This is a genomic window from Shumkonia mesophila, from assembly GCF_026163695.1.
Classification (GTDB): Bacteria; Pseudomonadota; Alphaproteobacteria; order Rhodospirillales; family Shumkoniaceae; genus Shumkonia; species Shumkonia mesophila.
Genome location: NZ_JAOTID010000016.1, coordinates 1 through 56,570, shown reverse-complemented (window position 1 = coordinate 56,570; position 56,570 = coordinate 1). Strand labels below are relative to the sequence as shown.

53 protein-coding genes and 1 tRNA gene (1 of these 54 running past the window's edge) are annotated in these 56,570 nt (G+C 68.0%); 25 read left to right on the top strand and 29 right to left on the bottom strand.

Annotated elements, in window-relative coordinates:
* From ODR01_RS21125 to tam, 3 genes are all read left to right on the top strand, one after another.
* A protein-coding gene (locus tag ODR01_RS21125; RefSeq protein WP_316979689.1) for a GFA family protein crosses the window boundary here: on the top strand, positions 1-25 show its 3' portion. 467 nt of this gene lie to the left of the window's left edge; the window shows 25 of its 492 coding nt (coding positions 468-492); its start codon lies off the left edge, out of view; the stop codon is at positions 23-25.
* A 73-nt stretch (positions 26-98) separates the two neighbouring features.
* The gene (locus ODR01_RS21120; RefSeq protein WP_316979688.1) at positions 99-1,526 is read left to right on the top strand and encodes a sensor histidine kinase; all 1,428 of its coding nucleotides are present in this window, start codon (positions 99-101) and stop codon (positions 1,524-1,526) included.
* Positions 1,527-1,771: 245 nt separating this feature from the next.
* A complete protein-coding gene (gene tam, locus ODR01_RS21115) occupies positions 1,772-2,542 on the top strand; it encodes a trans-aconitate 2-methyltransferase (RefSeq protein ID WP_316979687.1) in 771 nt (256 codons plus the stop codon).
* A 146-nt stretch (positions 2,543-2,688) separates the two neighbouring features.
* Here the strand turns inward: tam and ODR01_RS21110 are convergent, their stop codons facing one another.
* Positions 2,689-3,888, bottom strand: coding sequence for a class I SAM-dependent rRNA methyltransferase (locus tag ODR01_RS21110; protein ID WP_316979686.1), 1,200 nt, complete (start codon positions 3,886-3,888; stop codon positions 2,689-2,691).
* A gap of 16 nt (positions 3,889-3,904) precedes the next feature.
* The gene (gene ggt, locus ODR01_RS21105; RefSeq protein ID WP_316979685.1) at positions 3,905-5,722 is read right to left on the bottom strand and encodes a gamma-glutamyltransferase; all 1,818 of its coding nucleotides are present in this window, start codon (positions 5,720-5,722) and stop codon (positions 3,905-3,907) included.
* A 227-nt stretch (positions 5,723-5,949) separates the two neighbouring features.
* Here ggt and panB point away from each other — a divergent pair, with 227 nt between their 5' ends.
* Entirely contained in the window at positions 5,950-6,777 is an 828-nt protein-coding gene (panB, locus tag ODR01_RS21100) for a 3-methyl-2-oxobutanoate hydroxymethyltransferase (protein WP_316979684.1), read from the top strand.
* A complete protein-coding gene (panC, locus tag ODR01_RS21095; protein ID WP_316979683.1) occupies positions 6,774-7,628 on the top strand; it encodes a pantoate--beta-alanine ligase in 855 nt (284 codons plus the stop codon). The genes panB and panC overlap by 4 nt, the downstream gene beginning before the upstream one ends.
* 135 nt (positions 7,629-7,763) lie before the next feature.
* Here panC and ODR01_RS21090 read toward each other — a convergent pair whose 3' ends face one another.
* The 4 genes from ODR01_RS21090 to ODR01_RS21075 all read right to left on the bottom strand — a co-directional run bounded on the left by ODR01_RS21090 (position 7,764) and on the right by ODR01_RS21075 (position 11,845).
* Positions 7,764-8,993, bottom strand: a complete 1,230-nt coding sequence (locus tag ODR01_RS21090; RefSeq protein ID WP_316979682.1) for an OmpP1/FadL family transporter — start codon at positions 8,991-8,993, stop codon at positions 7,764-7,766.
* A 293-nt stretch (positions 8,994-9,286) separates the two neighbouring features.
* Complete coding sequence (locus ODR01_RS21085) at positions 9,287-10,186, bottom strand: DMT family transporter (RefSeq protein WP_316979681.1); 900 nt, start codon at positions 10,184-10,186, stop codon at positions 9,287-9,289.
* Entirely contained in the window at positions 10,167-10,667 is a 501-nt protein-coding gene (gene gpt / locus ODR01_RS21080) for a xanthine phosphoribosyltransferase (protein ID WP_316979680.1), read from the bottom strand. Before gpt ends, ODR01_RS21085 begins: the two co-directional genes overlap by 20 nt.
* Before the next feature lie 167 nt (positions 10,668-10,834).
* On the bottom strand, positions 10,835-11,845 hold the full coding sequence (locus tag ODR01_RS21075) for a hypothetical protein (RefSeq protein ID WP_316979679.1): 1,011 nt from the start codon (positions 11,843-11,845) through the stop codon (positions 10,835-10,837).
* 440 nt (positions 11,846-12,285) lie between these two features.
* On the opposite strand from ODR01_RS21075, the gene ODR01_RS21070 reads away from it, so the two are divergent.
* Positions 12,286-12,362: transfer RNA gene (locus ODR01_RS21070), tRNA-Arg, on the top strand.
* Positions 12,363-12,387: 25 nt separating this feature from the next.
* On the opposite strand, the gene ODR01_RS21065 is transcribed toward ODR01_RS21070, so the two are convergent.
* From ODR01_RS21065 to ODR01_RS21040, 6 genes are all read right to left on the bottom strand, one after another.
* On the bottom strand, positions 12,388-15,105 hold the full coding sequence (locus ODR01_RS21065; RefSeq protein ID WP_316979678.1) for an MSCRAMM family protein: 2,718 nt from the start codon (positions 15,103-15,105) through the stop codon (positions 12,388-12,390).
* A 36-nt stretch (positions 15,106-15,141) separates the two neighbouring features.
* A complete protein-coding gene (locus tag ODR01_RS21060) occupies positions 15,142-16,020 on the bottom strand; it encodes a fimbrial biogenesis chaperone (RefSeq protein WP_316979677.1) in 879 nt (292 codons plus the stop codon).
* Between the two features lie 150 nt (positions 16,021-16,170).
* On the bottom strand, positions 16,171-16,851 hold the full coding sequence (locus tag ODR01_RS21055; protein WP_316979676.1) for a DUF4402 domain-containing protein: 681 nt from the start codon (positions 16,849-16,851) through the stop codon (positions 16,171-16,173).
* Positions 16,852-16,894: 43 nt separating this feature from the next.
* Positions 16,895-17,440, bottom strand: a complete 546-nt coding sequence (locus ODR01_RS21050; RefSeq protein ID WP_316979675.1) for a DUF4402 domain-containing protein — start codon at positions 17,438-17,440, stop codon at positions 16,895-16,897.
* Positions 17,441-17,486: 46 nt separating this feature from the next.
* Positions 17,487-18,026: a DUF4402 domain-containing protein gene (locus tag ODR01_RS21045; protein ID WP_316979674.1), complete on the bottom strand. Its 540-nt coding sequence runs from the start codon at positions 18,024-18,026 to the stop codon at positions 17,487-17,489.
* A gap of 205 nt (positions 18,027-18,231) precedes the next feature.
* Entirely contained in the window at positions 18,232-18,894 is a 663-nt protein-coding gene (locus ODR01_RS21040; protein ID WP_316979673.1) for a class II aldolase/adducin family protein, read from the bottom strand.
* 248 nt (positions 18,895-19,142) lie between these two features.
* Here ODR01_RS21040 and ODR01_RS21035 point away from each other — a divergent pair, with 248 nt between their 5' ends.
* Both ODR01_RS21035 and ODR01_RS21030 read left to right on the top strand, forming a co-directional pair.
* The gene (locus ODR01_RS21035; protein WP_316979672.1) at positions 19,143-20,120 is read left to right on the top strand and encodes a dihydrodipicolinate synthase family protein; all 978 of its coding nucleotides are present in this window, start codon (positions 19,143-19,145) and stop codon (positions 20,118-20,120) included.
* Positions 20,121-20,317: 197 nt separating this feature from the next.
* A complete protein-coding gene (locus ODR01_RS21030) occupies positions 20,318-21,355 on the top strand; it encodes a LacI family DNA-binding transcriptional regulator (RefSeq protein ID WP_316979671.1) in 1,038 nt (345 codons plus the stop codon).
* Between the two features lie 18 nt (positions 21,356-21,373).
* On the opposite strand, the gene ODR01_RS21025 is transcribed toward ODR01_RS21030, so the two are convergent.
* The 13 genes from ODR01_RS21025 to ODR01_RS20965 all read right to left on the bottom strand — a co-directional run bounded on the left by ODR01_RS21025 (position 21,374) and on the right by ODR01_RS20965 (position 35,611).
* Complete coding sequence (locus ODR01_RS21025) at positions 21,374-21,886, bottom strand: TRAP transporter small permease (RefSeq protein ID WP_316979670.1); 513 nt, start codon at positions 21,884-21,886, stop codon at positions 21,374-21,376.
* Between the two features lie 62 nt (positions 21,887-21,948).
* Entirely contained in the window at positions 21,949-22,932 is a 984-nt protein-coding gene (locus ODR01_RS21020; RefSeq protein ID WP_316979669.1) for a TRAP transporter substrate-binding protein, read from the bottom strand.
* Between the two features lie 36 nt (positions 22,933-22,968).
* Positions 22,969-24,249, bottom strand: coding sequence for a TRAP transporter large permease (locus ODR01_RS21015; RefSeq protein ID WP_316979668.1), 1,281 nt, complete (start codon positions 24,247-24,249; stop codon positions 22,969-22,971).
* A 25-nt stretch (positions 24,250-24,274) separates the two neighbouring features.
* Entirely contained in the window at positions 24,275-25,567 is a 1,293-nt protein-coding gene (locus ODR01_RS21010) for an FAD-dependent oxidoreductase (RefSeq protein ID WP_316979667.1), read from the bottom strand.
* A 102-nt stretch (positions 25,568-25,669) separates the two neighbouring features.
* Positions 25,670-25,963, bottom strand: coding sequence for a hypothetical protein (locus tag ODR01_RS21005; RefSeq protein ID WP_316979666.1), 294 nt, complete (start codon positions 25,961-25,963; stop codon positions 25,670-25,672).
* Positions 25,960-26,211: a MoaD/ThiS family protein gene (locus ODR01_RS21000; protein WP_316979665.1), complete on the bottom strand. Its 252-nt coding sequence runs from the start codon at positions 26,209-26,211 to the stop codon at positions 25,960-25,962. Before ODR01_RS21000 ends, ODR01_RS21005 begins: the two co-directional genes overlap by 4 nt.
* A 13-nt stretch (positions 26,212-26,224) precedes the next feature.
* On the bottom strand, positions 26,225-27,469 hold the full coding sequence (locus ODR01_RS20995) for an NAD(P)/FAD-dependent oxidoreductase (protein WP_316979664.1): 1,245 nt from the start codon (positions 27,467-27,469) through the stop codon (positions 26,225-26,227).
* Positions 27,470-27,571: 102 nt separating this feature from the next.
* Positions 27,572-29,419, bottom strand: a complete 1,848-nt coding sequence (locus ODR01_RS20990; RefSeq protein ID WP_316979663.1) for an aldehyde ferredoxin oxidoreductase family protein — start codon at positions 29,417-29,419, stop codon at positions 27,572-27,574.
* A gap of 15 nt (positions 29,420-29,434) precedes the next feature.
* Positions 29,435-29,911 (bottom strand): 4Fe-4S dicluster domain-containing protein, encoded by a 477-nt coding sequence (locus ODR01_RS20985; RefSeq protein WP_316979662.1) that lies wholly within the window; start codon positions 29,909-29,911, stop codon positions 29,435-29,437.
* A gap of 321 nt (positions 29,912-30,232) precedes the next feature.
* Positions 30,233-31,279, bottom strand: coding sequence for a Gfo/Idh/MocA family protein (locus ODR01_RS20980; RefSeq protein ID WP_316979661.1), 1,047 nt, complete (start codon positions 31,277-31,279; stop codon positions 30,233-30,235).
* A gap of 93 nt (positions 31,280-31,372) precedes the next feature.
* The gene (locus ODR01_RS20975; protein WP_316979660.1) at positions 31,373-33,763 is read right to left on the bottom strand and encodes a PAS domain-containing protein; all 2,391 of its coding nucleotides are present in this window, start codon (positions 33,761-33,763) and stop codon (positions 31,373-31,375) included.
* A gap of 258 nt (positions 33,764-34,021) precedes the next feature.
* Positions 34,022-34,831, bottom strand: coding sequence for a trehalose-phosphatase (gene otsB / locus ODR01_RS20970; protein ID WP_316979659.1), 810 nt, complete (start codon positions 34,829-34,831; stop codon positions 34,022-34,024).
* A gap of 15 nt (positions 34,832-34,846) precedes the next feature.
* Positions 34,847-35,611, bottom strand: coding sequence for an HAD family hydrolase (locus tag ODR01_RS20965; protein WP_316979658.1), 765 nt, complete (start codon positions 35,609-35,611; stop codon positions 34,847-34,849).
* A gap of 358 nt (positions 35,612-35,969) precedes the next feature.
* On the opposite strand from ODR01_RS20965, the gene ODR01_RS20960 reads away from it, so the two are divergent.
* The 5 genes from ODR01_RS20960 (at position 35,970) to ODR01_RS20940 (ending at position 41,873) form a co-directional block, all read left to right on the top strand.
* Positions 35,970-36,308 (top strand): P-II family nitrogen regulator, encoded by a 339-nt coding sequence (locus ODR01_RS20960; protein ID WP_316979730.1) that lies wholly within the window; start codon positions 35,970-35,972, stop codon positions 36,306-36,308.
* A gap of 13 nt (positions 36,309-36,321) precedes the next feature.
* Complete coding sequence (locus ODR01_RS20955) at positions 36,322-37,629, top strand: ammonium transporter (protein WP_316979657.1); 1,308 nt, start codon at positions 36,322-36,324, stop codon at positions 37,627-37,629.
* 285 nt (positions 37,630-37,914) lie between these two features.
* Positions 37,915-38,889 (top strand): zinc transporter ZntB, encoded by a 975-nt coding sequence (locus ODR01_RS20950; protein WP_316979656.1) that lies wholly within the window; start codon positions 37,915-37,917, stop codon positions 38,887-38,889.
* A gap of 77 nt (positions 38,890-38,966) precedes the next feature.
* Positions 38,967-41,276, top strand: a complete 2,310-nt coding sequence (locus ODR01_RS20945; protein WP_316979655.1) for a mechanosensitive ion channel domain-containing protein — start codon at positions 38,967-38,969, stop codon at positions 41,274-41,276.
* Positions 41,277-41,351: 75 nt separating this feature from the next.
* On the top strand, positions 41,352-41,873 hold the full coding sequence (locus ODR01_RS20940; protein WP_316979654.1) for a cytochrome b: 522 nt from the start codon (positions 41,352-41,354) through the stop codon (positions 41,871-41,873).
* A gap of 43 nt (positions 41,874-41,916) precedes the next feature.
* Here the strand turns inward: ODR01_RS20940 and ODR01_RS20935 are convergent, their stop codons facing one another.
* Positions 41,917-42,504 carry a regulatory protein RecX gene (locus tag ODR01_RS20935; RefSeq protein WP_316979653.1) on the bottom strand — a complete coding sequence of 196 codons (588 nt, stop codon included), beginning with the start codon at positions 42,502-42,504 and terminating at the stop codon, positions 41,917-41,919.
* A gap of 97 nt (positions 42,505-42,601) precedes the next feature.
* On the opposite strand from ODR01_RS20935, the gene ODR01_RS20930 reads away from it, so the two are divergent.
* The 10 genes from ODR01_RS20930 to ODR01_RS20885 all read left to right on the top strand — a co-directional run bounded on the left by ODR01_RS20930 (position 42,602) and on the right by ODR01_RS20885 (position 51,807).
* Positions 42,602-43,387: an ABC transporter permease gene (locus tag ODR01_RS20930; protein ID WP_316979652.1), complete on the top strand. Its 786-nt coding sequence runs from the start codon at positions 42,602-42,604 to the stop codon at positions 43,385-43,387.
* 238 nt (positions 43,388-43,625) lie between these two features.
* Positions 43,626-44,921: a Zn-dependent hydrolase gene (locus tag ODR01_RS20925; RefSeq protein WP_316979651.1), complete on the top strand. Its 1,296-nt coding sequence runs from the start codon at positions 43,626-43,628 to the stop codon at positions 44,919-44,921.
* The gene (locus ODR01_RS20920; protein WP_316979650.1) at positions 44,918-45,616 is read left to right on the top strand and encodes an orotate phosphoribosyltransferase; all 699 of its coding nucleotides are present in this window, start codon (positions 44,918-44,920) and stop codon (positions 45,614-45,616) included. The genes ODR01_RS20925 and ODR01_RS20920 overlap by 4 nt, the downstream gene beginning before the upstream one ends.
* Before the next feature lie 139 nt (positions 45,617-45,755).
* A complete protein-coding gene (locus ODR01_RS20915) occupies positions 45,756-46,937 on the top strand; it encodes an aspartate aminotransferase family protein (protein ID WP_316979649.1) in 1,182 nt (393 codons plus the stop codon).
* A 1-nt stretch (position 46,938) separates the two neighbouring features.
* Positions 46,939-47,844, top strand: coding sequence for an ornithine carbamoyltransferase (argF, locus tag ODR01_RS20910; RefSeq protein ID WP_316979648.1), 906 nt, complete (start codon positions 46,939-46,941; stop codon positions 47,842-47,844).
* A 10-nt stretch (positions 47,845-47,854) separates the two neighbouring features.
* Positions 47,855-48,478, top strand: a complete 624-nt coding sequence (locus ODR01_RS20905; RefSeq protein ID WP_316979647.1) for a septation protein A — start codon at positions 47,855-47,857, stop codon at positions 48,476-48,478.
* Between the two features lie 4 nt (positions 48,479-48,482).
* On the top strand, positions 48,483-49,391 hold the full coding sequence (gene hslO, locus ODR01_RS20900; protein WP_316979646.1) for an Hsp33 family molecular chaperone HslO: 909 nt from the start codon (positions 48,483-48,485) through the stop codon (positions 49,389-49,391).
* Positions 49,392-49,421: 30 nt separating this feature from the next.
* A complete protein-coding gene (locus ODR01_RS20895) occupies positions 49,422-50,006 on the top strand; it encodes a hypothetical protein (RefSeq protein ID WP_316979645.1) in 585 nt (194 codons plus the stop codon).
* Between the two features lie 98 nt (positions 50,007-50,104).
* The gene (locus ODR01_RS20890; protein WP_316979644.1) at positions 50,105-50,671 is read left to right on the top strand and encodes a hypothetical protein; all 567 of its coding nucleotides are present in this window, start codon (positions 50,105-50,107) and stop codon (positions 50,669-50,671) included.
* Positions 50,668-51,807, top strand: coding sequence for a hypothetical protein (locus tag ODR01_RS20885; RefSeq protein WP_316979643.1), 1,140 nt, complete (start codon positions 50,668-50,670; stop codon positions 51,805-51,807). Before ODR01_RS20890 ends, ODR01_RS20885 begins: the two co-directional genes overlap by 4 nt.
* Here ODR01_RS20885 and ODR01_RS20880 read toward each other — a convergent pair.
* From ODR01_RS20880 to wrbA, 3 genes are read right to left on the bottom strand one after another with little or no spacing between them, the layout of a single operon-like run.
* On the bottom strand, positions 51,804-52,274 hold the full coding sequence (locus tag ODR01_RS20880) for a DoxX family protein (RefSeq protein ID WP_316979642.1): 471 nt from the start codon (positions 52,272-52,274) through the stop codon (positions 51,804-51,806). The two genes, ODR01_RS20885 and ODR01_RS20880, sit on opposite strands and share 4 nt — an antisense overlap.
* Positions 52,275-52,288: 14 nt before the next feature.
* Positions 52,289-53,254, bottom strand: a complete 966-nt coding sequence (locus tag ODR01_RS20875) for a glutathione S-transferase family protein (RefSeq protein WP_316979641.1) — start codon at positions 53,252-53,254, stop codon at positions 52,289-52,291.
* Between the two features lie 26 nt (positions 53,255-53,280).
* Entirely contained in the window at positions 53,281-53,883 is a 603-nt protein-coding gene (gene wrbA, locus ODR01_RS20870) for an NAD(P)H:quinone oxidoreductase (RefSeq protein WP_316979640.1), read from the bottom strand.
* Positions 53,884-54,016: 133 nt separating this feature from the next.
* Between wrbA and ODR01_RS20865 the strand changes: the two genes are divergently transcribed.
* Together ODR01_RS20865 and ODR01_RS20860 are read left to right on the top strand one after the other, a co-directional pair.
* Positions 54,017-54,934: a LysR family transcriptional regulator gene (locus tag ODR01_RS20865; protein WP_316979639.1), complete on the top strand. Its 918-nt coding sequence runs from the start codon at positions 54,017-54,019 to the stop codon at positions 54,932-54,934.
* 227 nt (positions 54,935-55,161) lie between these two features.
* A partial coding sequence (locus ODR01_RS20860; protein ID WP_316979638.1) for a hypothetical protein occupies positions 55,162-56,570 on the top strand: 1,409 nt, incomplete at its 3' end.

Here is a 56,570-nt window from a genome sequence, read left to right as displayed (position 1 = left end):
GAAGCGCGGCCTGTGGGTGGCCTAGAACCGATTTTGAGGGGGGTGTCCCGCCCCCGCGCCGCTAGGCCGCTGGCCCGGGGCTGGTGTAGGCTTCGGGCATGACGGAACCCTCTCCTCCCTCTCCTCCCGGGCGGCCGGTGATCTTCGGCCTGTCGGCGCGGCTGTTGCTGCTTACCATCGCCTTCGTCATGGTGGCCGAGCTGCTTATCTATGCGCCTTCCATCTCGCGCTTCCGCAAGTCCTACCTGGAGGAGGCGGTGTCCCAGGCCCATCTGGCGGCCCTCGCGCTGGAAGCCACCTCGGACGCCACCCTCGGCCCCGCCCTCAAGGACGAGTTGCTGTTCCACGCCGGGGCCTACGCCATCGTGCTCAAGCGCCCCGACCGCCGGGTGCTGATGCTGAGCAAGGACATGCCGCCCCGGATCGACGTCACCGTCGACTTGACCGAGATGGCGGCCGTCCACTGGCTGGCCGGCGCCTACGGCACCTTGGCCCAGCGGGACAACCGCGTGCTGCGCGTGGTCGGCGATTCGCCGCGCGACCCCGCCGTCATGGTCGAGACGGTGATCGACGAGACGCCGATGCGCCGCGCCATGTACGACTATTCGGTGCGCATCCTGGCCCTTTCCATCGTCATCTCGCTGATCACGGCGGGCGCCGTCTATTTCAGCCTGCAATGGCTGCTGGTCCGCCCGATGCGCCGCATCACCGGCAGCATGGCCCGCTTCCAGGAGGACCCCGAGGACGAGACGCGCATCATCGTGCCGGCGGGGAGCGCCGACGAGATGGGCGTCGCCGAACGCCAGCTGGCGGTCATGCAGCGCGACGTGCGGGCCGCCCTGGTGCAGAAGGAGCGGCTGGCCACGCTGGGCGCCGCGGTGGCCAAGATCAACCACGACCTGCGCAACAGCCTGGCCACCGCCATGCTGGTCCACGACCGCCTGGCCGACATCGACGACCCCGAAGTGCAGAAGGTGACGCCCCGGCTGTTTAACGCCATCGACGCCGCCGTCAACCTGTGCCGCCAGACGCTGAACTACGTCGGCGACGGGGTGGCCAAGAGCGAACGGGCGGCGGTCGACCTGCACGGGCTGGCGCAGGACGTCGAGGACGCGCTGCGCATGGCGGCGGAGGGCGACCCCCGCCAGCAGGGGGTGTTCGATCTCGCCTGGCAAAACGACATCGAGCCGGCCCTGACGGTGGAGGGCGACCGCCGCCAGCTGACGCGCCTGATCGAGAACCTGGCCCGCAACGCCGGCGAGGCCGGCGCCAAGACCCTGACGCTGACGGCCTCCCGGGCCGCCGGGCGGGTCGTGCTTCGGGTCGCCGACGACGGCCCCGGGCTGCCGCCGCGGGCCCGGGAGCGGCTGTTCCAGCCGTTCGTCGGCTCGGCCCGGGCGGGCGGCACCGGGCTGGGCCTGGTCATCGTGCGCGACATCGCCAAGGCGCACGGCGGCGAGGCGACCCTGGCCCGGTCGGACGCCACCGGCGCCATCTTCGAGATCGACCTGCCGGCCGGCGCCTGAGGCCCGCAACCATCGCGCTAGAGCATTTTCCGCTCAGGCGGGATCATTCTTCATCGTCACCCCCGCGAACGCGGGGGTCCAGGGCGAGTGACGGAGCGGTTGCCCTGGATTCCCGCGTTCGCGGGAATGACGACCAATAAAGGGGTGATTCCATGTGGCCGCAAAATGCTCTAGCCCGCAGTTGCCGCCGGCCGGCGGATGTCCTATGACGGGAAGGTCGGAGCGGCAAAGGGGGGGGACGGCGCATGGCTACCTGGGACAGCGTTCAGTATCTGCGATTCGCCACCGAGCGGTCGCGGCCGGCCCGCGACCTCATGGCGCGGGTGCCGCTGGAGGCGCCGAGGGTGGTTTACGACCTCGGCTGCGGGGCCGGCAACATCACCCGGCTGCTGGCCGAGCGCTGGCCGGGGGCCGAGGTCATTGGCGTCGATTCCGCGCCCGAGATGCTGGCCAAGGCCCAGGCCGGCGAGAGCGGCGCCATCCAGTGGCAGGAGGCCGATCTTCGGACATGGCGGCCGGCCAGGCCGGCCGAGCTGTTCTTTTCCAACGCGGCGTTGCAATGGCTGGACGACCACGCCAGCGTGTTCCCGCACCTGGCCGGCCTGCTGGCGCCGGGTGCCGTGCTGGCCGTGCAGATGCCGCGCAACCAGCGCGAGCCGTCGCACGCCCTGATGAGGGAAACCATCGAAAACGGTCCGTGGGCGGCGCGGCTGAAGCCCCTGATGCGCCCCGAGCCGGTGGCGGCGCCCGAGGCCTATTATGACTGGCTGAGCCCGGTCGTGCTGCGCCTGGAGGTGTGGGAGACCATCTACTGGCAGGTGCTGGACGGCCACAATCCGGTGGTCGAGTTCACCAAGGGCACGGCGCTCCGGCCCTTCCTCGAAGCGCTCGAGGGCGAGGAGCGCCAGGCCTTCCTCGACACCTACGCCAAGCGGGTGCTGGCCGCCTATCCGCCGCGCCCCGACGGCCGCACGCTGTTCCCCTTCCGCCGGCTGTTCATCGTCGCCACCTGCTGAATAGTTTTGGGGAGACCAATAGTTTTGGGGACGCCATACTTAATAGTTTTGGGGACACTATACTTAATTCACGTCGGAAGTTGCGGACTCCTTGAGCAGCCGTATTCGTGAATTAAGTATGGCGTCCCCAAAACTCCAAAACTCAATCAGTCGAGCTGCAGGATGAGGGCCTTGAGATAGGCCGATTCCGGAAGCTGGGGGTGCACCGGATGGTCGGCGGCGGCGCCCGTCGCCGACAGCACGCGGCCCTCGCGGCCGGCCTTGTAGACGCCCTCGGCCACCGTCTCGGCAAAGGGAGCCGGCTCGACGTTGTGCGAGCACGACGCCATGAACAGGAAGCCGCCGGGGGCCACCAGCCGGGCGGCCAGGCGGGCCAGCTTGCCATAGCCCTTGAGCCCGCTCGCCAGGTCCTTGCGCGACTTGACGAAGGCCGGCGGGTCGACCGCCACCACCTCGAAGCGCTCGCCGGCGGCATCGAGGCGGGCCATTTCCTCGAAGGCATCGGCCCGCCGCCAGGCGCAGCGCCCGGCGACGCCGTTGACGCGCGCCGAAAGCGCGGCCAGCTCGAGGGCCTTCTCCGAGCTGTCGACGGCCAGAACCTCGGTGGCGCCGGCGGCGGCGGCCGACACCGCGAAACCGCCGGCGTAGCAATAGACGTCGAGCATGCGCCCGCCCTTGGCCAGGCGGGCGACCCGGGCGCGATTGTCGCGCTGGTCGAAGAACCAGCCGGTCTTCTGTCCCTCGCCCAAGTCGGCCAGGAAGGTCAGCCCGCCTTCCTTGACCTCGACGGGGCCGTCGAGCCGGCCCTTGACGACGCGAACCTCGGCGGCGAGCCCCTCCAGCGCGCGGCCGCGGCCGTCGTTGCGCAGCACCACGGCGGCGGGCGCCAGCAGGGTATCGAGGGCGGCCAGCACCTGGGGCAGGCAGCCGTCCATGCCGGCGGTACCGGCCTGCACGGAAAGCACGGGACCGAAGCGATCGACGACCAGGCCCGGCAGGCCGTCGGCCTCGGCATGGGCGAGGCGGTAGTACGGGGCGTCGAACAGCTGCTCGCGCAGGGCCAGCGCGCGGCCCAGGCGGCCGGCGAAGAAGGCCTCGTCGACGCAAACGGCGGGATCGCGGCTGAGGAACCGGAAGGCGATCAGGGCGTGCGGGTTGAAGGTGCCGACCCCCAGCGGCTTGCCGTCGGTGCGCAGCAGGAGGACGATGGCGCCGGGCGCCAGCGCCTTGGCCTCGGCGTCCATGCGCACCTCGTTGGCGTAGACCCACGGGTGGCCGCGCGCCGCCCGCTTGTCGCGGCCGGGCAGCACGAAGACGCGGGGATAGTCGGGGCTGGCGGCGCTCATGGGGGGAACCTTCCGTTTACTGGCCGAGGGCGACGCCGTCGCGGCGCGGGTCGGCGCCGCCGGCAAGGCCTGTGGCGTCGGCCGTGACGCCGTGCAGGCCGCTGGTCATCTCACCGATCGTCACCTCGTGGCCGAGGGCCTTCAAGGCCGGCGCCAGGGCTTCCAGCGGCGTGCCCTTTTCCAGTTCCGTCTTGCCGTTGCGGTTGACGAAGTTGGGAAGGTCGATGGCCGCCTGGATGTCCATCTTCCAGTCCAGCGTGGCGATCAGCGTCTTGGCGACATAGCCGATGATGCGCGAGCCGCCGGGCGACCCCACCGCCTCGACCACCCGCCCGGTGCCGTCGAAGACCAGCATCGGGGCCATCGAACTGCGCGGCCGCTTCTTCGGTTCCACCGCGTTGGCGACCGGCGCGCCGCCCTTGACCGGGGCGAACGAGAAATCGGTGAGCTGGTTGTTGAGCAGAAAGCCCCTCGCCATCAGGTGCGAGCCGAACGGCCCCTCGATGCTGGCCGTCAGCGAGACGGCGTTGCCGTCCGCGTCGATCACCGCCAGATGGGTGGTGGAGACGCCGGTCCGGGTGTCGTCGGGGGCGAAGTTCCACGCCCCGCCGGTGCCCGGCATGCCGGGGAAGGCGGTGCCCATGCTGCGCGTCGGCGAGATTTCGCGGGCCCGCAGTTTCAGGTAGCCGGAATCGAGCATGCCGGCGGCCGGCACCGGGATGAAGGCGGGGTCGGCGATATAGGTGTCGCGGTCGGCGAAGGCCAGCCGGCTGGCCTCGGCGATCAGGTGCACGGCCTCGACCGAATTGGGTTTGAGCGCCGCCAGATCGGTTCCCTGCAGGAGGCCCAGGATCTGCAGCGTGGTGATGCCACCCGAGGTGGGCGCCGGCATGCCGCAGACCATCCAGGCGCGGTAGAACAGGCACACCGGTTCGCGCTTGATCGCCTTGTAGCCGGCGAGGTCGGCGGCGACCATGCGCCCCGGGTTGGGCCTGGCGCCGCGCGCGGCGGCGGCGATGTCGCTGGCGATCGGCCCGGTGTAGAAGGCCTCGGCGCCCTTCTCGGCGACCTCGCGAAGGGTGGCGGCGTAGGCCGGGTTGGCGACGATCTCGCCGGCCGCGCGGGGCTGGCCGTCGGGGCCATGGAAATAGCCGGCGGTGGCGGCGAAGGTCTTCAGATGCTTGGCCCCGGCGATCAGGCCGTGCAGCCGTTCGGAAACCGCGAAGCCCTTCTCGGCCAGGCCGATGGCCGGATCGAACAACTGGGCCCAGGGCAGCCGCCCGTGCTCGCGGTGCGCCATCTCGGCCATGCGCAAAAATCCGGGGACGCCCACGGAGAGACCGCCGACCACGGCCTTCTCGAAGGCCATGGGCCGGCCGTCGGCGTTGAGGAACATGTCGGACGTGGCGGCGGCGGGCGCCGTCTCGCGGCCGTCGTAGGCGGCGATCTCGCCCGTCTTCGCCGCGTAATGCATGAGAAAGGCGCCGCCGCCGATGCCCGAGGACTGCGGCTCGACTAGGCCCAGCACCAGTTCGGCGGCGATGGCGGCGTCGATCGCGCTGCCGCCGGCCTTGAGCATCGCCAGCCCGGCCTCGGCCGCCAGCGGATGGGCGGCGGCGATCATCTGTTTGGTGGAAGCCGCCGGCTCGACGGCGGCCACGGGCGGGGCCTGCGGCGGGACCGGCTCGGCGACCGGCGCCGGCGGCGCCACCGCAGCCGGCGATGCCGCGGCAAGCGGTTCCTCGGGCGGAAGCGGCTCGCAGGCGGCGACGCCCAGCAACAGGATCGCCACCGCCGTCAGGCCGCCGCGCAAGGAAAACCATCCTGTCCTCATGTCCCCACCTCGTCTTCCGAATTTTCTTCCCGCGCCCGTCCTCCCGGCCCTGGCGGGACATCGGGCGTGGCCGGCATAATGCCCGAGAAAGCCCAGATGCGCCAAGCCTTTCACGAAGCGATTGCCGGGGCCGATCCGGGGGGCCTATAGTGCGCCACCGGCCTTTCCCGCCCCCGGCGATGGCGGCGGGAAACCGGCCTTCGCAGAGCCTCGCGGGAGAAAGGACAGTGAGTACAGCGAGCCGCCAACGCGGCATCACCATTCGAGACATCCGGGCCCGCAAGGGCGGCGAACCGATCGTCTGCCTGACCGCCTATTCGACGCCGATGGCGCGCTTTCTCGACCCCCACGTCGACCTGCTGCTGGTCGGCGATTCCATGGGCAACGTCGTCTACGGCATGGAGACGACGCTGGGCGTCACACTGGACATGATGATCGCCCACGGCAAGGCGGTGGCGCGCGGCACCGAGCACGCCTGCCTGATCGTCGACCTGCCGTTCGGCTCCTACAAGGAATCGCCCCAGGTGGCCTATCGCGCCGGCGCCCGGGTGATGGCCGAAACCGGGGCCAAAGGGGTGAAGCTGGAGGGCGGCGTCGAGATGGCCGAGACCATCCGCTTCCTGGCGACCCGCGGCATTCCGGTGATGGCCCACATCGGGCTGACGCCGCAGTCGCTGCACGCCGACGGCGGCTATCGCGCCCACGGCCGCGAGGCCGACGAGGCGACCCGGCTGATGGCCGACGCTCGCGCGATCGCCGAGGCCGGAGCCTTCGCCGTCGTCGTCGAGGGCACGGTGGAGGCGGTGGCCCGCGACATCACGGCGGCCATTCCCATTCCGACCATCGGCATCGGCGCGTCGGCCGCCTGCGACGGCCAGATCCTGGTCACCGAGGACATCCTCGGCCTGTTCGCCGACTTCACGCCGAAATTCGTCAGGCGCTACGCCGAACTCGGCGCCGAGGTGGCGAAGGCCGTCCAGGCCTACGCCGAGGACGTCAGGGCCAGGCGCTTCCCCGGCCCCGAGCACCTGTTCGGACCCAAGAAGCCGTCATGAGCGGGACGTCGAAGATCGAGGTCGTGCGCACGGTGGCCGGCCTGCGGGCCCGCGTCGCCGAATGGCGCGCCGCCGGCGAAACCGTCGGCCTGGTGCCGACCATGGGGGCGTTGCACGACGGCCACCTGTCGCTGGTGCGCGGGATCCGCAAGGAAGCCAGCCGGGTTTGCGTGACGCTGTTCGTCAATCCCAAGCAGTTCAACCCGAACGAGGACCTGGCGGCCTATCCGCGCGACGAGGCGGGCGACATGGCCAAGCTGGCGGGCGAGGGCACCCACCTGCTGTTCGCGCCGACCGTCGGGGAAATGTACCCGCAGGGCTCGGCCACCCAGGTCGCGGTGCCCGGCCTCGGCGACATCCTGGAAGGGTCGTTCCGCCCCGGCTTCTTCACCGGGGTGGCCACCGTGGTCGCCAAGCTGCTGCTCCAGGCCCTGCCCGACGTTGCCGTTTTCGGCGAGAAGGACTACCAGCAGCTTCTGGTGATCAGGCGCATGGTGGCCGATCTCGACATTCCGGTCGCCGTGCGCGGCGCGCCGACCGTGCGCGAGGCCGACGGCCTGGCCATGTCGTCGCGCAACGCCTATCTGACGCCCGAGCAGCGGGCCGTGGCGCCGGCCCTGATCCGCGTTCTCCGGGCCATCGCCGCCGCCGTGCGCGACGGCGCCGATCCCGGCGAGCGGGCGGCCTGGGGCGGCCGCGAGCTGCTGGCGGCGGGGTTCGCCAAGGTCGACTACATCGAGGTCCGCAACGCCGCCACCCTGCAGCCGATCGCCTCGGCCGGGGAGCCGGCCCGCGTGCTGGCCGCCGCCCATCTCGGCCGGGCCCGCCTCATCGACAACATCCCCGTCTAATTTCGGGGACGCCATATTTAATTAAGGCGGTCGCCCTTTCCGCTCGCCGGGCTGCAAACCTTAATTAAATATGGCGTCCCCGAAATTAGGGTGCGGCGCCCCGGGAGGAACGCCGCGCCCGGTGGGATGGCGGACCTAGAAGTTGTAGCTGACCCCGATCTGGCCGCCCATCTGCCACATGCCGACGCTGACGCCCGCGCCCATTTGGCTGTACTGGTCGCCGCTGCCGTTGTCGGTCACCTTGTTGTTCAGCGCATAGAAGAAGCTTGCCGACAGTTCCCACTTCGGCGACGGCACGTAGCTGGCGCCGACGGCGAAGTGGTGCTCGGTGACCGCCGGGAACAGGCCGTTGGCGAAGACCACGTTCTCGTGAACCGGCGACGGGCCGTAGTTGTAGCCGGCGCGCACCGTGTACCGATCGTTCAGGCGATGCTGGGCGCCCAGCATGAACACCGGCTCGCTTTCCCAGCCGAAGCCGCCGGCCGCCGGCGTTTTGCCGATGGGATAGACGGAGTTCCAGGCGATGTACTTGATGTCGAAGGCGATGTCGGTCTGCGGCGTGGGGCGGTAGACGAAGCCGACGGTGCCGTGGGCCGGAACGTCGAGGGATCCGAGGAACAGGTCGCCGTAATTGTCGAAGTACTGGAACCACGTCGGCGACGACAGGCTGGCCCCGAAGCTCAGCTGCTCGTTGGCGTCCCACAGGCCGCCCAGGGTAAAGCCGATGCCCCAGATCGACTCGCGCTTGTTGTTGCCGGCGGTCTGCGCAAAGTTGTTATTGGTCGCCATGTTCGACTTGAAATCGGCCCAGCCGATGTTGACGCTGGCGCCGTAAGCCGACCAGTCGTTGGGTGCCCAGGTGGCGGTCGGCTTGACATGGAGAAGCCGATAGGTGACCTCGCTGTCATAGCCATTGACGCCAAAACCGGTGCCGGTTCGCGACGTTTCGTATTTGGTGTCCATGCCGCCGCTGCCGGACGCGGAAAGGCCGAGGGTGACCTCGGGGCTGACGTGATAGTTGACCCCGGCCGATCCTTCCATGAAATTTTCGTGCTGGCTGTCTTCGTTGGCTTTGGGAAGGCTGTTGTTGGTCGCTCCCGAGCGATCCAGCGAGCGCTCCGGATGGAACCAGCCGGGCGACACCGTGACCTGGTTCTTGACGCGCCCCATCAGGGCGGGATTGATGACGCCGCTGGTGGCGTCCTGGGGCAGGGCGACGCCGGCGCCGGCCATGCCGCAGTTCTTGGCCCCGACGCAGATGCCCATGTAGCCGTTGGTGGCCGCCGCCGGCGTGGCGGTGAGCGCGAGCGCGGCCACCGCAAGGCCGGCTCCGAGGGCGGTGGATGTGGTGAACGTCTTCCTCATTGTTCCTCTCCATCTTTTTTTGTTTTCGATCCCCGCCCAGGTTTTCCCGACGTGCTTTCCGGTGGTGGCCGGTGCGATCGATAATCAGATACCCGTAAAAACATTAGGGATATCTAATTTTCATGGTTCTAATACAAAAAACAGGTCTCGGCTAGCCCTTCTTTGCACCAGCACGTTGCAATTTGTGAGGATGGGAATGACAAGAATTCGCGGCGACGGGCCGGCGATCGGCGGAAACCCTGGGTTGATGGGGCGCCCGGCGACTTTCGCGCCGTTCGCGACCCGCCTGGCCGTTATCGCCGGTAGAAGAGGGTAAGGACGAGCGAGGAGCCGATAAGGGCGAGCGAGGCCATCTCGCGCCAGCCGATCGGCTCGCCCAGGATGAGGCTGCCGCTGAGAACGCCGACGACCGGGATCATCAGGGTGCCGATGGCCGAAACGTTGGCCGGAAACAGGGTGATCACCTTGAGGAAGGCCCAACTGCAAAAGCCGATGGGCACCACGATGACGAAGACGAGGGTGGCCAGCGCCAGCGGCGACAGCGCGGGCAGCGTCCATCCCTCGACCATTCCGGCCAGCAGCGCGATGGGGATCGAGGAGACGATGAGCTGCCAGGCGGCCAGCGCCAGGGGCGGCATTTCCCAGACGACGCGCTTGAGCAGCACGATGCCGACCCCCCAGAACATGGCCGCCACCAGCATGTAGACGATGCCCCACGGGGCACCGCGCAGGGCCGCCAGATCGCCCGACAGCAGCACGGCCACCCCGGCCATGCCCAGCACGAGGGCGATGCCGAGCCGCCGGGTCACCGCCTCGCCCAGCAGCACGGCGCCGGCCAGCGACGCCCACAGCGGCATGGTGTAGGCGACGAGCACGGCCCGCCCCGAGGACATCTGGCTCAAGCCCAGCGCGCTGAACAGATGCCAGCCGCCGACATTGATCAGCGAGACGACGATCAGCGCCGTCCATTTGCGGCGCGGCACCGCCAGCGGCTGCCCGACCATGCGCGCGAACGCCATCAGGATGAGCCCACCCGCCGGCAGCGTCACCTCGCGGAAGGTCCACGGCGACATTTCGTTGAGAACGATCTTCATGGCCGGCCAGGCAAGACCCCACGCCAGCGTGACGAGGGCCAGCAGGACCAGCCCGTCGCGCGGCAGGCCGCCCGGGCCGTCAGGCCTTGCGGGGGCCATGGGCGATGGGCATGACGTACTGGGGCTCGGTGTCCCAGGGGAAGTAGACCCAGGTTTCCTGGCTGACCTCGCTGACGCAGGTGTCGACCAGGGGCCGCCCCTTGGGCTTGGCGTAGACGGTGGCGAAGTGGGCCTTGGGCAGGATGCGGCGCGCCTCCTTGGCGGTGGTCCCGGTGTCGACCAGGTCGTCGATGAGCAGCCAGCCCTCGCCCTCTTCGGCGGCGGCGCGCTCGGGAATCTTCAGCACGTTGAGCGTGCCCATGACCTGTTCGTCGTAGGTGGAGATGCACAGCGTGTCGACGACGAAGATGTTGAGCTCGCGGGCGATGATGGCGGCCGGCACCAGGCCGCCGCGGGTCAGCGCGATGACGCCCTTCCATGGCCCCATGTCCATCAGCTTGACGGCCAGCTTCTTGGTGTCGCGATGGACCTCGACCCAGGTGACCGCGTGGTTGATGACGTCGTCTCTGAAGTTGGGCATGACATCCGTCTTTCGTGATGGTTTGGCCCGACCCGGGCGGCGACTTTTACCCCGACGCCCACCGTCCAGGCAACGCCTGTTAGAGCATGCTCCCGGGGACCGCCGCCCGCCAAATGAAAAACCGGCGCCCCGGGCGCCGGTTTTCCTTACGACTGCGATGAGGCCGTTCAACGAAGGTAAATATGCACCTCGTTGGTGTTGGCGGCGTCGCTGGTGGTGCCGGCGATCGCCACCTTGTTGGGCGGCAGGCCCATCTCGACCAGCGAGCGCAGGACGCCCTCGGCGAACCGCCGCGACTTGTTGGTGTTGACGGCGACGCGCGCCGGTCCGCCCGCCGTCGGCGCCACCGCCACCAGGTCGAAGGTGGCGTCCGGCCGCTGTTCGAGGACGCGGCTGACGGCGTTGTAGACGGCCTGCTGATAGGGCACGTTGGGCTTGTCGAAGCGGATGACCACCAGCGGCCGGCGGCCGGCGATTTCACCCGTCCGGGCCGCCGAACGGGTATCGTCCGGCACCGTTCCGGCCACCGAGGCCATGGCCCGGTTGACCAGGCTGGCGCCATAGATCTCGCCGCTCTTGATGCCGGCCGACAGCAGGTTGAGGTTGCCGCGCTCGGTCGCCACATAGGCGGTCTGGCGGCGCACGTCGTCGGCCACTTCCTTGAGCAGCCGGTCGATCAGCACCACGGTGCGGTTGACCTCGTCCTCGAGGATGGTCAACTGCCGATGGTCCTCGTCGACGGCGCCCGAGATGCCGAAGGCGGCGCGGGCCGATTCCGAAAGGAAGGCCGACATGGTCGAATCAGCGGCCACGCGGGTGGCCAGATTGTTCATCTCGGCAATGTCGGAAGACACCCGGTCGAGATCGCCCTGCGCGCTGTTGAACTGCTGTACCAGGATGGGGTTGCCCGGCGTCGTGCCCACCTGCAGCCGCGCGTTGATGGTGCCGACCGTGGTGTGGTAACGCTGGGAATCCTGAACCACCTTGGCCCGCAACTGCTGGAGCGCGGCGTTGTGCTCGGCGATCGACTGCTGGAGACGCGCCAGCTCGCCGCGCAACTCGACGGCCTTCTTGCCGACGAAGGTGCCGGTATCCGGGCCGGGCGTGACACCCGGCGGGGTGAAGTCCGTGCTGCCCAGCGGCGGCTGCACGGCCGGACCCGGGGCTGCGATCGGCACCACCGCCCCCGGTTGCTGGGCCGGGGTCGTCTGTTGTGCCTGTTGGGTTTGCTTGGCGTTTCCTCCCGCCGGGTCTTCCCCGGTCAAAGAAGGCCATAAAGCCTCCTCGGTAAACGCGCATGCCGGTAGCAGAAACGTCGCCCCCACGACGGCCACCCGAAATTTCCATGACATCATTTTGCGTGATTGCCTTTGGTTGTGGAAAGAACCCATGGCCGAAACCGCTTCATTTATTTGTTCGGCTGTGCCGAAACCCCTTCTTATTGGTAGTGGCGATATTAAACAATGCCCCTAAGCCCGACAAGGACGGAATTCCCTAGGGTTTGGCGGGCTTGAATTTGACGCCGTCGAAGCCCTTGCGTTCGATGCCCCGCTGGGGTAGGTTGCCGGGCCTTGACGCCGGGGGATCCATGATCCACCGCCGGTTTCAAGGCTTCCTGGCGCCCGTAGCTCAATTGGATAGAGCATCTGACTACGGATCAGAAGGTTAGGGGTTCGAGTCCCTTCGGGCGCGCCATTTCCTTTGTTTTCTCCTTTGCTCTTCATCCGGACACCGGCAGCAGAACGATCTTCTGGCCGCCCACGATGCTGCCGTTTCCGGTGATCTCCACCGCCGGGGTGTCGGCCTCGATCAGGTCGAGTTCGTGCAGCTGCATCGGGTCCACCCGCACCCGATAGCGCCCCGGCGGCACGAACTGGAACAGATAGAAGCCGTCGTAGGCAGACCGTTCGGTGCGCACGACCTCTCCCTTTTCGCCGACCAGCTGGACGACGGCCCCGGAAACCGGGCGGGCTTTGCCTCCGATGACCCTGAAGACGGTGCCATCCACCTCGCCGGTCGAGACGACGGCGAAATCGTGGGTGGCCGTCGAGCCGGGGCGCGGCACGATGGAGATGCCCTCGGGCTGCGGCACCCAGAACGGGTCCTCGAGGCTGCCGGGGTCAACCGCGATGTCGGTGGGCCGGTAGCCGCTCAACCCGGTCATGAGAACGCGTCCGTCCTCGCCGGTCGGGTCGCTTTTCCTTTGCCCGGCGGCCACGAGGCGCGCGTCGGGAATCAGCGGCTCGCCGTCGTCGAAGGCGCCGTCGTTGTCCTCGTCGATGAAGACCCGGCCGGCGAACTGTCCGGTTTCGGCGCGCCGTTCCGCCGACATCCACGGCGAGCGTTTGACCGGATCGTAGCCGAACGACGTCGAAACGGTGAAAAGACCCATGACTTCGCCCTGGTCGTCGACGTCGCAGCGGACGCCGACATAGGCTTCGTGCAACCGGGTGCTCAAGCCGGCCGAGAGAGTCGTCGTCTGGTCCGGCCAGATGTCGTGGGCCACGCCGAGCCGGACCTGGGACTGCTGCCAGATCGGCTTCTCCGCGCTCATCGCCAGGGCCGATATCTGGCTCTCCGGGGCCGCCTGGTAGTCGATCTGGCCGCGCAGGCGGAAATCGCCGACCGGACCGCCCACCAGGAAGTTGCCCGTCGCGGTCCGGCTGGCGCCGCTCGGCCCGCGCTGGACCGTCCAGTCGAGCCGATTGGTCACCGAGGCGCGGCCGACGCCGGCCGACATGCGGCCGCCGATGCGGGTGGTGGTGTCCCCCCCCTGGCGGCGGTCGCGATCGCCGGAAATGCTGAACGGCAGCTGGAGCGAATCGATCCACGGCACCACGCCGTCGAGGCGCAGGCGGCTTCGCTTTTTCAGCAGGTTTCCCGCGCTGCCGGTCGCCTGCTCGCTGAGGAAGTCGTCGTAGATCCCGTGCTCGCCGAACAGCGAGACGCCCAAGATCGACGTCTGTCCCGACAGGCGGCTTGCCGTGCCGGCGCCCACCTCGCTGACGCCGTCGAGCCGCCACAGGAAATTGCCGGTGGTGGCGATCAGGGCGGTGCCGGCGTACTCGCCGCGCCGCTCGTCGCGGGGGAGGCTGGCGAGGTTGGTGCCGAGCGTCAGCCAGTCGGTGATGCCGAGCATGGTGCTGACAAGGCCGCGCGGCCGGCCGTCGACATTCGGGTCGGTGCCGTCGTAGCTGCGGGAATACAGCCGGGTATCGTGCTGGTTGGCGGCGATGCGATAGCGGATCTCGCCGGCGTTGATCTGGTCGGTGTCGACGCGGACCTGGCGCACCTCCTCGCGCCGCTGCCCCTGCGGACCGTAGAAGATCAGGCGAAGCACGTTGACGCCGAACAGCAGCGACACATCCTCGAAACGGTAGCGGCCGTCGGCGCTGGCGGTCTGGAACTCCAGCAGCACCTCGTTGCGATAAAGCTCGATCTCCCAGCCGAGCGGCAGGTTGCCTTCCAGCGTGATGCGGTCGAACTCCTCGGGCGTCTCGAGGTCCATGTTGGAAAGAACGGCGCCGCGGCCGAGCTGAAGCTTGGCGACAAGCGGCATCTCCGGCGTCAGCACGTCGCCGACGGCGGCCTCGCGGACGCCGAGGCGGCCCAGGGCTCGGCCGTCCGGGTCCTTGCGCTCCAGGCGGATGCGCATGTCCGTCAGGCGATCCTCGTCGTCGCCCGCGAAGTAGACCTCGGAGTTGGCGTAAAGCATCTCTCCGGTCATCAGGCCGCTGTAGCGCAGGGACGTCGTGCTGCCGCTTTCCGGTTCGCGCCTGGCGGTGAATTCGGCCGACAGGTCGCCGACCGGCGGCGCCAGCATCGCCGGCGGGCTGTCGACGCGGGCATATTCCCGCCGCTCCCGGCGGCCGGCGAAGGCGCGCTGGCGGTACAGGCCGCGGGCCAGGCGCTCCTCGACCGGCAGCGGTTCCCGGGACATGATGAAAACCGTCAGGCTGGCGGTGTCGAACGAGAAATCGACGGGAAACCAGCGCGCCAACTGGCGGATGTCGACATAGATGCCGTCGGGCTCGACGATGATCATCCGCCGGTCGATGTCGATCGGCCGCCCTTCGAGGACGACCTCGGCCCGCCCGACGTCAAGCGAGAACAGGCGGTTCTCGCGCAGGAACCAGCCGTTGGCGTAGCCGGCCCGCGGGTCCTCCGAAATGGGGAACTCGAGCGCGCGGGCCAAATCGCCGAGCGGCAGCAGCAGGCTGGCGCCCCGGAGCAGCCCCGGGAAGGCTTCGCTCAGCACCAGGTTGTTGAGGCGAAGCTCGAAGATCAGTTCCTCGACCTCGGCGGCCGTCTCTCCGGTCGCGCGCATGGCGGCCGCAACGCCCGGCGTCGGCGGCGCCTGCGCAACTGCGGCGAAGGAAACCGCAAGGCCCGCGGCGATGGCGCACGCGAGCAAGAGGAAAAGGGACCGAGGCGTCATCGCACACCGCCGCACAGGGAAACCCCGTGCGCGGGGCTATTTCACATCGATCACCGCGCTGGCCAACGGTGCGCGGGCCTCGGTCGCCGCCTGATAGACGACTTCCAGCCGCCCCTTCGCCAGGACCACGCCCTCGGGCGGGGCGACCGGCACGACGATGCGGCGCTGGCCGATTTCGGGATAGACGGCAAGGCGCGAGATTTCGCCGACCACCAGCGGTTCCGACCCGTCCCGCAGATAGCGCAGGACGACGTCCCCGAAAAGCGAGCCGACGCCCTTGCGCTGAATCGTCGCGCGAACGACCGAGCCCTTCTCGCCCGGCTCCAGGGTCACGTCGCTCAGCCGCGCTTCCGCCGCCGGCACGTTGCCGTGCCGCACGATCACCGGCAGCGAAATGCCGAAAATGGGGATCAGTTCGATGCTCATCTCGCCGGTGCCGCCCGGGCTGGCCGCGATGGCGGTCCCGCGGTTTTCCGGCGGCACGGCGCGCAGGAAGAGGTGCGTGCGGTATTCGCCGTCGGCCAGATCCTGCGGCTTGCGCAGCGTCAACCTGACCACCTGGGTGCCGCCCGGCGCGATCACCACCTGGCGGGGGGCGAAGCGCAACAATTCGCTCGCGTTCTTGAGACCCGACGGCGGCGTGTCGGTTTCCTTCAGGTTGCCGTCCTCGTCCATCGCCATCTGGGTCATGGAAATGCGGAACGTCGCCGTTTCCGAGCCGCGGTTCGACAGCAGGACCTGATCGGTCGTGTCGCGGCCCTCGAAGACCAGGCGGGTCGGCGTGACGATGAGATCGCCGAATCCCTGGGCGACGGCGCCGGTCACGGCGGCAAGGACGAGCGGACAGGCGACGGCGGCGGCAAGAAGAAGGCGCCCGGCCAGCCGCCGGTGCCCGATCCGGAAATTTGCCTTCATTGGTAAGCTCCCCCCACATGGCGGGGTAATTTTTTTGGCCGATCCCCCGCCGGATAGTCATTTGTCAGACGTTCGACGACGTCGTACAGGTTCCGTTTCGCCGAATTCTTGCTGCGAGGCGGAAACGTCTGATCATCCCTCGCCCACAAGTTAATTATAGGAAATCAAAACAAAGATCAATTTATCCAGTTCATCGGGCGTTCCGAAGGGAACGGGGCGGCGGGCGGCGATCCACTGGGGTTGGAGCGGCGTCTCCCCGTCGTCTCCGGCGACCGCGATGCCCTGCGCGGCAATGGCATCCGGCGGAATCTCCAGATAGATGACGCCGGCGTCGGTCGATGTCATGGCGATGTGCTGGAAGATTTCCAGCTGATCGCGGTTGACGTCGGCGGTGAAGGCGATGGAGACGGTGCCGTCGGGGCCGGTGCTGGGCGTGTTTCCGCCGCTGTGCCGGAACGCCCGAAGCTCCAGAAGGGTGCCGTCGACGTCAAGGATCACCTTTTGCGGCAGCGAGATGGAAAAGACCTGGCCGCGGTCGCCGCTGACCACGAAGGAGCCGGGCACGTTGCCGCTTCCGGCTTGCAGGCCGTCCGTCGAAACCGCGATGTTGCCGGTGCCGTCGACGCCGAAGGTCTGCCGCGACTCGTCCGTTCCGGCGAAGTTCCTGTAGGCGCCGGGCAGGCCGATGGTAGAGAAGCGGATTCCGGTCGCCAGCGAGACGGCGCTGACCGGCCCGGTAATGGTGACCGACACGGTGCTGACCGCCTGCGCCGCCGCCGCCGATCCGCACCCGGCGCCCAGCGCGCCGAGAAAACCGGCCAGCAAGGCCATGCGGGCGGTTTTGGTTGCGGAAGGGAAGGCGCGCATCGCCAGCCTAGCAGTGGGTGAAAATGGCGGTTGCCGTAATATGGCCCCAGTAGATGCCGGGCGGCAAGCCGGCGGGGACGCTCAGCGTGGCGCCGACATTGAAGGAAAACTGCCGCCGCTTGGAAAGCCTGATGGAGGCGGGGTGCACCGTGAACTGGTTGAGGGTGAGCGTCCGGCCGCGGCCGCGCAGGGTCACGCTCCCCGGCAGGGCGAGGGTGACGGTGCAATGTTGGGCCGAGCCGTGCGCCTGTCCCGAGAAGACGGCGGGATGCGCGTCCCCGCCGAAGAATGTGACGCCACCGCTTGTCGTCACGTTGCCGGTGGCGGGGTGGATGGTCACCAAACCCTGCGTGGTGGTGCCGCCGGCGACGACCCCGAACGCAAGGTCCTGCTCCGCCCGGAAGTTCTGGCACTTGTCGTCTTCCCAGGCTCCGGCCGTTCCCGCAATCAGCAGGATCGCAGCCGCGAGAACGGTCCTGGCGCCCCGCCATGCGAGGCGCCCTCCACGGCAGGGGGCCGGCGACGGTCCCGATGGATCTTCGAGCATTGGCATGATGGGGCGGTGGGCGGCGACGCCCGGCGGGCGTCGCCGCGCCGGTTCAGTTGTAGGCGACCGTCACGTTGAAGGTGCCGGTGTAGGTGCCCGGCGCCTGATTGGCGCCGACATTGAGCGTGGCACCGACGGAAAAGCTGCCGCTTCCGCCGCTGAGCGTGGCCGAGGTGCCCACGCTGCTGACGAAGTTGTCGGCCGTCATCGCGGTTCCGGCTCCGGTCAGCGAGACCGAGGCGGGCAGGGCGATGTTGTAGGCGCTGTTGCCGTAACCCGCCACGCGGTAGGCCGCGGCGGTGATGGTGCCGGCCAGTTCGGAGACGCCGCCGCTCACCGAGCGGACGCCGCCGGTGGAGACCGCCACGGTGCCCGCCGAGGCCGACGGGACGACGGTGCCGAACGACAGATCGGCCGTCTTGGTGATCGCGATCGGATCGGCGATCGTCACGCTGGCGCCGGTCGATGCCGTCGCGCTGGCCTGGGCATGGGCCGCCGTGGCGGCCATCGAGGCCAGGGCGATGCCGGCCAACGCCGCCGCCGCCCGCCTCGCGATACAATTCCAAACAGATTTTCCCTCGAGCAAACGCATTACCGTTTCTCCCCCTTGATGATTCTGGATGTCTACGGACAAAGACCACCCGTCGGATTCGTGTGTCGAATCCGTCGTCCGGCTCCGTACGCTATCAGGCGTGGTCCCCCTCCGGAGATCCCCAATCGCAGACAATTAACTTAAAATTTTATCCATGTAAATAGTGCGGTTACTACCCGATCGTTGTATTGCCGCCGGTCATGGCTCAGCGGGGTGCGGGGAGGTCCTGCCTGCCGTAGGTCTTGAAGATTTCCAGCACCCGCGTCATCTCGGCGGCGTCCAGGATGACCGGCTCGCCGGCCTGGCGGGCCAGGATGTATTGGCGGCACAGGTTTTCGACCTCGGCCATCAGGGCCAGCGCCGCCTCGAGGCCGGGGGCGAAGCCGACCGCCCCGTGGTTGGCGAGCAGGCAGGCGGTGCGGTCCTCGAGCGCGCGCAGCATGTTGGCGGCCAGTTCCGGCGTGCCGTAGGTGGCGTACTCGGCGCAGCGCAGCGACGCGCCGCCGGCCACCGCCATCATGTAGTGGAAGGCGGGGATATCCCGCCTGAGGCAGGAAAGCGCGGTGGCGTGCGGCGCGTGGGTGTGGATCACGGCGCCGGCCTCGGGACGGGCGCCATAGACGGCGGCATGGATGCGCCATTCCGACGATGGGCGCCAGTCGCCCGACCAACCGCCGCCGAGGTCCATGGCGACGACCTGTTCGGGGGCCAGACGGTCGTAGGGCACGCCGGTCGGCGAAATCAGGAAGCCGTCCCCGCCGCGGACGCTGACGTTGCCCACGGTGCCCTGGTTGACGCCGATGGCGTTCATGCGCCGGCAGGTCTCGACGACGGCCCGGCGCAGTTCCCGGTATGGATCGGTCGGCATGGCGGCGCTCCCTTCCCGCGGCACGGAGGTTTCTTCCGTCGTTGTAGCGCACCCCCCGCCGCGAGGGGAGCCCTTCCGCGCGGAACCGGCGCCGGTTGCCGGCCCAAGGAAATTTCGCCTGACGGAATGGCCGGCCGTGTACGGAAGGCCCCGACAATGCTAGATCTCGCCCGACAGGCCGGGTCCCCGACCGGGGCCGGCCTGGCGTTTGCCCGATCTCGCATATTGGACGCAAGGAATATCCGGCCATGGTCCCAGCCCGCGCGACTCCCGTCATCAAGGGCGTCTTCCCCATCTGCCCGACGCCGTTCCTGGACAACGGCGACCTCGACATCGAGACCTTCGAACGCCTGGTCGACTTCTATGTCGAGTGCGGCGTCCACGGCCTGATCGTGCTCGGCATCTTCGGCGAGGCGGCGATGCTGACGGCCGAGGAGGGCATGACCATCCTCGGCCGCACCGTGGCCCGGACCGCCGGGCGCATCCCGGTCATCCTGGGCACCGGCAACCTGACGCTGCGCGACTTGGGCCATCTCAGCCGCCAGGCCATGGAGGAAGGGGCCGCCGGGCTGATGGTGGCGCCGCCCCGCGGCGCGCGCACCGACGAGCAGATCCACACCGCGGTGGCCCGCCAGATGAAGGCGATCGGCCCCGACGTGCCGGTGTTCTTCCAGGACTATCCGCCGTTCAACGACGTCTACATGTCGGTTCCCCTGATGCTGACGCTGGCCCGCGAGTACCCGCAGATCGTCTCGCTCAAGGTCGAGGACAACCCGGTGCTGGGCAAGATCAGCCGCCTGCGCCAGGGCTTGGCCGAGTGGCGGGGGCCGACCCCCACCCTGATGGTCGCCAACAGCGGCATCTACGCCGGCCCGGCGCTGCGCCGCGGGGCCGACGGCCTGGCCACCGGCTTCAGCTACCCGGAGGTGCTGGTCGGCATCTACCGGATGGCGGCCAAGGGCGACTTCGAGGGGGCGACGGATCTGTTCGACGCCCACCTGCCGATGATCTGCCAGGAGGTGCAGCCGGGCCTGGGCATCCGCGTGCGCAAGCATGTCCTGTGGCGGCGCGGGCTCCTGCGCACCCCCAAGATCCGCCAGACGGCGCCCAAGCTGGACGCCACCGACATCGAGGAGATCGATTGGCTGATCGCCCGCGGCGAGCGCCGCATGCAGGCGTTGGGCTGGGAAAAGACCGCTTCCGGGAGGTGGACGCCGACGGCGTAAACCCGCCGCCGCTTGGCGGCCGTCAAGATCGACGAATGGCAGGGAGCCCACGAGGCGGTCGAGGAAGACGACGCCTTGCTTTTCGCCGGTTAACGCGCGTCAATCGCCCTGCTATGGTGGGCGGTGGTTTGATCCGACGTGAAGAGCCGGCCGGCGGCACGTGGCCGGGGCATGCAGGAAGGGAAAGTGCCGGAACCATGGCGCAGCCGCCGAAACGCCCGACTCAAGTCGATGTGGCCGATCTGGCCGGCGTTTCGCGCGGAACCGTTTCGCTGGTTCTGAACAAACAGGACGGCCGCGTGCCCATCAGCGAGGGAACGCGCCGGAGGGTGCTGGCGGCGGCCCGGGAACTGGGGTATGCGCCCAATCCGGTCGCCCAGATGCTGGCCTCGGGGCGCAACCGGATCGTCGGGTTCTTCACGTTCGAGGAGACCTTTCGCTACGGGCAGGAAGACTTTCATCATCCCTATCTGTTCGGCATCGAACGGCGGGCCTGCGAGAGGGACTTCGATCTCCTGCTGTTCACCCGCGGCGGAACGGGGCGCGACCGGGCGATCTATCGTGGCGGCATGAACTCCCTCCGTCTGGCCGACGGCACCGTCTTCATCGGCACCGATCCCGATCCAGAGGGGCTGGAACGTCTGCTCGGCGAGAACTACCCTTTTGTCCTCATCGGCCGGACCCGGATTGCCAACGACCGGATCGATACCGTCGTGCACGACCATACCCGGGCGGCGATCGACGCGACGACCCACCTGCTCGACGGCTGTCATCGGCGGCTGGCTTTCGCAGCCGACGCCCTTGACACCGAATTCATTCGCGATCGGCTGGCGGGCGCCGAAACGGCGGTCGGCCGGATGCGGGACGCAACCCTCGAGGTGCTTTGCGGGCCGGTCGTGGACTCGGCGGCGAGCCTCGAACGGGCGCTTCGCCAACATGGCGCGACCGCCCTGATTTGTGCGGACCGGCGGATGCTGCCGGCGGTTCGTGGCATGGCCGCGGAGGGCCGCGTCCGGGTGCCGGACGATCTTTCCGTCGTTTTCCTGGTGACCGACGACGACGACGAGTTTTTCACGACGGCGTCGCGGGTTCGGCTCGACCGCGCGACGCTGGGTAGGATCGCGTTCGACCGCTTGATCGAGCGCGTCGAGGGACGGGCCGAGGGCTTTCGGCGAATCCTGGTGCCATGCGATTTCGTGGTCGGCGGAACGACCCGGCCCCTTGCCCGGGATTGACCGCCCGGCCGCGGACTATCAATGCGTCGGGGCCGATGGCGCGGGTTCGTCCGGCTGGCGCAATCGGCGGGCCGCCGAGGCGACGTTGACGATTTCCTGAAGCATGATGGAGCCGAGGCCGACGGCCAGGCTCAGCTTGAAGGCGGCCTCGGGAATCTCGTAGATCATCGTCGCGTGAAGCAGATAGGGCCAGATGTTGTGCAGCTGAACGAAGACGGCCACGCAGAACGCGATGGTCGCCACGCCGATCAATCCGTCGGCGTATGTCCGCATCCGTTGGGGGAAGATATCCACGGCGGCGGTGATCGTGATGTGGCGCTTGCGGCGATGGAGGACGGCGGACATCAGGAAGACCAGCCATACGAACATCAGCGATGTCCATTCCTCCAGGCCGAGAATGGACCTGCTGGTGGCATAGCGGAGAACCACCTGGATGCCGACCAGCAGGACCAGTCCGGTCAAAAGGATCTGCGACGCCAGGAGGTAGACCCGGCAAAGGGCGCCCAGCAGTTTGTCAAGGCGATGGATCATGGCGGGTCTCCTGCCGGCGTTGCAAATCGATCGATGGCGCCATCCTTGGGACGCGCCGGGCCTTACATCTTTTGGATTTCCGCGAAAAGGCCCTTTCTCCACATGCCTGCGGCTTCCTGCTCGTCGGTGGCGGCGCGCAGCTTCTTTTGGAATGCCGAGGGCTTGAGCGTGATGATGTAGCCGCCGTCGTCCATGACCGTCTTGGCGATGTCGCCCGAGCTGTCGCGGGCGAGGGCGACCGAATACTCGGACGCCTTGTCCGCCGCCGTCCGGAGCGCCGCCTGCTCGTCCTGCGACAGGCCATGGAACTTCTTGGCATTGAAGGCCAGCGTGATGGCGGTGAAGACGTGATTGGTCATCGTCACGTACGGGGCGGCGACATGGAACTTCTGCGCCGCAACCGAATCGAAGGGCGATTCCATGGCGTCGACCACTCCGGTCTTCAGGGCCTGGAAGGTGTCCGCCCAGGCCACCTGGGACGGGTTGGCGCCGAGGGTCTGCCACGTCTTGATGTAGGTCGGGATGCTGGGGACGCGGAATTTCAGTCCCGTCAGATTTTCCGGCGTGAAGATCGGTTTGGTGGAGACGACCACACGCGGCAGTTTCCGCCAGTTGCGGGCCAGGAAGACCATGCCGTGCTTCGTGTCCATCTCCGCGAAGATGGCGTCGCCGGCCGGCGATCCGAGGAAGGTGTTGAAATGGTCGGCGTCACGGAAGGCGAAGCCCCAGCCGATGATATTCAGGTCCTTCACGTAGGCGGTGTAGTTTTCCAGGGATTCGACGACGATGTCGATGATCCCGGCCTGCATCTGCTGGATCGCCTCTTTGGCCTTGCCGAGTTGGCCCGACGGGAAGATCTGGATGGCAAGCGACCCGTTGGTCAACCGTTCGGCTTCCTTGGCGAACACCTCGGCCGGCATGCAGGTTGGATTGTTCATCGCACTTGGGCAAGACAGCCGCAGCTTGGTCGCCGCGGCGGCGGGGTTGGCCGCCAGCAATCCGACGGCGACGGTTGCAGCGGCCAGTTTCCACGTGAAATTCTTCATCGATATCCTCCCTGTACTTCGTTCGAACCAAACGCATCAATTGGCGGAAAGAATCCAATCCACCGGCCACAACACGAAGGCCGGGACATAGGTGACGAGCAGCAGCACCAGCACCAACGGGATGAGGAACGGGATGATGGCTCGTGCCGTCTCGACGAATTTGATCTCGGCGATCTCGGTCACGATGTAGAGGCACCAGCCGAGCGGCGGGGTGATGACGCCGATGGTCAGGTTCAGCACCATGACGATGCCGAGATGCACGGGATCGACGCCCAAGGCCAGGGCCATCTCGAGCAGGGCCGGCGTGAAGATGACGAGGATCGCCGTCAGGCTCATGAAGGTGCCCATGAACAGCAGGATGACGTTCGTGGCCATCAGGAACGCCGCCTGGCCGAAGGGCGAGGCCTTGAACACCTGGGCCAGCATTTCGGGGACCTGTTCCGTCGTGACCAGCCAGCCGAACAGGGCCGAACACGACATGATGAACAGGATTTGCGCCGTCGAGACCAGGGACTCCTCGAGAATCCGGCCCGCCGAACGGATGTCGAAATCGCCGTAGACGATCGCGACGAGCAGCGAGTAGATGACCGCGACGGCGCCGGCTTCGGTCGGCGTCACGATACCGAAGACCAGCCCGGCAAGCACCACCACCGGGGTTCCCAGGGCCAGGATGTTTTGCAGGAAACTGCGGAAGACCTCGACGAGCCGGGCGCGTGGCTGGCGCGGGAAGCCCTCGCGGCCGGCGATCATCGCCACATAGATCATCATGGCGACCCCCAGCAGGACGCCCGGAACGACCCCGCCGATGAACAGCGCCGGAATCGAGACGTCGGTCATCGTTCCGTAGACCACCATCAGGATCGACGGCGGGATGATGGGGCCGATGCAGCTCGATGCCGCCGTCAACGCCGCGCTGAACGCGGGCTTGTAGCCGGCGTTGGTCATCGCCTTGATCTCGATACGGCCCAAACCGGCGGCATCGGCGACGGCCGAACCGGAAATGCCGGCGAAGAACATGCTGGCCAGAATATTGACGTGGGCCAAGCCGCCGCGCACGTGACCGATGAGCTTGCTGGCGAACCCGAACAACCGCTCGGTGAGCCCGCCCTGGTTCATGATTTCGCCGGCCAGAACAAAGAATGGAATCGCCAGCAGGGTCAGCCCGTCGAGACTGTCGACCATGCGCACGACGATGATGGTCGATTGCAGATCGGAAACCGCCAGGTAGCAGATCGAGGCGATTCCCATGGCAATGGCCACCGGTGCTCCGATGATCATGAGAAAGAGGAAAACGATGAAAAGAACCAGCAGGGCCATCGGGCCGCTCCGCTACATGTGGCTTCTAGTCCAGAATCGCCCCTTGGGCCCGCAGGGCGCGACGCAAGAGAGCGGGGTCGAGGCTGCCGGGCTGTACGGCTTCGCGGCTGCACAGCGCCGCCGCCGCGCCGGCGGCTTCGCCCATGGCCATGCACATCAACTGGACGCGAATGGCACCCAACGCCTCGCGCGTCGCCGAAACGCAGCGCCCAGCCACCAGCAGCCCTTCGACATCGGCAGGGACCAGACAGCGGTAGGGTACGCCGTAAGCGTCGCCGCGCGCCACCTGTTCGAAGAAGACGTCATTCTGCTCGGCCCGGTGAATGTCGATGGGATAGGCCCCCAGCGCGATCGCATCGGGGAACGGCCGGGTCTCGATGACATCCTCGCGGGTCAGCGTGTAACGGCCGACGATCCGCCGCGTCTCTCGCACGCCGACCTGGGTCGACGACGCGACCATGTACGCGTGCTCGAATCCCGGGAAGTTGACCTTGAGAAACTCGAAAACGCGGTGGATCTGCTCGCGGGCGGCGATCTGGCCCCTGGTCAGGTCGAGGGAATCCGTGGCGTCGCACGCCGTCCGCGACATCGAAACGATGATGTCGCGCTGCCACCCCGGGTTGTGCAGGGCCATCGACGGCATCGGGATCTCGCCGCGGGCGCAGGCCGCGCGCAGGCGACGTGGCGCTTCTTCGCTCGCCCAGAAGGCGAAGACCCGTTCGACGTCCACATTGCCGGCAAGAAAAAGCATGGAAATCGGCTGCAGAGTGCCGCTTTCGCGCTCTCCCTTGTCGAAGCGGGCGCCGGCGAACGCCGCGACGTCGCCGTCGCCGGTGCAATCGACGACGACGCGCGCATCGACCTCCCAGGTTTCCGACTTGGTTTCCAGGACGGCGCCGACAACCCGGTCGCCTTCCATCCGCACATCGGAAAACAGGGCACCGTAAAGAAGCTCCACCCCGGCCTCGACGGCTCTTTGCTCAACCAGGTACTTGTAGGCTTCCGGGTTGATTTCGGTCCGCGACGAACTGACGCCTGGAGACGCCGACATCGGCACGCAAATCTCTCTCGCCTCCCCGCGCCGGATCAGCGAGTCCATCAGTTCTCGGACGATGCCGCCCAGGATGCGTCGTTCGCCCGACCACTGGGTGTACAGGCCGGCGACCAGCGAGAGCGTGCCCATGCCGCCCAGGAAGAAATAGCGTTCCGCCAACAGGACGTGCGCCCCATTGCGCGCTGCCGAAATCGCCGCGCCGATTCCCGCAGGGCCGCCGCCGACGACAAGGACGTCGACCTTTTTTTCCCGCCGCATTTTCATCCAAACCGCCCGCAGCCGATTTTCCCCTATCCAATATTAGGGAAATTTACGCGCGTTAGCAATCGCGCGTTAAGCATGGTATGCCGGCCGCGCGAAAACGCCTCAGCCGCCGCCGCGCTGGAACCAGCGGTCGAAGGCGGCCAAAGCTTCGGCCGCCTCGGCCTCGCCATAGCCGGTGAAGACCAGGCGTACGCGGGTGATGGGCAGCGCGATCATGGCGATGCGGCGCTCCGTCTCCTCGGAAAGCGCGATGTCGAGGCTGCGGCCGTCCTCGGTGATATGGACGCGATTGCCCTTGATGACGTGCGGCCGGCCGGCCAGCGCGCGCCCGATCACCCGGAAGAACTCGGCATGGGTGATCCCCATCTCCTTCTCGATGGTGACGGGCCCGTTCACCCGCCGGCGATCGGCGGCCAGATGGCCAGCACGTCGTCGGCGGCCAGCGGATGGGAGCCGCGCACCCCGGGCTCCAGATAGTTGCCGTTGAGCAGCACCAGATGGCACAGCTCGGCCGGCAGGTTGAGCCGCTTGACGATGGCCGCCGCCGTGGTGCCGTCGACCACTTCCAATTCGACCTCGTTGTTGCGGGCCCCCGCCGGCAGGTAGTCCTCGAGCAGGGCGAACAGCTTGACCTTGACCTTCATCGCGCCGTCCCGCTCATTTCTGGGTGGAGGCCACATAGGCCTCGGAAATCCGCTGCGGGTCCTCCATCAGCCGGGCCTTCCAGTCGCCCAGCCTGACCCGCGACTGGATGAGGCCGCGCAGCATGCCGATCTGGTCGGTCCGGCCCAGGCAGATGGCGCCGACCAGGTGCTCGCCGTCGAACTCCAGACGGGTGTAGCGGAAGCGCTCCTCGTCCATGCGCTCCACCGACTCTCCGCCCTCCACCCCCTGCCACTGCCCGAAGGAACTGGAGACCAGGCCGGCGGTGTCGAGCACGTTCATGGCCAGACTGCCGTGGTAGCTGGCATTGCCGCCGGCCATGTTCAAGGCGGCGATGCGGCCGTGCTCGACCGCCGTCGGCTGGATGGCGTGGACCGACCAGCCGCCCATGAAATCGGGCCCCTGGGCGACGTCGCCCGCCGCATAGACGCCGTCCGCGCTGCTTTTCAGGTGGGAATCGACGCGGATTCCGAAGTCGGTCTCGATCCCGCTGCCGTCGAGGAAGGCGATGTTGGGGCGCACGCCGGTCGCCACCACCACCAGGGCGGCGCGCAGCGGCGCGCCCTTGTCCAACATCACGCGCAGCGGATCGCGGGCCTCGCCGGTGTCCTCGATGGCGGTGACCTTGGTCGAGGTCAGCACCTCGATGCCCTTGGTGGCGCACCACTTCTTGATCAGGCCGCCGGCCGCCGCGTTCATCATGCGCGGCACCATGCGGTCGGCCATTTCCACCACGGTCGGCTTGACGCCGCGCTTGATCAGGGACTCCAGCACGATGCAGCCGATGAAGCCGGCCCCCATCAGCACCACCCGGCTGTCGGGCGTGGCGCGGCGCGCGATTTCGCGCGAATCGGCCAGCGTCCAGCAGGGATGGACGCCGGGAAGCCCGATGCCGGGCACCGGCGGGGTTACGGTGCTGGAACCGGTGGCGATCATCAGGCGGTCGTAGGGGACGCTCTCACCGCCCTCCAGCGCCACCGTCTTGCCCGCCGGGTCGATCTTAAGCGCGCGGGCGTGGCGGAACGCGATGCCGAGTTCGTCGTAATGGGTCTCGGATTTGCGAAGATAGGTTCCCGCCTCGTCGATGGTGCCGACCAGGAAATAGGGCAGCGCCATCCGCGAATAGGGCGGCTCCGGCTCGTCGCCCAAGAGCAGGATGTCGCCCTCGGGATCGGCCTTGCGGAGCGTTTCGGCGGCCACCACGCCGGCCGGGCCGGCGCCGATCAGCACATAGCGCATGGGTTCCTCCCTGGAGGCAGGATTACGAAGCTCGCCGCCATTTCCCCTCTCCGCCCCCGGGGGCGGAGAGGGCCTGAGTGATCGACGCCCAGCGTCCTTCCCCTAGAGGGCAAGCCGGGTGACCGTTTCGTTGGTCGGCACGCCCTCGGGCGACCAGCCGCGCAGCTTGTAGTACTCGGGCAGCATCTTGCCCAGGTCGTTGACCTTGCCCTTGGCGGGCCCGGTCTTGGCCGCCTCCTTGAGCAGGCGTTTGGGCAGGGTGTCGTCCTTGGCGGTGAAGCCGGCGTCGAGGTTGAAGCGGCGCTCCATGTTCCAGATGCGCTCGCCCATCTCGAGCAGGCGGGCCGCCGTCCAGCCCCCCTCGCAGGCGCCGTCGATCTGGGGCGCGATGTCGTCGAGCGTCCAGGCGAAGGTGGTGAAGACGCACAGCCCCGAGGAATCGACGGCGGCGGTGGCGTCCTGGAAGGCCTTGACCAGGCCGGCCTTGCCGTCGCTGGCCAGGGGGTCGGTCTTCTCGGGGATGCCGAGGATTTCCGAGGCGATGGTGTAGCCGCGCAGATGGCAGGCGCCGCGGTTCGAGGTGGCGTAGGCGAGCCCGATGCCCTGGATGCCGCGCCCGTCGTAGGCCGGGAATTCCTGGCCCTTGACCGACATGGAGAGCTCGGGATGGCCGTACTTCTCGGTGAGCCGCTTGGAGCCCAGGCCGATTTCCTTCCCGAAACCCTCGCCCATGCCGGTCAGTTCGGCCAGCTTGGTCAGCGTCTCGGCCGAGCCGAACTTCAGCTCCAGCCCGCCGGTCTGCTTGGTGGTGATGACCCCCATCTCGAAAAGTTCCATGGCGGCGCCGACCGTGGTGCCGAAGGTGATGGGGTCCATGCCCTGCTCGTTGCAAAGATAATTGGCGTAGGTCAGGGCCTCGAGGTCGTCGACCCCGGTGGCGGCGCCCAGCGCCCAGGCCGCCTCGTACTCCAGGCCGCCCTGCGCTCCCCAGTACTTGGGATTGTTGGCCACCGTGAAGTGGGTCTTGTCGATCTGCGAGATGCGCCCGCAGGCGATGGTGCAGCCGAAGCAGGCCTGGTTGCGCACCAAGTTGGCCTTGCCGTCGGTGACCCGCTTCTCGCGCATCGCCTCGGCCGAAATGCGCCCCGCCCCCTCGAACTGCACGTCGCGGTGGTTGCGGGTCGGCAGCGCCCCGGTCTCGTTGATGACGTTCATCAGGACCTGGGTGCCATAGGCCGGCAGGCCCTGGCCGGTCACCGCGTTGGCGGCCAGCACCTTCTTGCCGGCGGTGACCGCCTGCATGAACTTCGGGAAGTCATGGACCTTGACGCCCTGGGTGCCGCGCACCGCCACCGCCTTCAAATTCTTCGAGCCCATGACGGCGCCGACCCCGGAGCGGCCGGCGGCGCGATGCAGGTCGTTGACGATGCAGGCGTACATGACGCCGGCCTCGCCGGCACGGCCGATGGCGCTGATGCGCATCTGCGGCTCGTGGTGCTCGGCCTTGAGCAGGGCGTCGGTCTCCCACACCGACTTGCCCCACAGGTGGTCGGCCGGGCGCACTTCCGCCTTGTCGTCCTGGATCAGCAGGTAGACCGGCTTCTTGGCCTTGCCCTCGACGATGACCATGTCCCAGCCGGCCATCTTCAACTCGGCGCCGAAATAGCCGCCCGAGTTCGAGCAGGCGATGGCGTTGGTCAGCGCCCCCTTGGTGATGACCGAATAGCGGCCGCCGGTCGAGGCGGCGGTACCGGTCAGGGGGCCGGTGGCGAAGAACATCTTGTTGTCGGGGCTCAAGGGGTCGACCTTGGGGTTGACCTCCTCGACCAGGTACTTGCTGGCCAGGCCCCGCTGGCCCAGGTACTTCTGGGCCCACTCCATGTTAAGCGGCTCGCTCGCGCACGTCCCCTTGCTCAGGTTGACGCGCAGGACTTTTCGTGTCCAACCCATGATCGCTCTCCCCTCTCACGCATGTGCCTGGGCGGCGCCGGAATCGGTCTTGCCGGCCCAGCGGCGCATCTTGTCGTAGCCCGTCCAGTCGGAATCGACGTAGGCGATGGCCCCGGTCGGGCAGGCTTCGGCGCAGGCCGGCTGGCCGCCGCAGAGGTCGCACTTGATGACCTTGCCGGTGTCGTGGTTGTAGTTCACGGTGCCGAACGGGCAGGCGATGGTGCACACCTTGCACCCCACGCACAGGTCGTCGGACACCACCTTGGCGCCGGTGGCCCGATCCACCGAGATGGCGTCGACCGGGCAGGCGGTCATGCACCACGCCTCGGCGCACTGGGTACAGGTGTAGGGCACGAAACGGTCGTGGAAATCGAAGACCTTGATCCGCGACTTCGCCGGATTGAAGAGCCCCTCGTTCTCATACGAGCAGGCCATCTCGCACTGCATGCAGAGGGTACATTTCCCGGGATCGATGTGAAGCGATTTGAGCATGATTTTTTCCTACCTGTCAGACCGTTGGTCTCGCGGCGGATTCCATGCGCCGTGGCCCGAGCCGGCAGACGTCGGCCACGGGATCGAAACGTCGTTTCCTCCGAAAAAACGGTCGCGCCGTTACCGGCCCACGGCCTGCCGCCCCGGCCCGTCTCCCAACCGGCCATGGGCTGTTTCTTTTGCCGCTTTTGTCACGAAGTATAGGGTGGCCGGACGAGGTTCGGCAAGTGCCGAGAGCCGCGCCCCCGCCGGCAGGCCCTGGCAGGCAACATCATGCCGATGTTTTTCGTCGATCGGTTGTGGGCGATCCCCGGGCGCGGCTCAGGCGCCGGCGTCGCCGGCCAGATGGCCCAGGCGGCGCGCCTTCGCCTCGGCTTCCAGGCACAGGCGGGAGGCCAGGAAGCAGTGTTCCTGGCCCATCGCCGTCTCGGTGCGCTCGAGCACGTCGGCGATCAGTTGCCCGCCGTAGGGCAACGGCACGTCGTTGCAGTCGATGTGGCGGATTCCCTTGCCGTCGACCAGGATCAGGTGGTTGGCGCCGGGCCGGCCGGCGACGTCGATGTATTTGCGCAGCTCGATGTAGCCCTCGGTGCCCAGCACGAACAGCCGGCCGTCGCCCCACACCCCCAGCCCGCCCGGCGTGAACCAGTCGACCCGGATGTAGCCGGTGGCGCCGCCCCCCGCCAGCACGATGTCGCCGAAGTCCTCGAATTCCGGGTACTGCGGATTGTTGTGGTTGGCCACTTGGCTCGCCACCACCTCGGCGTCGGTGGCGCCGGCGAAGTAGAGGAACTGGTCGACCTGATGCGACGCGATGTCGGCCAGGATGCCGCCGGTCGGCTCGCGGCGGAAGAACCAGTCGGGGCGCGGCTGGTTGTGCAGCGCGTGCGGCCCCAGGCCGACCGTCTGCAGCACGCGCCCGATGGCGCCCGCGCGCACCAGTTCGGCGGCCTTCACCGTCGCCCGGTTCTCGAAGCGCTCGGAAAAGCAGATCGAATAGATGCGCCCCGTCTCCTTCTGCGCCCGGCGCACGGCGTCGAGCTGCTCCAGCGTCGTGAAGCCGCCCTTGTCGGTCATGTAGTCCTTGCCGTGGCGCATCACCTCGATGCCGAGGGCGGCCCGCCGGTAAGGGATGGCGGCGCCGACCACCAGTTGGATGGCGGCGTCTTCCAGAATTTCGGCCTTGTCTCGAACCTGGCGCGCCTGCGGGAACTTGTCGCGAAAGCCGGCCACGATGTGCGGCTCGCCGCCGGCCAGATCGACGGCGGCCAGCTCGGCGCCGGCGTCCAGCAGGCACTGGGTCTGTCCGAAGATGTGGTAGTGGTTGACCCCGATGACGGCAAAACGAAGGCGTGGCTTGGCGGCCATGGTTCTCATCTCCTCCCCTTTTGCGGAACCGGCGGGCCCGCGGGCCCGAGGCCGGCTCCTAGCCTTCCCTTATAGGAGACGGCGCCGGCCGGCTCAACGGCTAACCCGGGCCCGCCCGGCCGGCGTTTCCGGCGTCGCCGGCTCGGCCTCGACGGCCACGCGCGGCGCGACGGGCAAGGTGAAGTGGAAGGACGTTCCCTTGTCGGGGCTGGTGGTGAACCACAGCGTGCCGCCATGCGCGGTGACGATGGTCCGGCAGATCGGCAGGCCCATCCCCATCGCCCCCTTGCGGGTCGAGAAGAAGGGGTCGAGGACGCGGCTGCGGATGCGCTCGGGGATGCCGGGGCCGGTGTCGCGGACCGTCACCTCGATCATGCCCGCCTCGGTCTGCCGGGTTTTCAGCGTCAGCTGGCGGGGCAGGGCGGCGGCGGTCTCGCCGGCCATGGCGTCCAGGGCGTTGCGGGCGAGGTTGAGGATCGCCTGCTGAACCTGGACGGCGTCGGCCAGGATGGGCGGCAGCGACTCGTCGAGATCGAATTCGATGGCCACGTGGAGCTGGGTGGCGTCGGCCGTCACCAGGTCGATTGCCTCGCGGATCGCCCGGTTGATGTTGGCTTCGCTGAAGCCGGGCCCCTCGCGGCGCACGAACTGGCGCATGCGGCGCACGATGTCGCCGGCCCGTCGCGCCTGTTCGGCGATGATTTCGAAGACGCGGATGGTGTCTTCCGGCTGGACGCCGCCGGAGCGCAGCCGGCGCAGCATGCCGACGGCGTAGTTCATCACCGCCGTCAGCGGCTGGTTGATCTCGTGGGCGAGGCCCGAGGCGATCTCGCCGACCGTGCCCAGGCGCAGCACCTGCGCCAGGTCCGCCTGCAGTTTCTGGGCGGCCTCCTTGGCCTGCGCATGTTCGGTGATGTCGGTGCCGATGCCGCCGATGCCGATCAGCGTGCCGTTTTCATCGAGGATCGGGAACTTCATGGACACGATGGTCCTGGGACCGTCGAGGGTGATCATGGCGATTTCGGTCTGCCGGGTCTGGCGGGTATCCATGACCTCGCGGTCGATCGCTTCCAGCCGTCGGGCGGTTTCGTCGTCCAGGAAGTCGAAGTCCGTCTTGCCGACCACGTCCTCGACGCGGGTTCTGGCCCGGCGGGCGAATTCCTTGTTGGCGAAGACGAAGCGCCCCTCGGTGTCCTTGAGGAAGATGGCGGACGGCGAGTGGTCGAGAAGGGCCTGGAAGCGGAACTGGAGCTGGCGGAACGCGTCCTCGGTCTGCCGCTTGGCGGTGATGTCCTGGCCCGAGCTCAGGGTCCCCCGGAATCCCCCCTGCGGGTCGTCGACCACGTTGTTGTACCAGGCAATGAGCCGGCGTTCCCCGCCCTTCGCCACGACCAGGGTTTCGTGCTCGCGCACCGATTCGATGTCGCCGGCCAAGGCCGCCCCCGAGACCCGCCGCTGACGGTCGCGATGTTCCGGGGCCACCAGCGTTTCCAGCCAGTCCATCCCCATGATCTCGTCCTCGCGATAGCCGAGGACGTCGCAGGCCTTGCGGTTGACCATGGTCACCCGGCCGTCGCGGTCGAGCGCCACCATCATGGTTCCGGCCACCGCCAGATAGGTTTCGGAACGCATCTTTTGGGCGATGGCGGCGGCGGTCTGGCTTTCGAGGCGCAGGGCGGTGTCGACGGCGCGGCGCACGAAGACGCCGCCAAGTCCGACAAGGAGCACCAGGATGACACCCAGTCCGGGCAGCGACCACCACAGCATGTCGCGGCCGGGATGCGCTCCGCTCCATGTCAGATATCCGGCCGGGTGGCCGTTGGCCTGCTTCACGACGACATGGGGCGGCGGCGGGGCGGCCGACGAGAAGGCGACGGCGAAATCGTCGAGGCCGACGTGCGCGGCCATCTCGGCGATTGCGCGCGGGTTCAATTCGACGGTGAACAGCAGGACCCAGCGGGTGCCCTTGTCGATGCGCCGCCCGCCCACCGTTTCATAGCTGGTCAGCGCGCTGGCGGCGGCGATGTGAAGGGTGTTGCCGTCGCGCAGGAAGCCGGTGGCCGGCACCGGCGGCGCGTCGGGTTTGGTCTGGCGGGCCTGCTTGACCAGCACGTCGAGGCCGCCGGAAAAGCGGATGAAGGGGTTGACCACCGCGCTCGTTCCCGGCGCATAGGCATAGGTCACACGGTTGTCGGGGTCGAGCACGTAGCTGACGTCGATTCCGTGGACGTCGCTGACGTACGAGCCGAGGTTGTCGGTGGTCCAGGCCGGGTTGAAGGTCTCGACCAGGTTCTCGACGGCCTGGTCCCAATAGCTGTAGTCGAGGACGGCGCGTTCGGCCTGCTGGCGCAGCCGTTCGATCTCGTTGTTCACGGCGCGGGCTTCCGCCTGCTCGGCCAGGCGGTCCTGGCCACCGGCCGCGACAATAAGCGCGCCGACGACGAAGGCGCTTCCGATCAGGGCGATCAAGACGAACGGGACCAACAGTCCCCGGATCGTTGCCCGAAATGTCGAATTTGCGAACATATTATTGAAAATTAACGCAAAATCCGTTGCGTTCCCGAAACGTATTCAACCCTACATCAGGCGACGGTATCTTCACAAGCGAGGAACGCCCCCCGGGGAAACCCTTTTTAATTGTACGCGTCCCGGTGCGGCGGCGACTCTTGCCGGTTTTCGGGCCGTCGCGCAAGCCGATTGATCGGGTCCGCCTGCGGAATCCGAGGGCGCGTGGAGATCGGCCTAGCGGGCCAGGGTGTCGAGCAGCCGCCCCGCCTCCTCCGGCGTATCCAGGCGGTAGTCGGCGGCGGTCGGTCGATTCCCGGCGGCCTCGCCGGGGGCGCCGCCGACAAGGACGCCGATGCCGCGGCCGGCCAGCGCGTTAAACGCGTCCTCGTCGGTGATGTCGTCGCCGAAATAGAGCGGCAGCACGTCGGGGGCCGTCAGGCCGAGCGCGTCCAACAGCCACAGCACCGCGCGGCCCTTGTTCCAGTCGAGCCTCGGCTGGATCTCGTAGACCATCTTGCCGGGAGTCGCCCTGAGGGTGCCGTGCTCGGCCAGGGTGGCCTCGACGACGGCCGCGATCCGCCCCCACTCGGTCTCGGCCACTTGGCGGTAGTGGACGGCGACCGACGCCTTCTTGGGCTCGATCCGCGCGCCCTCGATGGCATCGAGCGCGCCGTGCAGGCGGGTTTCGACGGCCTTCAGCAGGGGCGCGAAGTCCTCGCCTTCCCGGCGGGCGATCCGCCGACCGCCCGGCACGCGGATGTCGAAACCATGGCTGCCGGCGAAGGCCAGCCCGTCGATGCCGACCAGCCGCTCGACGTCGGTGCGGTCGCGGCCGCTGACCACGGCGACCGGGCAGCGCCGGGCCAGATCGCGCACGATGCGCCGCATGGAGTCCGAAAGAACCGCCAGCTCCGGCCGCTCGACGATGGGCGTGAGCGTGCCGTCGTAATCCAGGAACACCGCCGGTTTGCGGCCGGCCAGGCGGCGGCCCAACTCGTCCAGCCGGTCGAGCGCCGACGGCAGGTCGCTGAGAGTCCGGGCCATGCGCCGTTCCTACCTTCAGGCCTCTTCGAGCAGCAGTTCGTCGAGGTCCCGCACCACCATGTCGGCGCCGGCGTCGCGGAGCGCCCCGGCGATGCCGGTGCGGTCGACGCCGATCACCAGGCCGAAGCCGCCGGCCCGTCCCGCCTGGACGCCGGAAATGGCGTCCTCGACGACCACCGCGCGGGCCGGCTCGACGCCCGCCCATTCGGCCGCCTTCAGGTAGGTGTCGGGATTGGGCTTGCCAACCAGGTTCATGCCCGTCGCGTTGATGCCGTCGAAGCGGACATCGATGAGGGCGCCGATGCCCGCCGCCTTGAGGACGCGCCGGCAGTTGCGGCTGGAAGACACCACGGCGCAGCGGATGCCGACGGCGCGCAGGGCCTCGAGGAGGGCGACGGATCCCTCGAATACCGTGACGCCCTCGGTCTGGATGGCGTCGGCGAACAGGCGGCCCTTCAGGTTGCCCAGGCCGTACATGGTTTCGATTCCCTCGGCGTCGCCGGGCGTGCCCTCGGGAATGACGATGCCGCGCGATCCGAGGAAGCTGCGAACCCCCTCGTGGCGCAGCTTGCCGTCGACCAGGGTGGCCATGTCGTCTTCGGAGAACGGATGAAAGCCCTTGCCCTCGCGCCGGCCGCGGGCTTCGAGATAGGAATCGAACAGCGTCTTCCAGGCCGTGAAGTGGGTCTTGTCGGTCGCCGTGATGACGCCGTCCAGGTCGAACAGCACGGCGTCGAACCGGGCGGGCGAAAACAGCGGTTTGAGAAACGGTGTGGACATCCCTTTCTTTTTGGCGAACAACCCCCGGGAAAACAAGAGTTTGTTGCCCCTTTCCCGGGCCGGCGCACGCGCCGGATGCGCCACCCCCGGTTTCTTCCCGCGCCGGTGACGCGCCGTCCATGCGTGTGCTTAAATTTCAGTCAAAAATAATTATTTGCATATTTTTTATGCATATGCCGGACTCCATCGAGTCCCCGCCGTTTGCATCTACTGCCCTGATATGAAAGCGTTTTTCTGCATTTTGGCGGGGCGGCACGCTTCTTGAGTACCCCTGAGCCCGGAAGCGGTGGGAGGCCGGCGTCCGTCGGACGCGACCGGTTCCGACCGAGGTTCTCTGCAAGGGGGTAAGCACATGGCTTTGAAACTTGTCGTGGCCATCGTGAAGCCGTTCAAGCTCGATGACATCCGCGAGGCGCTGACCTCGATCGGGGTTCAGGGGATGACGGTTTCCGAGGTCAAGGGATTCGGCCGCCAGAAAGGGCAGACGGAGATCTACCGGGGGGCCGAATACGAGGTGAGCTTCGTTCCCAAGTCGAAAGTCGAAGTGGTCGTCGGCGACGATCTGGCGGAACAGGTGGTCGACGCCATCCGCTCCACCGCCGAGACCGGGTCCATCGGCGATGGAAAGATCTTCGTGCTGGATGTCGAACAGGTCATGCGCATCCGCACCGGCGAAACCGGCGCTGACGCCATTTAAGGAGCAAGGGAAGATGATTGATTTCAAAAAGACGGTTCGGATCGGCGGGGGGGCGCTGGCCGCTATTCTGGTAACGGCGGGATCGGCGCTGGCGCAAGCCGCCGCCCCGACGCTGGATACCGGCGACACGGCGTGGATGCTCACCTCGACGGCCCTGGTCCTGATGATGACTATTCCGGGGCTGGCCATGTTCTACGGCGGCATGGTCAGGCGCAAGAACGTGCTGGCCACCGCCATGCAGAGCTTCGCCATCACCTGTCTGATCACCGTGCTGTGGATGGTCGTCGGCTATTCCTTCGCGTTCGGCGACGGCGGCGGGCTCAACGCCTTCTTCGGCGGCTTCGACAAGGCGTTCCTGGCCGGCCTCGGCAAGGAATCGCTGACCGGGACGATCCCCGAGTCGGTGTTCATGACCTTCCAGATGACCTTCGCCATCATCACCCCGGCCCTCATTACCGGCGCCTTCGCCGACCGCATGAAATTCTCGGCCATGCTGTGGTTCATGGGCCTGTGGGTGCTGCTGGTCTACGCCCCGGTCTGCCACTGGGTGTGGGGCGGCGGCTTCCTGATGGGCGCCGGCGTGCTCGACTTCGCGGGCGGCACCGTGGTCCACATCAACGCCGGCGTCGCCGGTCTGGTGGCCGCGCTCGTGCTCGGCAAGCGCCAGGGCTACGGCACCGAAAACATGGCGCCCCACAACCTGACGCTTTCGGTCATCGGCGCCTCGCTGCTGTGGGTCGGCTGGTTCGGCTTCAACGCCGGTTCCGCGGTCGCCGCCAATGCGACCGCCGGCATGGCCATGGCGGTCACCCAGATCGCCACCGCGGCGGCCGCGCTCTCCTGGATGCTGATCGAATGGCTGGTGCGCAAGAAGCCCAGCGTGCTCGGCATCATCTCGGGCGCGGTGGCCGGCCTTGTCGCCATCACCCCGGCCTCGGGCTTCGTCGCTCCGATGGGCGCGCTGATCATCGGCATCATCGCCGGCATCGCCTGCTTCTGGGGCGCCACGTCGCTCAAGCACATGGCCGGCTATGACGACTCGCTCGACGCCTTCGGCGTGCATGGCGTGGGCGGCGTCGTCGGCGCCCTTCTGACCGGCGTCTTCGCCGCCGAGGCCATCGGCGGCACGGCGGGCCTGCTGGAGGGCAACTCGGCCCAGCTCATCACCCAGATCGAGGGTATCGTCGCCACCATCGTCTATACGGCCGTCGTCTCCTTCATCCTGCTCAAGGTCATCGACGTGGTGATCGGGCTTCGGGTGACCAAGGAGGTCGAGGTCGAGGGTCTCGACATCAACCTCCACGGCGAGGTCGTGCGTTAGGCCGGCAACGGCCGGGGGGAGCGGGGGAGCCTCCTGCCCCCACTCCCCCACCTTCTTTTCGGTCGAAACCTTCGGTTTCGCTCAAGTCCCTGACTGCTTCGCCCTTGGGGGTGCCTGCCGGCACCCCCATTTTTCATCATTTCGGGGGCACCATTAATTTCGGGGACACCATACTTAATTCAGGTGAATTAAATATGGTGTCCCCGAAATTATGGCGGACGCCCGGGCCGAAAAACGCTATGCTTCGAGCGGGCTCACCCGCAAGCCGACGAAGGAGGCCGCGACATGACCGATGGTGACGGCTTGGTGCGCGCATACCTGCTGAACGGCGCCGGCGGCGGCCGGCCGCTCGACTGGCCGGCGGTGCGCCGATGGGCTCCGGACGAGGGCTTCCTGTGGGTCCACCTGGACCGCGCCGTCGAACCGGCACGCCGGTGGCTGGAGGCCGAAAGCGGGTTGAGCCGGCTGGCCTGCGAGGCGCTGCTGGCCGAGGACACGCGGCCGCGCAGCGCCGAGTTCGAGGATGGCCTGATCGTCATCCTGAGGGGTGTCAACCTCAATCCCGGCGCCGATCCCGAAGACATGGTGTCGATCCGCCTGTGGATCGACCGCCAGCGCGTCATCAGCGTGCGGCTGCGCCAGCTGATGGCGGTAAGCGACCTCTGCGCGGGTCTGGATGCGGCCAAGGGACCCCGGGGGCCGGCCGATTTCCTGGTCGACCTGGCGGCCCGTCTGGTCGAGCGCATGGGCCCGGTGATCGACGACTTCGAGGACGAGGCCGACGCCGTCGAGAACGCCGTGCTGACCAGCGTCGGCTACGAACTGCGTGGCCGGCTGGCCGATCTGCGCCGGCGGGTCATCGCGCTGCGCCGCTACATCGCGCCGCAGCGCGACGTCATGGCGCGCCTGGTGGCCGAACGCGTGCCCTGGCTCGACGACCTGCACCGCATGCGTCTGCGCGAGACCGCCGATCGCATCACCCGCTACGTCGAAGACCTCGATGCGGTCCGAGACCGCGCCGCCGTCACCCAGGACGAACTGTCGAGCCGCCTGGGCGAGCAAATGAACCGCAACATGTACGTGCTGGCCATCGTCGCCGGCGTGTTCCTGCCGCTCGGCCTGCTGACCGGCCTGCTTGGCATCAACGTCGGCGGCATTCCCGGGGCCGACACCTCCTGGGCGTTCGCCGCCGTGGCGATCGGCATTGGCGTCCTAGGCGCGATCGAGTTGTGGGCCTTGAAGCGCTTCGGGTGGATCTAGCTCCCGACTGTGGAACGATGTGACAGATTGGCCGTTTGTCGGTACGCTGATGACGCGCCAGACTTGCGAGGATGACCATGAGACAACCGAGACGCCGGCTGTTGGGGATCGTGGCGGGCGCCGTGGCGGCGCTGACCATGTGGCTGGCGGTGGCGGCGCCGGGCGCGCTGGCCGCCGAGCCGGCGGCGCCGGCCCCGGTGACCGTCGAGGACCTGGAGGCGCTGGCGGCGGCGATCAAGGACGACGCCAAGCGCGAGGAACTGCTGACCCAGATCCGGGCGCTGATCGAGGTGGCCCGGGAAGCGCCGCCGGACGAGGTCGAAACCCTGGGGCCCCGCCTGGTGTCCACGCTGTCGGCCACGGCCGGCGAGATCAGCCGCCAGGTGGTGGCGCTCGCCAACCGGCTGAGCAACCTGCCGTTGCTGTCCGCCTGGTTCGAGCGCCAGGTCAGCGACCCGGCCATCCGTTCGCTGTGGCTGTTCGCGCTCCTCAAGCTGGCCGCGGTGATCGCCGTCGGCTGGCTGGCCGAGCGCCTTGCCGTCGCCCTCTTGACCCGGCCGCGCCGGGGGGTGGACGGCCGCGAGGCGGCGAACTTGGTGGTCCGCCTGCCGCTGCTGCTGGTCCGCACCGTCATGGAGGTCGTGCCCATCGCCGCCTTCGCGGTTGCCGCCTACGCGCTGCTGCCGTTGCTCAACCCGGCCCGCCAGACCCAGGTGATGGTCGTCACCTTCCTTTCCGCCTACGTGCTGATCCGGGTGCTGACCGTCCTCGTGCGCATGCTCCTGGTGCCGCCGGGGCCGTCGCTCCGGCTGCTGTCGATGGGGCCGGAGACGGCGACCTATCTGTTCATCTGGTCGCGCCGCCTGATCGCCACCGGGGTGGTCGGCTATTACGCCGCCGAGGCGGCGCTGCTGTTCGGCCTGCCCTTGGCCGCGCACGCCGGGCTGCTCCGGGTGGTTGGCCTGCTGATCGCCGCCATGGTCGTCGTTTTCCTGTTGCAGAACCGCGGCGCCGTCGCCGAGCGCATCCGCGGCCGCCCGGTCGTCGGCCAGCCGCTGACCGCCGCCTACCGCCTGCGCCGCCGCCTGGCCGACGTCTGGCACGTGCTGGCCATCGTCTACGTCATCGGCGTCTTCGCGGTGTGGGCGCTGGCCATCGAGGGCGGCTTCGAATACCTCTTCCGCGCCACCGTGGCCTCCGCCCTCATCCTGGTTGCCGCCAAGGCCCTGGCGATGGCGCTCCGGCGCGGCATCGAGCGCGGCTTCGCGGTCGGCGACGACGTGAAGCACCGCTTCCCCCTGCTGGAGGCCCGCGTCAACCGCTACGTGCCGGCCATCCACCTGGTGCTGCGCGCCATCCTCTATATCGTCGCCGGCCTGGCCCTGCTGCAGGCCTGGGGGCTCGACACCCTGGGCTGGCTCGACTCGCCATCCGGCCGGCGGGTCACCGGCGGCGCCTTCTCCATCGGCCTCGTCCTGGTCTTCGCGCTGGTCCTGTGGGAGGCGGTAAGCTCGTCGATCGAGCGCTATCTCACCCAGACCGGCCCCGACGGCGCGGTGCTCCAGCGCAGCGCCCGGGCCCGCACGCTGCTGCCGCTGCTGCGCACCACGGTGATGGTGTTCCTGCTGGTCATGGTGACGCTGATCGTGCTCTCCGAACTGGGCGTCAACATCGGGCCGCTGCTGGCCGGCGCCGGGGTCATCGGCCTGGCCGTCGGCTTCGGGTCGCAGAAGCTGGTGCAGGATGTGATCAACGGCGTCTTCATCCTGGTCGAGGACTCGCTGGCGGCCGGCGACGTGGTGACCGCCGCCGGCATCTCGGGCGTGGTCGAGCAGATTTCCATCCGTTCGCTCCGCCTGCGCGGCCTCGACGGCACGGTGCACACCATCCCGTTCAGCACCGTCGACACCGTCAGCAACATGACCAAGGGCTTCTCGATGGCGGTGATCGAGGCCGGCGTCGCCTATCGCGAAAGCGTCGACGAGGTGATGGAGGTCTTAAAGCAGCTGGGCGCCGAGATGACGGCCGATCCCACCTTTGGGCCTTTGATCATCGAGCCGCTGGAGATGCTGGGCGTCGACGCGCTGGGCGATTCGGCGGTGACCATCAAGTGCCGCTTCAAGACCGTGCCGCTCAAGCAGTGGACGGTGGGCCGCGAGTTCAACCGGCGCATGAAGAACCGCTTCGACGAGCTGGGCATCGAAATCCCCTTCCCGCACCAGACCGTCTATTTCGGCGTCGACAAGCAGGGCAAGGCGCCGCCCGTCTTCGTCCAGACGCAGGACGACACTCCACCGGCCGCGCCGCCCGCCCCCGCCGCCGTCGAGGCGGAGACCGAAAAGCCCGACACGCCCCCCACGGACCCGACGGCGGAGGAGTTCAAGTAGCGCGGGTCGCCTTCAGGCTGGCGTCAGCCTGGCCCTGTATATCCGCAAGGGGGATATGGGAAGCAAGGAGGACACATGGCGAAGCTCGGAATCCAGCGCTATACGAACACCCTGATCGTCCTGCATTGGCTCACGGCGCTCTGCGTGGTGGTCGCCTGGTTCCTCGGCGAAGGCGGGCGCCACATTCGGGAAAACCCGCCTATATGGCACTTCGCATTCGGCCTCGCCGTGCTGGTCCTCTTGGTGCCGCGACTCGTCGCCCGCCTGGTTGGCGGCGCGCCCCCGCCCGAACCTCACGATGCGCCCCTGTTGCGGCTCGCCGCCAAGGTCGGCCATGCCACGCTCTATGCGTTTCTCATCGCCATGCCGCTTTCGGGATGGTACGCGGCCTCGGCACTCGGCGTCCCGGTCACCCTGTGGGGGGTCACCCTGCCGGCCCTCACGGCGCCGGTCCCGCAACCTCCGGGCCTCGTCGCGGAACTCCACAGCAACGGCGGGACCGTGCTTCTCGTCTTGGCCGGCCTCCACGGGCTCATGGCGCTCTACCATCACTTCGTGCTGAAGGACGACACCCTGCGGCGGATGACGCCGGCATAGGGCGGCTTCCGCCGAAGCCGTCAGCGGAATTGGCCTTTGCCCCCTAAAGGGACCCCTCGCCCTCCAGGTCCGCCGGCCCTTCCGCGTCGATGACGGCCAGCGCCACGTCGTAAGAGAAGCCGGCCCGGGCCAGGGCGGCGAGGTCGCGCTCGCGGGCCTCGCGGCGCCCTTCGGCCGCGCGCCAGGGGCCGAGACGGCGCTTGCGGGCCAGCCGGGCGGCGGCGGCGAGTTCCGGCTTCTCCTCGGCCTCGTCGGCGGCGGCCATGGCGGTGTCGATGATTTCGCCCTCCACCCCCTTCTGGCGCAGTGAAAGGGCGATGGTGCGCCCCGAGGCGCCGCGCCGGCGCAGGCTCTGGGCCCGGCTTTCGGCATAGAGCGCGTCGTCGAGCAACTGGGAGGCGACGAAGCGGGCGATCAGGGCGTCCACCCATTGGGCGCCCTCGGCCGGGTCGGTGCCATGGAAGCGGGCCGAGCGCTCCACCTTGCGCATCAGCACGCGGCGCAGGTTCGCAGCCGAGGTGGCGAAGCGCTGGAGATAGAAAAGGGCGGCGTTCTCCAGGTACTTCGGCGTCACCTTGCGGGGGCCGGGGCGTGTCCGTTTGCCCGGGGTCTCGGCTTCCTTTTCGCTCATGGCCGCCATCATCGCATCCCCCCTCGGCCCGCCGCAATTTTTTTGCGGGCCCGGACCGGCCAGCCTATATAGGGACCCTGCCGGAAAGGGATCGCCCATGCTCGTACGCTCGATGAAAGACGCCAACTGGATCGGCCTGTGGACGCTCTACGCCCGCGAGGTCCGGCGCTTCATCAAGGTCTATACCCAAACCCTTATCGCCCCGGTGGTGACGACGCTGCTCTTTCTTGCCGTCTTCGCCCTGGCCTTGGGCCAGGGCCGGCCGGCGGTGCACGGGGTGTCGTTCATGGAATTCCTGGTCCCCGGGCTGATCATGATGGCGATCCTTCAGAACGCCTTCGCCAACACGTCGTCCTCCATCGTCATCTCCAAGGTCCAGGGCAACATCGTCGATACCCTGATGCCGCCGCTCAACGCCCATGAACTTACCTTCGGCATCGCCATGGGCGGGGCGACGCGCGGCATCGTGGTCGGCGCCGTGGTCGGCGCCTCGATGGTCTTCGTGGTGCCGATGCACTTCGAGCACGTCGGCTACATCGCGTTCCACGCGGTGGCGGCGTCGCTCATGCTGTCGCTTCTGGGCTGCATCGGCGGCATCTGGTCGGACAAGTTCGACCACATCGCCGCCGTCACCAACTTCGTGGTAACGCCGCTGTCCTTCCTGTCGGGCACCTTCTATTCGCTGGAGCGCCTGCCGCCCTTGTTCCAGACCATCGCCCACCTCAATCCCTTCTTCTACGCCATCGACGGCTTCCGCTATGGCTTCCTCGGCTATTCCGACGTGACGCCGGGGCTCGGCGTGGCGGTGATGGCGGCCACCGACGCGGTGCTGTGGTGGATCTGCTACCGGATGTTCGCGACGGGCTACAAGCTGAAGGCGTGAATCGCGTTCAACCGTCATGGCCCGGCCCAGGGGGCCGGCCAATGCCCCTCGCCCGTCATGGCCCGGCTGCGCCCGGGCCATCCGGAGCGGACGGAACAACGCCGGGGCATGGCGCGAGAAATGAGGTCGCGGCTCGCGGTTTTGAATTGAGGGCTTAACACGCGGCCGGGCGGGGAGTATGGTCCGCTCTTTTTTCGCGCTGCGGGGAAGCGGCGCGAAATGGGAAGGGAAGGTCCACATGGCTTCCGCGCTCGCATCCACGGCGTCGCTGCCGGCCGATCTGAAGGCGGAGGCGGTGGCGCTCTTCGAGAAGCTGGCCACCCAATCGGCCGACGGCGTCGGCATCACCCGCGAAAGCTATGGCGAGGGCGAGACGCTGGCCATGAAGACGGTGGCCGAGACAGCCCTTGCCTGCGGCCTGGAGGTGGCGACCGACGCCGCCGCCAACATGACGATCACGTTGCCCGGAACCGAGGCGGGGGCGCCCGCCGTGGCCTGCGGCTCGCATCTCGATTCGGTGCCGCGCGGTGGCAACTACGACGGCGCCGCCGGGGTCGTCGCCGGGCTGATGGCGCTGATGCGCGCCAAGCGCGAGGGAGTCGCGCCCCGCCGGCCGCTCAAACTGTTCATCCTGCGCGGCGAGGAGAGCGCCTGGTTCGGCCGCGCCTATATGGGCTCCAGCGCGCTGTTCGGGGCGCTCGATCCCAAGGACCTCGGCCTCAAGCACCGCGACAGCGGCCGGCCGCTCCGCGACTACATGGCCGCCGCCGGCGCCGACGTCGAGGCCGTCGCCGCCGGGACGGCGATGATCGCGCCCGCCGATCTCGCCTGCTTCTTCGAGCTGCACATCGAGCAGGGGCCGGTGATGGTGGCCCGCGCCGTGCCGGTAGGCCTGGTCACCGGCATCCGTGGCAACATCCGCCATCCCGCCGTGATCTGCCGGGGCGAGGCGGCGCACGCCGGCGCCGTGCCCCGCTGGCTGCGCCACGACGCCGTGTTCGCCTTCGCCGACCTGGTCGAGCGCCTGGACCAGCATTGGGTCAGCCTTCTGGAACAGGGCGAGGACCTGGTCATCACCATGGGCATCGTCGGCACCGACCCGGCCGAGCACGCCATGAGCCGGGTGCCCGGCGAGATCCATTTCAGCCTGGAATACAGAAGCCAGTCGCCCGACATGCTGCGCTTCTTCGGCGGCATTGTTGCCGAGGAAATGCTCAACGTCGGGCGCTCGCGCGGCGTCTCGTTCGAACTGGGCCAGGCGCTGCCGACCGCGCCGGCCCGCACCCATCCGGCGCTGGTCGACCACCTGGCCGTGGTCTGCGGCAAGGCGGCCATCCCTTACGAGCGCCTGCCCTCGGGGGCCGGCCACGACGCCGCCGTCTTCGCCAACGCCGGCATCCCCACCGCCATGATCTTCGTGCGCAACGAGCACGGCTCGCACAATCCGCATGAGGCGATGGCGTACGACGATTTCTTTCTGGGGGCGGAGGCTCTATACAGGGCCATGCTGACCGCCCCGGAGGCGTTGCCATGACCGATTCCGACCTCGCGGAAACCACCGCTCAGATCCTGCTCGACACCGGCTGCGTGCTGTTCCGCCCGCAGGAGCCGTTCTTCTTTTCGTCGGGCTGGGCCAGCCCGGTCTTCGTCAACGTCAAGCGCCTGATCTCGTTTCCGCTGGCCCGCAACAAACTGATCGACCTGGCGGTAAGGAAGATCCTCGATACCGTCGGCTACGCCGCCTTCGACGTCATCGCCGGCGGCGAGGTGGCCGGCATCCCGTTCGCCGCCATGGTCGCCGACCGCCTGAACCTGCCGCTGGTCATCGTCAGGAAGCAGGCCAAGGGCTATGGGCCCAAGGCCCAGATCGAGGGCGCGCTGGAAGGGGCCAAACGGGTGCTGCTGGTCGAGGATCTGACCACCGACGGGCGCACCAAGGCGCTGTTCTGCGACGGCCTGAGGCGGGGCGGCGCCGAGGTGAAATACGCCTTCGTCATCTTCAAGTACGGCATCTTCGACTACGTGGTGCGCGACCTCGACTCCCGCGGACTGGAGCTTTTCTCGCTGGCCACCTGGGACGATCTCATGCGCGTGGCGCGCGCGCGGGGCGCCATGGACGCGGCGATGCTCAAAGAGATCGAGGCCTACATCACAGATCCCATCGCCTGGTCGGAGGTTCACGGCGGGGCCGGCCCGTCGGCGGCGCCGACTTCCGCATCCGCCGGCTGAACGGCCGCCAGGGCGCGAGATTCCGCCGCAACCGCGTTGACAGCGCGCCCGCGGATTCCGATACTCTCGCCTTCCCGCAAGGAAGGGGGCGGCGCGCCCGCGCCGTCCCTTGGTTTTTTTTCAACTAAGGAGCCGAACGATGATTTCCGCGGTGATGCCGACCTACGCGCGCGAGGACATCGCCTTCGTCAGTGGCGAAGGCGTTTACCTTGTGGACGCGTCCGGCCGACGTTACCTGGATTTCGGCGCCGGCGTCGCGGTGACGGCGCTCGGCCATTGCCATCCGCATCTGGTCGAGGCGCTGACCAAGCAGGCCGCCACCCTCTGGCACTGCTCGAACCTCTATCGCATTCCCGGGCAGGAGCGGCTGGCCCAGCGCCTTGTCGATGCCTCGTTCGCCGATTCCGTGTTCTTCTGCAACTCGGGCGCCGAGGCGGTCGAGGCCACGCTGAAGCTGGCCCGGCGCTATCACGACGAGACCGGCCATCCCGAGCGCTTCCGGGTGATCACGTTTGCCGGCAGCTTCCACGGCCGCACGCTGGCCACGCTGGCCGCCGCCAAGCAGGAGAGGCACATGGCCGGCTTCGCGCCGATGCCCGACGGCTTCGACCAGGTGGCGTTCGGCAACATGAACGAGCTGCGCGCCGCCATCACCGGCGAAACGGCGGCCATCCTGGTCGAGCCGGTGCAGGGCGAGGGCGGGGTCCGGCCGGCCGACGCCGAGTTCCTGCGGGCGCTGCGCAAGGTCGCCGACGAGTTCGGCCTGCTGTTCCTGTTGGACGAGGTGCAGACCGGCATGGGCCGCACCGGCCGCCTGTTCGCCCACGAATGGGCCGGCGTCGAGCCCGACGTCCTGGCGGTGGCCAAGGGCCTGGGCGGCGGCTTCCCGGTCGGCGCCTGCCTGGCCAAGGAACACGTCGCCAAGACCATGAAGGCGGGGGCCCACGGCTCCACCTTCGGCGGCAACCCGCTGGCCATGGCCTGCGCCAACGCCGTGCTCGACGTCATGCTGGCCGACGGCTTCCTGCCGGCGGTCGAGGCCAAGGCGGCCCGCCTGCGCAAGCGGGCCGAGGCCGTCGTCGCGGCCCATCCCAGGCTGTTCCTGGGCGTGCGCGGCGTCGGTCTTCTGATCGGGCTGCAATGCAAAATCCCCAACGGCAAGCTGATCGGCCAATTGCGGGCCAACGGCATGCTGGCAGTCGGCGCCGGCGACAACGTGGTGCGCCTGGTGCCGCCGCTGATCGTCGAAGACAGCCACATCGAGGCGGCGATGGCCATCCTCGAGAAAAGCTGCGCCGAGCTTGAAAAGACGGAGTTCTGACATGAGTGCCCCGAGGCATTTCCTCGATATCGACCAGTTCGACACCAAGACGCTTCGCCACATGCTGGACCTGGGCGCGGCGTTCAAGCGCAAGGACGCCAAGGCCGTTTCGCCGTGGCCCGGCAAGACCCTGGTCATGATCTTCGAAAAGCCCTCGACCCGCACCCGGGTCTCCTTCGAGGTCGGCGTCCAGCAGCTGGGCGGCCGCGCGGTGGTGCTGGGCACCGCCGAATCCCAGCTCGGGCGCGGCGAAACCATCGCCGACACCGCCCGCGTGCTGTCGCGCTATGCCGACGCCATCATGATCCGCACCAGCGCGGTGAAGCGCATGGAGGAACTGTCGGCCAACGCGTCCATTCCGGTGATCAACGGCCTGACCGACGCCTCGCATCCCTGCCAGATCATGGCCGACGTTATGACGTTCGAGGAGCACCGCGGGGTCATCAAGGGCAAGACCATCGCCTGGTGCGGCGACGGCAACAACGTGGCGGCGTCATGGATTCACGCCGCCGCGCGTTTCGGCTTTTCCATGCGGCTGGCCTGCCCCGCCTCGCTGCGCCCGTCGTCGAAGCTGCTGGCCTGGGCCAAGGCCGAGGGTGCCGACGTCGTGGTCTTCGACGATCCCAGGGAAGCGGCCGCCGGGGCCGATGCCGTGGTCACCGACACCTGGGTGTCGATGGGCCAGAAGGGCGAGGAGGAACGGCGCGCCCTGCTGACGCCCTTCCGGGTCGATGCCGCCCTCATGGCCAAGGCCAAGCCGGGGGCGCTGTTCATGCACTGCCTGCCGGCCCATCGCGGCGACGAGGTGACCGACGAGGTGATGGACGGTCCCGCTTCGGTGGTGTGGGACGAGGCCGAGAACCGGCTGCACGCCCAGAAGGGCATTCTCGCCTGGTGTCTGGGCTGATCTTGGCGCCATGACCGAGCCCCGCCCCTCGCCCGCCGCCCCCCGACCGGCGGCCCCGCGCTGGTTGCGGCCGGTGGTCGACTACGGGCCGCTGGTCGTCTTCTTCGCCGGCTATTTCCAGTTCGGCCTGTTCGCCGCCACCGCCGGCCTGATGGGGGCGACGGCGGTGGCCCTTGCGCTGTCTTTCGCCTACGAGCGCCGGCTGCCGATGGTGCCGCTGGTAACGGCGGCAGTGGTCGGCGTCTTCGGCGGCCTGACGCTGTGGCTGCACGACGAGACCTTCATCAAGCTGAAGCCGACCATCGTCCAGGTGCTGTTCGCCGCCGTGCTGTTCGGAGGCCTCCTCTTCAAGCGATCGTTTTTGAAATCGCTGCTCGGCGGCACCATCTCCATGGATGACCGGGGCTGGCAAATCCTGACCGTCCGCTATGCCGGGTTCTTCCTGGTCATGGCCGCCCTCAACGAGGTGGTCTGGCGAACCCAGAGCACCGACTTCTGGGTCACCTTCAAGGTCTTCGGCATCGCCGGGTTGACGGTGCTGTTCGCGTTGACCCAGGTGCCGGTGATGAACCGCCATCACGTGGACAGGGATGGGCCGGAACCCGGGACGGAGAACCCTTCCGGCGACAAGTGAGACGATGGCCGACGTCCCCCCGTTCAACGATCTGATCCAGCCCTTTCGCATCGAGGATCTGGGCTTGCGCGGCCGTCTGGTGCGTCTGGGCCCGGCGCTCGATTCCATCCTCGGCCCCCACCACTACCCCGAGGCGGTGGCCCGCCTGATGGGGGAAACCCTGGCCCTGACCACGGTGTTGGCCAGCGCGCTCAAGTTCGACGGCGTGTTCAAGCTGCAGACCCAGGGCGACGGGCCGCTCAGCCTGATGGTCGCCGACATCACCAGCGACGGCAGCCTGCGCGGCTATGCCCGCTATGACGCCGAGCGGGTGGCCGCGGCCGGGGGCGTCGCCGACGCGCCGGTGCCGCACCTGCTGGGCGCCGGGCGCCTCGCCGTCACCCTCGATCACGGCCCCAACGCCCAGCAGCACCAGGGCATGACCGAACTGACCGGGCCCAGCCTTGCCGACTGCGCGCACACCTATTTCCGGCAATGTGAACCGTTGCAGACCGCCATTTCGCTGGCGGCGACGGCGGGAAATGGCGGCGCCAGTCGGGCCGCCGCGCTGATGATCCAGCGCCCGCGGCCGGAGGGCGGCGTCGATGCCGACGACGAGGCCGAGGACGAATGGCGCCGCGCCGTGGCGCTGACCAGCAGCGTGACGGCGGCCGAGATGCTGGATGGGACGATCCAGCCGGCGCGCCTGCTCTATCGGCTTTATCACGAAGAGGGCGTGCGGCTGTTCCGGGTCCGCCCGGTCCGCCACGCCTGCCGCTGCTCGCGCGCCAAGGTTGCGGCGACGCTCGGCCGCTTTCCGGCGGCCGAGCTTGACGCCATGGTTGAAGACGGCGGGATTGCCGTGACTTGCGAGTTCTGCAAGGCCGAATACCGCTTTTCCCGCCAGGCACTGGCAGATCTGCCGTCACCTTGAACGGGCCGCCCCGGCGACTATTTCCTCTTTATGCTCAAGATGATCCGACAGGTACTGACGGTCGGTTTCGCAACGCTGGCGCTGGCGGCGTGCGGAACGACAACGGCTCCGATGGAGAAGCAGGTGGTTGTAATGCCGCCGCCCATCGCCCTCGATGTCGCCAGGATCGAGATTGTATCGAACGTCCAGACATCGAAGACGCCTCCGCGCGTCGATGGCCTGATCCCCAATCCGCCCGGCCAGGCGATCCGCGACTGGGGCGCGAACCGGCTGGTCGCCAGGGGACAGAGCGGCGTCGCCCGCTTCACCGTCACCGAGGCCGCCATCGTCGAGGAGGATCTGCCGAGGGACGTCGGCATGCCCGGCCTGCTCCGGGCGCCGCAAACCGTGCGCTACAACGCCACGGCGGCGGCCACCCTGGAGATCCTCGACGAGCCGAACGCGCGGCAGGGACGGGCGGCGGCGGGGGTGGCGTTCTCGCGCACGATCTGGCCGACCGCCTCTCCGGAAGCGCATCAGGACCTGTGGCAGGGCATGATCGCGCCGCTGGTGTCGGCCTTCGACGCCGAGATGACGGAAAATATCCGCGGCCATCTCGGAACCTTCATCCGCTAGCGGCTGCCGCGAGTGGCCTCCCCCGGCGTTCGCCTTGAACGGGGGGGGCGCCCGTGCGAGTATCCGCCGCTATGTTGATGATGACCCGGCGGCTTTTGATGGCGGGTCTTGCGACGCTGGCGCTGGCGGCGTGCGAGACCCCGGTTACCGTGCAACGCTTTCCCGAGATGACCTTCGCGCATTATCCGGCGTTGGGGCTGAACGCCAGCCGGGTGGACATCGTTTCCAACGTGCAACCGACCCTGCAGACCGTGCAGGTTGGTTCCCAGTTTCCGGTGCCACCCGAAAAGGCCATGCGCCGCTGGGCCCAGGACCGGCTGGTCGCCAAGGGCGTGACCGATAACGTGGCGCGCTTCACCATCGTCGACGCCACCGTGACCGAGACGCCGCTGGCCGTCGAAGGGGGCGTTTCCGGGGCCTTCAAAAAGCAGCAGGCCGTCCGCTATCAGGCAACGGTGGCCGCCATGATCGAGATCGTCGATGGGCAAGGCTTCCGCCATGCCTTCGCCAGTTCCCGGGTTGGCCGTTCGCAGACGCTGCGCGAGGACGCGTCGCTGAACGAGCGCGACCGCCTGCGCTACGACCTCATCGAGGCCCTGATGAAGGACTTCAACAACGAAATGGAACAGGACATCCGCAGCCACGTCAGCGACTTCCTGATGTGATGGTTCCGCGGCGGCGCGGACGAGCACTCATCGCCCTCCTGACGGCGGCCGTGCTGGCCGCCGGCTGCTCGCCGGCCCGGATGGGCGAGGCGGCGCGGCTGTTGGCCGACATCGAGGCCGGCGACGGGCCGAGTGCGCTCAAGGAGGCGACGCCCCCACCCGAGCGCCGGCCGGTCCGCTTCGAAACGGCGGGCCGTCCCCACTCCGGCGATCTTTACACGCCCGGCGGCGGCGAGGCGGCGCTGGCGGCGATGGTGCTGGTGCCCGGGGTGGCGCCAGCCGGCAAGGACGATCCGCGCCTCGTGATGTTCGCCGCCACGCTGGCGCGCGCCCGCTTCCGGGTGCTGGTCCCCGACATCGAAAATCTGCGGGCCCTGCGCGTGCGCCCCGAGGACGCCGGCGCCATCGCCGACGCGAGCGCCTGGCTGCGCCGGGAAAGTCCGGCCGGGCAGGCCCTGGGGGTGACGGCCATCTCCTATGCGGTCGGGCCGGCCGTCGCCTCGCTGTTCGAGGGGGGCGGCGGGCGGGTCGATTTCGTCATCGCCGTCGGCGGCTATTACGATCTGACCGCCGTCGTCACCTTCTTCACCACCGGGCGTTTCCGGGCGGCGCCCGGCGAGCCCTGGCGGCACCGGCAACCCAACACTTACGGCAAATGGGTGTTTCTCGAATCGAACCTCCACCGGCTGGCCGACTGGCGGGATCGGGCGCTGCTTGAGGCGATCAAGGAGGCGAAAGTGGCCGATGACGGGGCCGACGTCTCGGATTGGGCGGCCAGGCTGGGGCCGGAGGGCCGGGCCGTCTACGCGCTTCTGGTCAATACCGAGGCCGAGCGCGTGCCCGCCCTCATCGAGGCGCTGCCGGGGACGCTGCTCGCCGATTTCCGGGCGCTCGATCTCAGCCGCCGCGACCTTTCCGGCCTGGGCGGCCGGTTCTTCCTGCTGCACGGGCGCGACGATCCGATCATCCCGGAAACCGAGAGCGTCAAACTGGCCGCCGCGCTGCCGGCCGGCGGCGCCGAACTGTTCCTGGTCGACAGCCTCGATCACGTCAATCCCAAACCGACCGGCCCCCTCGACCGCCTGACCCTGCTTAAGGCGGCCTATTCCATCCTCAGGTTGCGCGACGGCTCCTAGAACTCGCGGCCGATCCGGGCGTCGAGCGACAGCGGCCCGGCGCCCCGCAGGGCGATGGCGAAGGCCAGCAAGGCCCACATCAGCGGGTATTCATAGCCGCCCTGGGACCAGAAGAATCCGTTGGCGAGATGGACCTTGAGGGCGGCGATCAGCATGAGGACGGCGGCGGCCGCGGCGGCCGGCCGCGTCCACAGACCGAGGACCAGCAGCAGGCCGCCGAAGAACTCGACGACGCCCGTCGCATAGGCCAGCGGCAGGGCCGGCGTCAGGCCGATCTTGGCGAAGAAGCCGGCGATGCCCTCGATGTTGCCGCCGAACCAGCCGAACAGCTTCTGGGCGCCGTGCGGCATCATCCACAGGCCGGTGACGACGCGCACCAGCGGCCAGGCGGCCGAGGAGGCCCCGCGGTAAAGGCCGGCCAGGGCCGGGATGTAAAGGGCGGGCGCATTGGAGGCGGGGGTGTTCATCGGGAGGTCCTCGGTTATCGGGAAACGACCGGGAAAAGCATGTCGCGGCCGTGCGGTTGGGTGAAATCCACAAGCGGCCCCTTGGGCACGATGCCGGTGGGGTTGATGGTGGAATGGCTGCCGTAATAGTGGGCCTTGATGTGGTCGAGCCGGACGGTGGCGGCGACGCCGGGCACCTGGTAGAGTTCGCGGGCGAAGGCCCACAGGCTGGGGTAGTCGACCAAGCGCTTGAGGTTGCACTTGAAGTGGCCGTGGTAGACGGCGTCGAAGCGCGCCAGCGTGGTGAACAGCCGCCAGTCGGCCTCGGTCAGGCGATCGCCCGCGACATAGCGCTGCCGGGACAGCCGATCCTCCAGCCAGTCGAGGCTTTCAAACAGCGCCGTCACCGCCTCGTCGTAGGCCTCCTGGCGGGTGGCGAAGCCGGCCCGATAGACGCCGTTGTTGACGGTGTCGTAGATCCGCGCATTGAGGGCGTCGATTTCGGCGCGCAAGGGTTCGGGATAATAGTCGCCAGGGGCGGCGCCGGCGGCGTCGAAGGCCGAATTGAACATGCGGATGATGTCGGCCGACTCGTTGCTGACGATGGTCCCCGTCTGCTTGTCCCACAACACGGGCACCGTTACCCGTCCCGTGTAGGTACGGTCGGCGGCCCGGTAGACGTCATAGAGGAAGCGCGCGCCCATCACGGGATCGGCCCCTTCGGCCAGGGTCCAGCCGTCCCTGCCCATCAGCGGCTCGGCCACCGAAACCGACACCTTGTCGGCCAAGCCTTTGAGCGCCCGGAAGATCAGCGTGCGATGGGCCCACGGGCAGGCGTAGGACACATAAAGATGATAGCGGCCGGGCTCGGCCGGAAAGCCCGACGAGCCGTCGGCGGTGATCCTGCCGCGGAAGCGGGTGGGCGGCCGCACGAAGCGGCCGCCGCTCGTTTCGGTATCGTACCAATCCTGCCGCCAGATGCCGTCGACCAGAAGGCCCATGGCCGTTCCCTTTTCGCCGGAGCCGCTCAGGCGGCCAGCTTGACGGCGATCTCGGCGACGTGCCGGCCCTGGAAGCGGGCGAGGTCCAGCTCGTTCTCGCTCGGCTGGCGGCTGCCGTCGCCGCCGGCGATGGTGGTGGCGCCGTAGGGCGAGCCGCCGGTGATTTCGTCGACCCTGGTCTGGCCGGCCGCCGAATAGGGCAGGCCGACGATCACCATGCCTTGGTGGAGGAGCGTGGTGTGGAACGAGGTCAGCGTGGTTTCCTGGCCGCCGTGCTGGCTGGCCGTGCCGGCGAAAGCGCTGCCGACCTTGCCGATCAGCTTGCCCTTGGCCCACAGGCCGCCGGTCTGATCGAGGAAATTGCGCATCTGTGCCGCCATGTTGCCGAAGCGGGTCGGCGTGCCGAAGATGATGGCGTCGTACTCGGGAAGCTCGTCCACGGTGGCGATGGGCGCCGCCTGGTCGACCTTGAGACCGGACTTCCGGGCCACCTCGGCGGGCACCAGTTCGGGTACCCGCTTGATGTCGACCTGGGTGCCGGGAACGCTGCGCGCCCCTTCGGCGACGGCGCCCGCCATCGTCTCCACGTGTCCGTAACTGCTGTAATAGAGAACCAGAACTTTGGCCATGTCTGCCGTCCTTTGCTGTGCCGTCGACGGATGAACCGTTCACGTGGAAAGAAGATGGGGCACCATGAAAGCGTGGACAATCCGCGTCCATGGAATATGATTGTTTCGATTTCAGAGACTATGGAGGTTCTCCGTGTTGTCCCTCGACGTCCTCCAGGTGTTCGCGCGCATCGCCGAGACCGGCAGCTTCTCGGCGGCGGCGCGCGATCTCGGGCTGTCCAAGTCGGCGGCCAGCAAGAAGCTGGCGGCGCTGGAGGACCGGCTGGGCGCCCGGCTGGTCAACCGCACGACGCGGCGCCTGTCGCTGACCGAGGCGGGCATCGACTTCCTGGAGCGCGCCCAGCGCATCCTCGCCGAACTGGAGGAGGCCGAACAGGCGGCGGGGCGCCTGACCGACGAGCCGCGCGGCACGCTCCGGGTCAACGCGCCGATGTCCTTCGGCATCCAGCACGTCGCCCCGGCGCTCGCCGATTTCATGACCCGTTATCCCGACCTGGCGGTGACGCTGGACCTCGACGACCGGCGGGTCAGCCTGATCGAGGAGGGCTACGACGTGGCGGTGCGCATCGCCGATCTGCCCGATTCCAGCCTGGTAGCGCGCAAGCTGGCGCCGGCCCGGCGGGTGGTGTGCGCCAGCCCGGCCTACTGGGCGGACCACGGCAAGCCGGCCCATCCGCGCGAGCTGGTCCGCCACAACTGCCTGATCTATGCCTATCTGCCGGCCCAGAACGACTGGCCCTTCCGCGGGCCGGGCGGCCCGCTCGCGGTGCGCGTTGCCGGCAACCTCAAGGCCAACAACGGCGACGTTCTGCGCGAGGCGGCGCTGGCCGGCCTCGGCGTCTGCCTGGCCCCCACCTTTCTGGTCGGCGACGATCTGCGGGCCGGGCGGCTGCACACGGCCCTCGACGCCTTCGTCGACGATTCGCTGGCCATCTATGCCGTCTATCCGCACCGCCGCCACCTGTCGGCCAAGGTCAGGGCTTTCGTCGACTTCCTGGCCGGCCGTTTCGGCCCGCGGCCGTACTGGGACGTTCCCGGATCGGACGGGTGATTTTTGGAAGACGGCTCGTAAAACGGGAATTGCCGGGCACCCTTGCGGTCGGTTTCGCACATAAGGGATGTCCGTGTCTTGACCCGATAGAAAATCCTGCCGCATGATCGCACCAATCGAAGGGGATCGTGCATGCCGCTCCGGCAATTCAACTAAAATTTTATCAAAATCGCATGTCTGTCCCCTGCCGGCAGGAAGAACGCATCAAGGAAGAAGGGGAGTCCAGAATGAACGCCGCCACCGCTTCCAGGGACACGGAATCCCGATCCTCCCCTTCCTCCGATCGTCCATCCCGTTGGCAGCGGTTGGCCCTTTCCGACGTCCGCATTGGGCGCAAGATCGGGTTTGGTTTCGCCACCGTACTGGCGCTGACCATGGGGGTGTCGTATCTCGGCTGGAACGGCCAGCAGCAGATCAGCGGCCAGCTTGAGCGGACGGACGCGGCGGCGCTTCTTGCCGACGGGCTTCAGGAGATCCGTCAGGACGAGAAGAACTATCAGATCGCCGGCGACGAAAAATCCTTCAAGGACGCCACCGCCAAGATCGCCCAGCTGAAGGAGCGGGCGGGGAGCATCGGCCAGCTTTTCGATTCGGGGGCGGATCGGGAATGGATCGCCAGCGTGGAGGCGCAGATCGCCACCTACGAAGCGGCGCTGACCCACTATCGCGACCTCGAAGTCAAGAAACGCGCCGCCCTCGACCGCATGCTCCAGAAATCGAACGACATGGAAACGACCTCGGCCGAGCTTCGTTCCGAACAGAACACGCAGTTCGGCGACCTGGCCAAGGGCCAGGCCGAGATCGAGGAAAAACGGGACGCCAAGCTGAACCTTTCCGACGAGGCGACCAAGATAACCGGCCAGTTGGCCGAGCTTCTGATCGAAATGCAGCGCTTTCAGATCCATCGGGACGAAAAGCGGATGGTCACGTTCGATACGGCGGCCACCATGGTTTCGTTCGGCCTGAAGAACCTCCAGTCGCTGCTGGGCCCAGAAAACGCGACTATGTTGCCGGACAGCTTCATCGAGATCGTCGACGTCATCCGCGAAGACTACAAGAAGCTCGCCACCGACCTCTTGCAGGGCAATACCGGGCAGACGGCCGCCGCCGCCGACAACCTCGAAAAAAAGATGCGGGCCATCAAGAGCGTTCTCGACGGACTCGCCATGAGCCAGCGGCTGGATTGGCAGGGTCTGGCCGACGACGCCAAGCTCGCCAAGATCCGCATGCAGAAAAAGCAGGGCATCACGCTGCTGGCCAGCAGCCTGATCGAGAACGTCAACAAGAAGCGCACCGCCCAGCTGCAATATCTGCGCACTCCGACCGCCGCCGCCGCGGACGCGGTAAGGGACGGCGTAGGGAAGATCGTCGGTCAGTTGGAGGAACTGGAAAGCACCCTTTCCACGGACGCGGAAAAAGCCAAGGCCGCGGCGATCCACGCGGGGGCGGCGGCGTATCTGGAGGAATTCGAAGGGGTCGTCGGGACTTTCGCGCAGCAGGCGGCGGCCAACCGCGAGATGGCGGGGGCGGCGCAGGCGGTTGACGGCGAGATCCGGCGCGCCGAGGCGACGCAGAAGACGGCGATGGTCGCCCAGCAGGAGCGCTCGGCGCTGCTCAGCGTGACGGGCTCGGCGGT

Coding starts and splice junctions, on each gene's coding strand:
- ODR01_RS21045 (WP_316979674.1), bottom strand. CDS start 18,026: ATGCGTTTGCTCGAGGGAAAATCTGTTTGGAATTGTATCGCGAGGCGG.
- argF (WP_316979648.1), top strand. CDS start 46,939: ATGAGTGCCCCGAGGCATTTCCTCGATATCGACCAGTTCGACACCAAG.
- ODR01_RS21010 (WP_316979667.1), bottom strand. CDS start 25,567: ATGAAAATGCGGCGGGAAAAAAAGGTCGACGTCCTTGTCGTCGGCGGC.
- ODR01_RS21000 (WP_316979665.1), bottom strand. CDS start 26,211: ATGAAGGTCAAGGTCAAGCTGTTCGCCCTGCTCGAGGACTACCTGCCG.
- ODR01_RS20945 (WP_316979655.1), top strand. CDS start 38,967: ATGAGACAACCGAGACGCCGGCTGTTGGGGATCGTGGCGGGCGCCGTG.
- wrbA (WP_316979640.1), bottom strand. CDS start 53,883: ATGGCCAAAGTTCTGGTTCTCTATTACAGCAGTTACGGACACGTGGAG.
- ODR01_RS21025 (WP_316979670.1), bottom strand. CDS start 21,886: ATGATCCATCGCCTTGACAAACTGCTGGGCGCCCTTTGCCGGGTCTAC.
- ODR01_RS20905 (WP_316979647.1), top strand. CDS start 47,855: ATGACCGAGCCCCGCCCCTCGCCCGCCGCCCCCCGACCGGCGGCCCCG.
- hslO (WP_316979646.1), top strand. CDS start 48,483: ATGGCCGACGTCCCCCCGTTCAACGATCTGATCCAGCCCTTTCGCATC.
- ODR01_RS21055 (WP_316979676.1), bottom strand. CDS start 16,851: ATGGCCTTGCTGGCCGGTTTTCTCGGCGCGCTGGGCGCCGGGTGCGGA.
- ODR01_RS20965 (WP_316979658.1), bottom strand. CDS start 35,611: ATGTCCACACCGTTTCTCAAACCGCTGTTTTCGCCCGCCCGGTTCGAC.
- panC (WP_316979683.1), top strand. CDS start 6,774: ATGAGCGGGACGTCGAAGATCGAGGTCGTGCGCACGGTGGCCGGCCTG.
- ODR01_RS20935 (WP_316979653.1), bottom strand. CDS start 42,504: ATGAGCGAAAAGGAAGCCGAGACCCCGGGCAAACGGACACGCCCCGGC.
- ODR01_RS20875 (WP_316979641.1), bottom strand. CDS start 53,254: ATGGGCCTTCTGGTCGACGGCATCTGGCGGCAGGATTGGTACGATACC.
- ODR01_RS20895 (WP_316979645.1), top strand. CDS start 49,422: ATGCTCAAGATGATCCGACAGGTACTGACGGTCGGTTTCGCAACGCTG.
- ODR01_RS21050 (WP_316979675.1), bottom strand. CDS start 17,440: ATGCCAATGCTCGAAGATCCATCGGGACCGTCGCCGGCCCCCTGCCGT.
- ODR01_RS21035 (WP_316979672.1), top strand. CDS start 19,143: ATGGTCCCAGCCCGCGCGACTCCCGTCATCAAGGGCGTCTTCCCCATC.
- ODR01_RS21030 (WP_316979671.1), top strand. CDS start 20,318: ATGGCGCAGCCGCCGAAACGCCCGACTCAAGTCGATGTGGCCGATCTG.
- ggt (WP_316979685.1), bottom strand. CDS start 5,722: ATGAGGACAGGATGGTTTTCCTTGCGCGGCGGCCTGACGGCGGTGGCG.
- ODR01_RS20930 (WP_316979652.1), top strand. CDS start 42,602: ATGCTCGTACGCTCGATGAAAGACGCCAACTGGATCGGCCTGTGGACG.
- ODR01_RS20995 (WP_316979664.1), bottom strand. CDS start 27,469: ATGCGCTATGTGCTGATCGGCGCCGGCCCGGCCGGCGTGGTGGCCGCC.
- ODR01_RS21110 (WP_316979686.1), bottom strand. CDS start 3,888: ATGAGCGCCGCCAGCCCCGACTATCCCCGCGTCTTCGTGCTGCCCGGC.
- tam (WP_316979687.1), top strand. CDS start 1,772: ATGGCTACCTGGGACAGCGTTCAGTATCTGCGATTCGCCACCGAGCGG.
- ODR01_RS21120 (WP_316979688.1), top strand. CDS start 99: ATGACGGAACCCTCTCCTCCCTCTCCTCCCGGGCGGCCGGTGATCTTC.
- ODR01_RS20920 (WP_316979650.1), top strand. CDS start 44,918: ATGACCGATTCCGACCTCGCGGAAACCACCGCTCAGATCCTGCTCGAC.
- ODR01_RS20915 (WP_316979649.1), top strand. CDS start 45,756: ATGATTTCCGCGGTGATGCCGACCTACGCGCGCGAGGACATCGCCTTC.
- ODR01_RS21065 (WP_316979678.1), bottom strand. CDS start 15,105: ATGACGCCTCGGTCCCTTTTCCTCTTGCTCGCGTGCGCCATCGCCGCG.
- ODR01_RS20985 (WP_316979662.1), bottom strand. CDS start 29,911: ATGCTCAAATCGCTTCACATCGATCCCGGGAAATGTACCCTCTGCATG.
- ODR01_RS20950 (WP_316979656.1), top strand. CDS start 37,915: ATGACCGATGGTGACGGCTTGGTGCGCGCATACCTGCTGAACGGCGCC.
- ODR01_RS20955 (WP_316979657.1), top strand. CDS start 36,322: ATGATTGATTTCAAAAAGACGGTTCGGATCGGCGGGGGGGCGCTGGCC.
- ODR01_RS21060 (WP_316979677.1), bottom strand. CDS start 16,020: ATGAAGGCAAATTTCCGGATCGGGCACCGGCGGCTGGCCGGGCGCCTT.
- otsB (WP_316979659.1), bottom strand. CDS start 34,831: ATGGCCCGGACTCTCAGCGACCTGCCGTCGGCGCTCGACCGGCTGGAC.
- ODR01_RS20925 (WP_316979651.1), top strand. CDS start 43,626: ATGGCTTCCGCGCTCGCATCCACGGCGTCGCTGCCGGCCGATCTGAAG.
- ODR01_RS21040 (WP_316979673.1), bottom strand. CDS start 18,894: ATGCCGACCGATCCATACCGGGAACTGCGCCGGGCCGTCGTCGAGACC.
- gpt (WP_316979680.1), bottom strand. CDS start 10,667: ATGCCCAACTTCAGAGACGACGTCATCAACCACGCGGTCACCTGGGTC.
- ODR01_RS20880 (WP_316979642.1), bottom strand. CDS start 52,274: ATGAACACCCCCGCCTCCAATGCGCCCGCCCTTTACATCCCGGCCCTG.
- ODR01_RS20990 (WP_316979663.1), bottom strand. CDS start 29,419: ATGGGTTGGACACGAAAAGTCCTGCGCGTCAACCTGAGCAAGGGGACG.
- ODR01_RS20940 (WP_316979654.1), top strand. CDS start 41,352: ATGGCGAAGCTCGGAATCCAGCGCTATACGAACACCCTGATCGTCCTG.
- ODR01_RS21015 (WP_316979668.1), bottom strand. CDS start 24,249: ATGGCCCTGCTGGTTCTTTTCATCGTTTTCCTCTTTCTCATGATCATC.
- ODR01_RS21085 (WP_316979681.1), bottom strand. CDS start 10,186: ATGGCCCCCGCAAGGCCTGACGGCCCGGGCGGCCTGCCGCGCGACGGG.
- ODR01_RS20890 (WP_316979644.1), top strand. CDS start 50,105: ATGGCGGGTCTTGCGACGCTGGCGCTGGCGGCGTGCGAGACCCCGGTT.
- ODR01_RS20980 (WP_316979661.1), bottom strand. CDS start 31,279: ATGGCCGCCAAGCCACGCCTTCGTTTTGCCGTCATCGGGGTCAACCAC.
- ODR01_RS21020 (WP_316979669.1), bottom strand. CDS start 22,932: ATGAAGAATTTCACGTGGAAACTGGCCGCTGCAACCGTCGCCGTCGGA.
- ODR01_RS21090 (WP_316979682.1), bottom strand. CDS start 8,993: ATGAGGAAGACGTTCACCACATCCACCGCCCTCGGAGCCGGCCTTGCG.